The sequence below is a fragment of the Amycolatopsis sp. NPDC051045 genome, assembly GCF_040682955.1.
GTDB lineage: Bacteria > Actinomycetota > Actinomycetes > Mycobacteriales > Pseudonocardiaceae > Amycolatopsis.
In genome coordinates this window covers 1-56,119 of sequence record NZ_JBFBCC010000025.1, presented here as the reverse complement: position 1 = coordinate 56,119, position 56,119 = coordinate 1, and the positions used below count along the sequence as shown (strand labels likewise).

Sequence of the window (56,119 nt, the reverse complement as noted above, 5' to 3'; positions counted from 1 at the left end):
TCCCGGCCATCCAGGCGAAGCCGCCGCGCACCGCCGGTCGGGAGTAGACCGAAGCCCCCGGCGCCACGAGGGGGAGGAGGGCGCCAGGGGCTCCGGGTCGATGGCGGACCACCGACGCACGCCCACGGTACGCGGAAGCGCTGTCAAGTCGCTGTCAACCCGGCGCCGTCCGAATTGTGAAGTTCGTCCAGCCGGTGCGCGAGCCCGTCGAGACACCGCCGGACGGCGTAGTCGTAGAGCTGCGCGTAGTAGCTCGAGGCGAGGTCCGGGTCACCCATCAGGTCGTGCATCGCCGCGCCCAGCTCGGCCATCCCCGGCAGGTCGTCACGCCGACGGTAGGCGGCGTACGCCTCGGTGTTGTCCAGCCGCAGCGCGAGCGCACCGTCGCGGTCGTCCTCCATCGCGACGAACTGGCACGCGGTCATCACCAGCAGGTTGTAGGCCAGCACGCTCTCGCGGCCGAACCCGGCGGCCAGCAGCACGCCGATGCCCGCGTCGATGGTGCGCGTGGCCGCCTGGACGGACGGGCCGAACAGCGCCAGCCGCCGCGCGCAACCCGGGTAGGTCCGCAGCACCGCACGCAGGCCGTCCAGCAGCTCGGTGAACCACTCCTGCCACGGCAGCCGCTCGTCCGGCAGCTCCAGCAGCCCGACCACCCGGTCGACGACGGCGTTCACCACCGCGTCCCGGTCGCCGACGTGGTGGTAGATCACCGCCGGGTAGGCCTCGACCGCACGGGCGAGCTCCCGCAGCGTCCAGTTGTCCAGGCCGCGCTGGGCGGTGAGGGCCGTGGCCGCGCTGACGATGGAGTCGGCCGTCAGCGCCGGCAGTCCCGCCGCGGCCCGCGACCGGGGGCGCTGTCCCGTGCCCGAGGATGAGGTCGGCATGGGGGGTAACGGTAACCGCACCGCCCGGGCCGGTGCCAGCTCCGCGCGGGTACGGCAGGATCGGGGTATGGCACGCGCACAGGCCAACGGTCTCGAACTCGAGTACGACACATTCGGCGATCCGGTGGCCCCGCCGCTGGTCCTGGTGATGGGCCTCGGCGCCCAGATGATCACCTGGGAGGACGGTTTCTGCGAGCTGCTCGCCGGCCGCGGGTTCTTCGTCGTGCGTTACGACAACCGGGACGTCGGGCTCTCCACCTGGCTCGACCACCTGCCCCCGCCGGACATGGCCGCGCTCGCCGCCGGCGACCTGACGACCGCGCCGTACACGCTGGCGGACATGGCCGACGACGCCGTCGGCCTGTTCAACGCGCTCGGCATCGCGCAGGCGCACGTCGTGGGCGCGTCGATGGGCGGGATGATCGTGCAGCAGCTGGCCATCGACCACCCGGACCGGCTGCTGTCGGTCACGTCGATCATGTCGACCACCGGCGACCCGGCGGTCGGCCGGGCCGAGCCGTGGGCGCTGGCGATGCTGACCCGGCCGCCGGCGAACACCCGCGAGCAGGCCATCGCCGACAGCGTCGCGGGGTACCGGCGGCTCGGCTCCCCCGGCTACCCGGACGACGAGGCGTTCCTGCTGGCCAAGGCGGCCCTGCACTACGACCGCGCGCGCCACCCGGTGGGCACGCTGCGCCACGCGGCGGCGGTGGTCGCGTCCGGCGACCGCACCTCCCGGCTGCACGACGTACGGCTGCCGGCCCTGGTCGTCCACGGCGACGCCGACCCGCTGATCAACGTCAGCGGCGGCAAGGCGACGGCGGAGGCGATCCCCGGTGCGGAGCTGGTCGTGATCCCGGGCATGGGCCACAACCTGCCCCGCGCGGTCTGGCCGGAGCTCGCCGACGCGATCGCAGGCGTGACCGCGCGAAGTAAGTAAGCGTAAAGATCCCGGCGCCGGGTGTGGGGAATGTGTCCTGGCTCATGCGGTTCCCCCTCGCCCTCGCCGGACTGGTCCTCGCCCTCGGCCCTGGCCACCGGACTCCTCGCCCGCGCCGCCGTGTCGTCCATCCCGGTACGCGTGTCGTCCGTCCAGGTACGCGTGTCGTCCGTCCAGGTACGCGACTTCGCCGGCCGGGTCCTCCGGGGTCCCGTGATCGGGAGGTCGACTCGCGTGCTCGAAGGGACGACACGCGTACCTGGGTGGACGACACGCGTACCTGGGGGGACGACACGTCAGCCGCGGGCGAGCACCGCCCGGCGGGCGGCGGAAGCCGCGATGATGCGGGGCAGGCCGGCCGGGTGGAGCGGGTCGATGCCCGTCAGGTCGCGGATCCTGCGGAGGCGGTAGTCGACCGTGTTGGGGTGGACGTGGAGCTGGGCCGCCGTCCGGCGGCGGTTCGTGTCCAGGGCCAGGTACGCGTCCAGCGTCTCGACGAGCTCGGGGTGCGCCTCCAGCGGGTCGAGCGCCGCCGCGAGGCGGTCGCGGGCCGCGCCGGGGCGGGTCAGCTGGTACTCCACCAGGACGTCGTCGAGGCGGTACAGCCCCGGCGGGCGGCCGAACCAGCGCAGCACGTCCAGCACCTCGCCGGTCCGGCCCGCCACCACGCGGACCTCCGCTGGCGCCGCCGTCTCCGCCGCCGCCAGCACGGTCACGCCCGCCGCACGACCGGCGGCGTCGGCCAGCGCCTGCCATTCCGGCACCGAGGACAACCGGCCGATCAGCGGGAGCAGGACGAGCCCGCCCGGGCCGTCCAGGGACGCCAGCACCCCGTCGCCGCAGGCGTGTTCGAACGCCGCGAGGAACCGCCGGAGCTTGCGGCGGACGGCGATCTGGGCGTCCACGCCCGGCGACTCCTCGTCGGCGTGCGGCCCGAGCTCGACGCTCAGCACGAGGTACCGCGCCGGCAGGGTGATCCCGGCGCTGCGGGCGACGACGTCGACCGGGCCGCCGTCGACGAGCACCGACAGCAGCGTCCGGCGCGCGGTGTGCTCCTGCCCGACCTTCGTGCGCAGCTCCTCCAGGTAGCCGCGGGTGACCGCGCCGGTGACGGTGCCGACGAACGCCAGCACCCGGTCGGCCACGTCGAGCAGGTCGGCCACGTCCGCGCTGCCCGCCTCGGCGGCACCGACGGCGAAGATCTCCCGCGCGCCGACGTGGTAGGCGGTCAGCACGGCCTCCAGCGGGAAGCCTTCTTCCGCCCGGCGGACCGCGGACGCGCCGACCTGCCGCAGCTCGGCCGCGTTGAGCTCGCGGTCCTCGCGCAGGCTGCGCGCGAACGCCCGCACCGCCTGCCGGGTGATGCCCGCGATGTCGCCGGCCAGTTCCTCCACCGGCAGCCGCCGGTAGGCCGCGACTTCGGCCTGGATGCGCGCGAGCACCCGGGCGATCAGTTCGGGCTCCTCCCGGGTGAGCCGCTCGTGCACGCGCTGCCCTCCGAGGGTGAGGTCCCCGCCGCGCTTGTGCTCCGTCACAACCGATCCCCTCGTTCTCTGCCCGGATTCCCAGTCAATCCGGCCACGCCGGGTGCCGATGGTGTCACGGAGACCAGCAGCCGGCACAACGTCAAGGAGGACGGCGTGCGAGTGAGGACGACGGCGTTCATCGCGATCATGGTCACCGCGCTGGCGAGCGCGGCGGCGGGCCCAGCGGCGGCGAGCACCACCGGGGAGTACGTGGCGCTCGGGGATTCGGCGGCGGCCGGGCCGCTGATCCTGCCGCCCGACCTCTCCTCCCCCGGCTGCCTCCGGTCGCTGCTCGACTACCCGCACGTCGCCACGAAGGAACTCGGCGTGCCGCTGACCGATGTCACGTGCTCCGGCGCGACGACCGCGGACATGACCGCTCCGCAGCAGACGTCGTCCGGCGCGGTGCCGCCGCAGCTGAACGCGTTGAGCGAGCGGACCCGCACGGTGACCGTGACGATCGGCGGCAACGACGTCGGCCTGGTCGGCGCGGCGACGAGCTGCATCAACCTCCTGCCCGGCATCAACCCGGACTGCGTCGACCGGTACACCGCGGGCGGGCACGACCAGCTCGCCGAGAAGATCGCCGCGTTCGAGCCGGTGTGGGGTGAGCTGCTGGAGGCGATCCACACGCACGCGCCGAACGCCGCGGTCTACGTGGCCGGTTACGGCACCTACCTGCCGCACAACGGGTGCTGGCCGATCGCGCCGCTGACCCCGCGCGACGCGAACTACATCCAGGGCAGCATCGACAAGACCAACGCCGCCCTCGCCCGGCAAGCCGCGGCGCACGACGCGCACTACGTCGACGTCCGGACGGCCTCGATCGGGCACGACGTCTGCAAGCTGCCCGGCGTGAAGTGGTTCGAGGGCGTGCTCCCGACGTCGGTCGCCGCGCCGATGCACCCGAACGCCGACGGCATGGCCGCCATCGGCGGGCTGGTCGCCGCGGCGATCAGCGGCTGAAGTCCCAGCGGGCGGCGCCGTGGGGCTCGGCGGTGGCGACGCCGACGGCCCGGTGCAGCGTGAGCCGGTACAGGTGCCAGGGCGACGGCCCGGCGCTCGCCGCCATGAACGGGGCGGTGAACCCGCCGTCCACCACCGTCGCGGGCCAGCCGCCCTCGCGGTAGACGGCGGCCACCCGTTCCAGGGCCGCGGGATCGGTGACCCGGCGGGCCTCTCCTTCCATCGTGACGTCGAGGCCGCGCAGCCGCACCGACACGCTGCACGCCGGGTTCGCCGCGAGGTTGCGGGCCCGGCGCGTGCCCGGCCCGCTCACGAAGTACAGGGCGTCGTCCACCCAGATGGCGCCCACGCCGGCGGCGTGCGGCCGTCCGTCGGGGCGGACGGTCCCGACGAAGAACGTCAGGTCTTCCTTGGGGGTCTGGGTGGCGAGGAGCTCGCGCGCCCTGCTCCACGGCAGTGCCGCGGACCCGGATCGGTCGAGGCTGCGGGTTTTGCTCGGCTCGGTCATACCGGCGCGTCGAACGGGACGGCCGCGGATCGACATGCGGCCAGGGTTTTCGCCCCGGCGGGATCCTCGTCGCTCGTGGCCGGGACGATCGCCAGCTCGTCGATCCCGGCGGCGGCGTAGTCGCCGATCTTCGCCGCGATCTCGGTGCGGGACCCGAACAGCCCGACCGCGGCGATGGCTTCGGCGGGCACGGCGGCCAGGAGTTCGCGCGGGTGTGGCCGGGTGCGCGCGAAGTCGATCAGGTCGCCGAAACCCTCCGCGCGGAACATGTCCGCGTAGCCGGGCGCGGCGAGGTAACCGACCACGCCCCGGCGGAGCTGCTCGAGCGCCGACGCCGGCGGGTCGGCCGCGGCGACCACCCACGCGGCCACCGGCGGCGGCGTGGTTCCGGCGCGTTCGGCGGCGGCGCGGAGCCCGCGCACCAGCGTCGCCGCGGCCGCCGGGCTGACGAGGTTGACGACCATCCGGTCGGCGTGCCGCGCGGCGACGTCGAGCGCGCGCGGCCCGAACGCGGCGATCGTCAAGGGCGACTCCGGGGCGGGCAGCCGCAGCCGGTAGCCCCGCGAGCCGACCACCTTTCCGTCCACAGCCGACTTCTCGCCGGCCAGCAGCTGCCGGACCGCGCGTGCGGACTCCGCCAAGGCCGTGGCCGCACGGTCGCGGGACCGGCCGTGCCAGCCGCGCACCACGACGTCACTGGAGGTCCCGAGCGCGACGCCGGTCGCGCGGCCGGTCAGCGCCGCCACCGACGCGACGCCCATGGCGATCGTCGCCGGGTCCCGCACGGTCACCGCGAGAGGCCCGAAAGTCAGGGAGATCCGCGATGTGACCGCGCCGATCGCCGTACCGAGCGCGAAGGCGTCCCACGTCGCCATTTCGCCGATCCACAGCTCCGGGTAGCCCGCGGCCTCGGCGGCGCGGGCGGTGTCCAGCGCTTCCTCCGGCGGCCGGTCCTGCCAGAACCCCAGCGACACCGAAAGCCTCACGCGCGCCCTCCCGTAGTTCAAGGAACGAGCCGGTCCGCCGTCCCCGGAAGACGACGAACCGGCATCCAGCCCAAGGCCGCCCCGGCGAGCGGGTGCTCGCCGTATCCGGATGCGGTGGCACCCCGGTGCCCGGCAGGACACCCTACGGGGTGACGACCGGCCACGCCGTCTGCTCGCACCCCTCCGGCGAGCAGACCACGTGCCCGGGAACCGTCTCCGGGTGCACCGCACTCCGGTCGCGCGTCCGACCGGTGCGGTGTCGTTGTTTCGATCGGCCGGCGCGAGACCCTCCGGGTGGGCGCCCACCCGCTCTCCTCGAGCCGGCCGATCGTCTCCGCGGTGCACCATCCCCGCGCCCGGCGATCCCGGGCGCGACCCTCTCGACGGCGCGTCAGGTGCGGAGGTTGTCCAGCTGGTCCGCCCGGACCCAGGTCGCGTGGAATCCGAGCGGGACACGCTGGGGAAGCAGGACCCTGGCCACGGGTCCGGCAGCGAGGTCGGCGGCGTCGAAGACGTCCAGTTCCGAGCGTCCCTCACGCTCGTCCTGGACAAACGTCACCAGATACCCGTTCGTCGAATCGACGGGTGCTCCTTCGCGGGGTGCGAACGGAGCCTCACTGCCCCACCGGCCGGGACCGAACCGGTATTCGGTCTTGACGCCGGCAAGATTGTCGTGGCGCACCAGCCCGTCGAACTTCAGCGTCGACTCGGGCGAGATGTGCACCGTGTAGGAGTACCGGTTCCGCCGGCCGACGCCGCGGGCGTCGACGGTCGGGAACTCGGTGTTGTCGTCGTCGAGCGGGGTTTCGCGGCACGCGCCGGTCCGCAGGTCGAAGCGGTAGCGGTGCAGCGACGCGTCCAGCCGCAGGTAGGACAGCATCTTCGCGAGCGGGGTGTGCGCGTCGGCACGAGGCTGCGGGCGTTGCACGCGGCAGACGTCGAGGACGACCTCGTCACCGGCCTCCCACGCGTTGACGACGTGGTAGATGTAGCACGGGCTCGCTTCGAACCACCGAACCTGGCTACCGTTTCCGTAGCGTGGCAGTACCCCGAAGCGGCTCGGCATCGAGCGGTCGAAGTGCAGCTTGTGACGGCCCTGCTTCGCCGCCGCCAGGTCCTGGACCAGCGGCAGGTCCATCAGCACCGCGTAGTGCTCGGTGATGGCCATGTCGTGCGGCAGGCGCGGGCCCGGCAGCTCGATGTCGGTGGTGGTCACGGCCCGGCCGTCCGCACCGATCACGCCGTAGCGCAGGTACGGCGGGCGCGGCCCGTAGTCGAACCAGAACAGCTCGCCGGTGGCCTCGTCCACCTTGGGGTGCGCCATCATGTCGCCGGCCAGCGTGCCGAGGAAGTCCTCCGCACCCAGCGTCTCCAGCGAAAGCGGGTCCACCGCGTACGGCGAGCCGCACAGGTACCAGGTGGCGAGGATCCGGCCGCGGTGGAAGACCACGTCGGTGTTGGCGTTGTCCTTGAGCCCCAAACCGTGGGCGTTGCCGAACGGGTTGTCCTTCGGGTTCTCCATGACGCCGGTCCAGAGCGCCTGGCCCGCCGCGGACTCGGCTTCGAAGGCCTTGGTGCGGATCCAGCGGTTGCGGTAGCGGACCCGGCCGTTCTCCAGGTGGACCGCGTGGATCATGCCGTCGCCGTCGAACCAGTGGTGGCGCCCCTCCGGAGCGAACCGCGGGTTCGGGCCGTTGCGCAGGTAGACGCCGTTGAGGTCCTTCGGGATTTCGCCGATGACCTGCAGGTCTTCCGCGTCGATCTCGGTGCCGACCGGGGCGTACACGCCGAGCAGGTAGGGGTTGGCCTCGCCGGTGTCCGCCGTCCGGGCCACCATCAGCGGCTGTTCGGAAGTGCTGGTCATCGGGCTGCTCCCTGGCTGTGGGCCTCACTGCGCGAGCTGATGGAGAAGAGACTATGATTTGTGTACCCAGGTGTCAATAGGCTTCTTTTGGTGTAGTCAGGTACGCTGAGGCCGGGAGCAACGAGGGGGAAGTAGCGTGACCGAAGCGCCTGCACACCCGTCTTCCGGGGGTTCCGGGTGGCGGAGCCCCCGGCCCGGGGTGGAGCCCCGGCAATCACACCGCGTCCGCCCGGCGGGTGATCCGCTCCGGAGAGCGCTCGAACTCGTCGGCGACCAGTGGACGCTGCTCATCCTGCAGAGCCTGTTCCTGCGCTTCCGGCGCTACGAGGAGCTGCGGCTGCGGCTGGGCATCTCGCCGACGGCGTTGTCGGGACGGCTGCGGGACATGGTGGACGCGGGCATGCTCACCCGGGTGCCGTACCGGGACGCGCGCCGCACGCGGCACGAGTACCGGCTGACCGAGCGCGGCCTCGAACTGTGGCCGCTGCTCATCTCGATCTGGGCGTGGGAGCGCGAGTGGGTCGAAGGCCGCCGCGAGGTGCTGCCGACGCTGATCCACCTCGACTGCGAGCTGGCTACATCAGCGCCCCTCGGCTGCGCCGCCTGCAGCCGCCGGGTCGACGCGCGCGACGTCCGCGCGGAACGGCTCGACACCACCGGCGTCGCTGCCGCGACGGCGTCCAAGCGCTTCCGCCGCAAGGACGCCGAATCCCTCGCCGGCGACCCGCTGATGTTCTTCCCCGACACCATGGAGCTGCTCGGCGACCGGTGGTCGACCGGCCTGCTGGTCTCGGCACTGCTCGGCTGCCGGCACTTCTCGGAATTCGAGCGCGAGCTCGGCATCGGGCCGAGCGTGCTGTCGGGCCGGCTGAGCAAGCTCGTCGAGGTCGGCGTCCTGCGCACGGGCACGGCGGCGACCCGCACCGACGCCCGTGATTACCGGCTGACGGCGAAGGGCCTGGCGTTCTTCCCGGGGCTGGCGTTCATCGCCGAGTGGTCGCGCGGCTTCGAGGTGGCCGGCCAGGAGCCGGACATCACCCTGCACCACGTCGAATGCGGCGAACGGCTGCGCCCGATGCTGCTGTGCGACCACTGCGGCCGCCCGCTGACCCGCAAGTCGGTGCAGTTCGGCGGCGTGCCGTCCCCCAAACGCTGACGACGTGACCAAATCGACTCGCCAAGCGCCCCGGCCGATGCCAGGCTGGGGCGGTCACACGTCGTCATTTTCGGAGGTAAGCATGAGTGAACCGGATCCGTCGCCCAGCGGCGAGGAGGACGACGTCAAGCGCAAGTTCCGCGAAGCACTGGAGCGCAAGCAGGCCCACGCCCGGTCGGGCGCCGCCCACGAGAACGCGGGCGGCAAGAATCAGCACGCCCACGGCCCGGCGGCGAACAAGCGGACGTTCCGCCGCAAGAGCGGCTGACGCTCCGCCGGCTGCGGAGAGCTTCCGGAGGCCACCACGAACGTGCGTTCGTGGTGGCCTTCGGCGCACCCGGCGCGGGAACGACGTCCTAGGGTGGGCCGATGGCCGGTCGGGTGCGGTGGGGCGAGCTGTGGCGGGTCACGCGGTACGTCCTCGGCACCGGGGTCCGGCCCGAGGTGCGGGCCCGGTCGGCCGCTGTGGAGCGGTTGCGGACCGTCGCCGTGGCCGGCACCGGGCTCTGGAGCGCGTTCGTGGCGGTGCAGACGGCACCGCGGGAACTGGCCGGCCCGCTCGCGTTCGCCCTCGCCGCGGCGACCGCGGTGCCCGCGTTCGTCGCCGTCCGTTCGCCGTTGTGGGCCTGGCGGCTGCTGGTCGTGCTGATCGTGGCCACTCCGCCCGCGTACCCGGGCCTGCCGCGGTTGTGGGGCTGGCCGTGGTCACCGGGTCTGGCGCTGACGGCCGCGCTGGTCTGGTTCCTGCTCGCGGCGGGCCACGGGCAGGCCGTTCTGGTCGTGGCCGGCGTGGTCTCGGCCGCCGCGATGGGCGTCTGGGTCGAGGACTGGCGCGACCTGGCCCTGCTCGTGGTCCTGATGAGCGCGCTGCTGCTCGGGGGCAACGCGGTGCGTCAGCGGCGGGTCGCCGAACAGGAGAGCGCCGAACAGCAGCGAAGGCGGGCGGCGGAGGAGACCAGGGCCGCAGTCCTCGAGGAACGCGCGCGCATCGCCCGTGAGCTGCACGACGTGGTCGCCCACCACATGTCCGTGCTCGCGCTGCGCACCGGCTCCGCGCCTTACCGCTTCCCCGGCCTGCCGGACGACCTGCGTGCCGAGTTCGCCGAACTGACCGGGACGGCACGGGAAGGCATGGTCGAGATGCGCCGGCTGCTCGGCGTGCTGCGGACCGACAGCACCGCCGGACCGCTCGCGCCGCAGCCGGACGTCACCCGGGTGGCCGAGCTGGCGGAGCGGGTGCGTGCCCTCGGCGCCGCCTGCACGGTGCGGGTGGACGGTGACTTCGACGCGCTGCCCGCGGGCGTCGCGCTGTCCGCCTACCGGATCGTGCAGGAGGCGCTGAGCAACGCGGTCCGGCACGCGCCCGGGGCGGCGATCGACGTGGACCTGCGGGTCGGCGCCGGTTCCGTGCACGCGGCGGTGCGCAACGCCCCGGGCGGTCCCGGGCCGCCGGGACCACCCGGGCACGGACTGCTCGGCATGCGGGAGCGGGCCGCGATGCTCGGTGGCAGGCTGGTGGCCGGACCGACGGCCGACGGCGGGTTCGAGGTCACCGCGGACCTGCCGCTGGACCACGAGGAGAACGTGTGATTTCCGTGCTCATCGCCGACGACCAGACCATGGTCCGGCAGAGTTTCCGCGCCGTTCTCGACGCGCAGGACGACATCCGGGTCGCCGGCGAGGCCGCGGACGGCGCCGAAGCGGTGACGCGCTGCGCGGAACTTTCCCCGGACGTCGTGCTGATGGACGTCCGGATGCCGGGCGTGGACGGCTTGGAAGCCACTCGCCGCATCCTCGGCGCGGGTGGGGGCGTCCGCGTGCTGATGCTGACGACGTTCGACATCGACGAGTACGTCTACGGCGCGCTGCGTGCGGGGGCCAGCGGTTTCCTCCTCAAGGACGCGCCGCTGGACGACCTGGTCGTCGCGGTGCGCGTGGTCGCCGCGGGCAACGCCCTGTTCGCCCCGTCGGTCACCCGCAGGCTCATCGGCGAGTTCGCCGTCCGCGGCCTGGCCGCCGAGCCCGGTTCCCGGGGGCGGGCCGGGATCGCGGACCTGACCGAGCGCGAGACCGAGGTGCTCCGCCTGGTCGCGAAGGGCCTGTCCAACACGGAGATCGCCGAGACGCTGGTGATCGCCGAACAGACCGCGAAAACCCACGTCAGCCGGGTGTTCGCCAAGCTCGGCGCCCGTGACCGGGCGCAGGCGGTCGTGGCCGCCTACGAAGCGGGCATCGTGGTGCCCGGCCGGTGATACCGGGGTAGCACGCGGCGCCCGCGGCCCTACCCGGGTACCACCGGAAGACGGCACCCGGGCACGACGACCGGGCGCCCGCCGTCGACCATCGTGGCGGCCATGGGGATCGGGCGCACCAGGACCGTGATGTCGACCGTGACCGCGGTCTTGGCGCTCGTCGCGGTGGCGTGGTGGTCGCTCGGCCGTCCGCTCGGCGTCGACTCCGCGGTGTACCGCGCCGGTGGCATCGCCGTGCTCCGCGGGGAACCGCTCTACGGGCACCTGTCGGCGCTGCCCGGCTGGGCGCCGGAGCTGCCGTTCACCTACCCGCCGTTCGCGGCGCTGCTGTTCACGCCGTTCGCCGCGTTGCCCGTGCAGTGGTGCTGGGGCCTGGTCGCGATGACCGCGGCACCCGCGCTGGTCCTGGCCCTGCGCCCGTACGCACCGGGCGCCGTGCCGCTGCTCGCCGCGTTCGGCCTGCAGCCGGTGTGGCAGAGCGTCGGGCTGGGCCAGCTCAACCTGGTCCTGATGGCGCTCGTGGTCGTCGACGTGCTGCGCCGGCGCGGCTCCACCGGCGGCGTCCTCATCGGTCTCGCGGCGGCGATCAAGCTGGTGCCGTTGATCTTCGTCGGGCACCTGCTGCTCACCGGCCGCCGGGCGGACGCGTTCCGCGCTCTCGGCACCTTCGCCGCGGCCACCGGGCTGGGCGCCGTGCTGCTGCCGGCCGATTCGGCCCGGTACTGGACGTCGGCGCTGGTCAACGACCACTTCGCCCAGATGAAGGGCTGGGTGGGGAACCAGTCGTGGGCGGGGTTCGCCGCTCGGACGGCGCCCGGTGAGGTCTGGCCGCTCGCGTTCGCGGCGCTGGTGGTGGCGGGCGCCGCGGTCGTCGTCCGGTGGCGGCACCGGGAGGGCGACGACCGCGGCGCGCTGCTGGTCACCGCCGGGTGCGCGCTGCTGGTGAGCCCGATTTCGTGGACGCACCACTGGGTGTGGATCGTGCCCGCGCTCGGGTACCTGCTCGCCGGCGGCCGCCGGTGGTCCGCGCTGCTCCTGGCGGCGCTGTTCACCGGCTGGACGGTGGCGGTGGTACCCGGCGGTCAGGGCCGGGAGCGGACCTGGACCGCCGGGCAGGCGATCATCGGCAACGCCTACCTGCTGGTCGCGGTCGCCGCGGGGGTGCTGCTCGTGGTGGCGGCGATCCGCGGCGGCCCCCACCCGTCCCGGGGGGCGTCCCCAGGTCCAGTCTATCGCCCCCCACTGACGAAACCGCCCGGAAAGCCTTCTCGCGACTGACCTTTCCCCATCACGGCGAGGCTGTGGACAAACGGCTACGGTGTGAACTCGCCGAGGTGATCCAGCACCACGAACTCGCTTCCCGGACTCGCCGCGGCGACCGCCGCGCGCAGCTTGTCCAACCCGCCGTTGGGGTCGTGCGCCTGACCCAGCGGCAGGTCGAAGTCGTCCCAATGCGTCGCCGCCACACAACGGGGGTTTCCCAGTGTGCGCAGCAGGCGTGGCACGTAGTCCCTCACCTTCGCGCCGCCCGCCGGCAGCAGCACCACGTCCGGGCGCAACCCCGCCAGCTCGGACTCGATGTAGTTCGAGCCGCCGAAGTTCAGCACGCTCGCGCCGCCGCCGGACACGGCATACGCCAGCGTGCCGCCTTCGAGCAGGTCCGAGATCACCCGCGGCCGGTCGCGGCGGGACAGTGGCCGCGAACCCGGGAACGCCACCTGGGCCCGGGTGCCCGTCGCCGAATGCAGGGAGCGCAACACCCGGATCGAGTAGCCGTCGAACGTCAGGTCCTCGCCGCCGGTCGCGATCGCGAGCTGGTCCTCCGGGGCACCCAACGCCGCCATGAGACTCAAATGGGTCTCGGTGCCGAGCACCGTCGCTCCCGTGCGTTTGGCCAGGTACGGGACGTCCGTGAGGTGGTCGTAGTGGCCGTGCGTCACCAGGATGTGGTCCGCGTGCAGGAACCCGCGGTCGAGGTAGCCGTCGATCAGCGCGCGGTTCACCGAGAGCGGGGTGCGGGGGTCCGCGCCCGCCGGCGTGTACGTCCCCGTCTTGAACCGGGTCAGCCACGGGTCGATGAGGATCGTCTTCGTCCCGACGCGGATCTCCCAGCCGTTGTTTCCCCACCAGCGCAACGTCATTCCCGAGGCCGCCCGGGCCGTGGCCGGCGCGCCCGCCAGGATGGCCGCGGCCGCTGCGCCCGCCCCGAACAGCCCGCGCCTGCTGAATCCTGTGTCCATACCGGACACCTGACCACGAGCCACGCGTCGCTGTCCAAGATCGATCCGGGGGCATGTCGATAGGGGAACGGCTATCGTCGCAGCGTGGACCACCTCCGTTCGCTGCGGTACTTCCTCGTCGTCGCCGAAGAACTGCACTTCGGCCGGGCCGCCGAGCGGCTCGGGATCGCGCAGCCGCCGTTGAGCCAGCGCGTCAAACGGCTCGAAGCCGAGCTGGGCGCGAAGCTGTTCGAGCGCGGGCGCCGCGTCACGCTCACCGAAGCCGGCGAAGTGCTGCGCGCCGAAGCACGCGACCTGCTCTCCCGCTGGGACCGCATGACGGCGCTCGTCGCGAAAGCCGAGCGCGGGGAGATGGACAGCCTGCGCGCTGGCGTGCCTCCGGAACTGCCCGGCCGGGTGCTGGCCGCGATCTTGACCAGCTTCGCCGAGCAGTGCCCGGCCGTCCGGCTGGACCTGCAGGAGCTGACCACCGCCGAGCAGGCCCGGCTGCTCGCCGACCGCGAACTCGACGCCGGGCTGCTGCAGCTGCCGGTGGACGTCGTCGGGCTCGAACTCGGCCCGGTCGTCGACACCCCGCTGGGCGTGGTGCTCCCCCGCGACTCACCGCTGGCCCGCCGCGCCCAGCTGACCCTCGCCGACCTGGCCGGGGAAGGTCTGGTCCACGCGCCGCGCGCCGCCGCGCCCGGCAGCTACGACGCCCTGCTGCGCACCTGCTGGGACCACGGCTTCCGCCCGGCCGCGGTCCGGCACGCCCGCAACCCGGAGTTCGCACTGGGCCTGGTGCTGGCCGGGCACGGCGTGGCGTTCGAGCCGGGCGCGCGCAAGGAACCGCGCGTGGTGTGGCGCCCCCTCGAAGGCGAGGTGCTGCGGGCGCGAATGGCGTTCGCCTGGCCCTCGACGAGCCCGCACCCGCAGGCCGCGCAGCTGGCGGAAGCCGCCGCCGGAGTGCTCGGAAACGACGGCGTGTCACGGATCGTGCCCCCGGACCCGGGTGCGGCCCGGCCGTGGGACGTCTTCTACGACCGCAGCTGATCGACCGCCGCCCGCGCGGCATCGCCGATCGCGCGGTCGATGTCCGGGCGCCGCAGCGTCTCCGCCCCGCCGGTCGTGAACACCGCGACGGCATAAGCGGTTCCGTCCGGGTAGGTCGCGACGCCGATTTCGTTGCGGATCCCCGGCATCGTGCCCGTCTTGCCCGCCACCGCCACCTCCGGTCCGAACCCCGCGGTCAGCCGGTGCCAGCTGACCTGCGCGGACATCCATTCGCGGACCGGCGCACCCACGTCATCGGCCCAGATCGCCGCCAGCAACGCCGTCATCTCGCGTGGCGTGCTCGCCGTGGTCCGCAGGGGATCCAGCGCCCGCAGCGGCCGGCCGGCCTCGGTGTCCTCGATGATCGTGCGCAGGACGTCCCGCGGCGCGCCGATCACCGTCGTGCGCGTCAGGCCCAGCTCGGCCAGCAGCGACCGGACGTTGTCCACGCCGACGCGGTCGAACAGCAGGTCCGCGGCCGTGTTGTCGGACACCGAAAGGGCCAGCAGTGCCGCGTCCCGCAGGCTGTATTCGACGTCGTCGGCGAAGCCCGCCGAACCGCTGCCGCCGAGGCGGTCCGCCGCGGACGCCCGCACCCGGTCGGCCGGGTCGAGCAGCCCGGCCGCCACCTGCCGCGCGAATTCCAGCGCCAGCGGCACCTTCGCCACCGAAGCCAGGACCACGGGCGAGTCGGCGCCGAAACCGACGGACGACGAGGAACCGAGGCGGCGGGCGTGCAGGAAGCCCCGCACGCCCGCCGCCGCGAAGATTTCTTCGGGACTCACCCGGTCATGATGGACCGCAGCCGCCCGACCTCCGCCATCCGCCGCTCCGCGAGCCGGTCGGCCGCCGTCGCCGGGGGCACGCCGTCGGTCTCGGCCAGCGCGAACACGGCCTTCGTCGTGTCGTAGATGGCTGTCGTCTTGCGCTTCGCGCGGTCGAAATCGAAGCCGTGGCGCTCGTCGTCGACCTGGATCACGCCCCCGGCGTTCACCAGGTAGTCCGGCGCGTACAGGATGCCGCGGTCGGCCAGCTGCTTGTCGATGCCGGCGTGCGCGAGCTGGTTGTTGGCCGCGCCGCAGACGATCCGCGCGCCGAGCACCGGCACGGTCGCGTCGTTCAAGACGCCACCCAGGGCACAGGGCGCGAAGACGTCGAGCTCGGCGCGCAGCAGGGTGTCCACATCGGACGCGACCTGCACGGACGGGTAGCTCTCGAGCGTGCGCGAGATCGCGGGCGCGGAGACGTCGGTGATGGTGACCTGCGCGCCGGCCGCCACGAGGTGCCCGACGAGGATGTGGCCGACCTTGCCGACGCCGGCCACGCCGACGCGCTTCCCCGCCAGCTCCGGGCGGCCCCAGACGTGCTCGGCCGAGGCCCGCATGCCCTGGAAGACACCGAACGCGGTGAGCACGGAGGAGTCACCGGCGCCGCCGTCCTCGGGCGAGCGGCCGGTGACGTACTGGCACTCACGGGCCACGACGTCCATGTCCTGCACGTACGTGCCGACGTCGCACGCCGTGATGTAGCGGCCGCCCAGGGACTGCACGAAGCGCCCGTACGCGCGCAGGAGCGCTTCGGACTTGAGCGTCTTCGGGTCGCCGATGATGACGGCCTTGCCGCCGCCGAGGTCGAGCCCGGCCAGCGCGTTCTTGTAAGCCATGCCCTTGGACAGCGCGAGCACGTCGTCGAGCGCGTCGGATTCGGTGGTGTAGGGGTGGAAGCGCGTCCCGCCCAAGGCGGGTCCGAGCGCGGTGGAGTGGATGCCGATGATGGCCTTGAGGCCACTGGCCTCGTCGTGGCAGTACACGACTTGTTCGTGCCCGGTACCCCGGGCGAACACTCCGTCGGTCACGGTGGTGACTCCTTTGTCTCCCGCGCCCGGTTCGTGGCCGGGACGCGCTTCGGGTGGCCGGGAACCGGTGTCGGGCGGAGGTCGTCCGCCGCTGTGCCGGGTCCCGGCACCAACCTAGATCCCCGCCGTCCGCCGAACCAGTGCAGGTCCCGCGATACGGACCGGTAGCCCGGCATTGAGGGGGTCCATAGGGGACCCCGATCAGCCGCGCACCACCGCGGCGAGCGTGCCCATCGCCGTCTCGAGCTGGGTGTCGGAGAGGTACGGCGCCGGGCCGAAGCGCAGATGGGAGCCCCGGCTGTCGGTGCGGACGCCGTGGGCGGCCAGCGCCGCCTGCAGCCCCGCGGCGTCGGCGCAGCGCAGCGAAAGGAACCCGCCGAGCATCCCGAGCGGCGTCTCGCGGTCGCGGGTGACGACGTCGCCGGGCAACCCGAGCTTGTCGAACACCGAAGCGAGCAAGCCCACCTGGTGCTGCGACACCTCGCGGAGGAACCCCGGCGTGAGCCCGTGTTCGGCGAAGAACCGCTGGACCCGGACCCCGCGGTAGTGGCTCGCCGGGTCGTAGGTGGCGCCGGCGAACCGGTCGCCGCCGATGGCGTAGGGCACCCGGCCGGGGTGGCGCTCATCGGCGAGCGCGCCGAACTCGGCGTACCAGCCGGTGATCACCGGCCGCAGTTCCTGCGCGTGCGCCGGCAGGCGCAGGAAGCAGTTGCCCTCGCCCAGCTGCAGGTACTTGTAGCCGCCACCGAGCACCCACGCGTTGGTGAGCCCGAGGTCGTGCAGCGCGAACGGCACCACCCCGACCGCGTGGTAGGCGTCGACGACGAGCTCGATCGAGCGGTCGCGGCAGACGTCGGCGAGGTGCGCGAGGCCCGGCACGAGCCTCGACGTCTCGAACAGCACGGCCGACACCAGCACCGCGGCGGTGTTGCCGTCGACCTCGCCGGCGACGCGTTCGGCGAGCGTCGTCACCGGGTCCAGCGGGACCCGCACGATCTCGACGCCCTCCTCTTCGAGGCGGGCGAACTGACGGCGCAGGGTGTGGAACTCGCCGTCGGTGGTGACCAGGCGCGGTCTCCGCGGCAGCTCCATCGCCGACAGGAAGCGCAGCACCAGGTCGTGCGTGCTCGCGCCGAGCGCGTACTCGCCGTGCGGGTCGCCGAGCAGCAGGCGGAAGCCCGCGCGCAGCTCGTCCGCCTTCGCGAAGGCGCGCTCCCACTTCCCGTCGACGTCCCGAGCGGCGTCGGCGAACGACTCCAGCAGCCCCTCTTCCGCCACGTCCGGCCAGGCCTGGTGCGAATGCCCGGACAGCAGCAGGCGATCGGCCACCGCGAACCGGGAGTAGTGCGCGGCGAGGGCGTTTTCGTCCGCGCGCAGGTCGTCCAAAGTGGTCACAGTCGGCTCCGTACGGCCCAGAGATCCGGGAACATCGGCTGGAAGAGCGTGGTACGCAGGTAAGTCGCGCCGGATGATCCTCCCGTCCCGGTCTTGTCGCCGATGGTGCGTTCGACCATCTTCACGTGCCGGTAGCGCCACTCCTGCATCCCTTCGTCGAGATCGACCAGACACTCCGCGACGACCGAGGGTCCCCCGTCGTCGCTGTACACGTCCAGCAATATCGCCTGCAGGGCCGGGGACGGCTCCACCGGTCGAGTGACGTCTCGGTCACACTCGACCGCGTAGCCAGAAACCTTGAGGTACGTGAGGAAAGAGTCGAACAACGACGGGCGCGCCATTGCCCCGGCAATGCGTTTCCGCTGCTCGCCGTCCTCGGGGTAGTGCGCGAACACCCGCTCGTCGCGCCGCCCGAGCACCGCTTCCAGCTCGCGGAACTGGGCCGACTGGAAGCCGCTCGAAGCGTCCAAACGGGTGCGGAAACTGGTGAACTGGCTGGGCGTCATGGTTTCCAGCACGTCGATCTGCGCGACCGCGACCTTGAGGATCGTGAGGATCCGGCGCAGCGTGCGGATCGAATGCGCGGTGTTCCCCTTTTCCAGGTTCGACTGGAGGAACGCGGCTTCGTGCAGCATCTGCTTGAACCACAGTTCGTACACCTGGTGGATCACGATGAACAGCAGCTCGTCGTGCTCGTCCGAACGCAGGCGCTGGGCGTTCAGCACATCGTCCAGTCCCAGGTACGAGGTGTAGCTCAAGGCTTCTCGGGTCGCTTGGCTGGGTTCGGTCATCCTCGGGTCACCTCGTCGAAGTGGCGCTGCGCGGGTTTCGCGAGCGCGGTGTACAGGTCGTGGAACAGCTCGACGGCCGCCGCCCGGCGGTCCGGGGCGGGCACCAGGTCGGCGGGCAGTTCGGGGTCGAGCGAGGGGAACATGCGGAAGGTGTGCACCAGCCGGGTGCGCACCTCGAACGCTTCGGCGTCGGGGGGCTCGCGTCCCGCGTACCCGCCGAACTGGCCGACGAACGCGGCGTACCGCGCGGCCAGGTCGTCGAGGTCCCAGGCCCGGCCGGCGAACCGGCGGACGTCCAGCGCGGCCGACGGACGGCCGAGCAGCAGCCCGGCGTGCTCGGTGACGTCCAGTTCGCCGAGGAGCGCGACGACCTCGGCCTCGCGGTCGTGCGGGGCGATCCAGGTGCCGTCGGAGTAGGGCCCGAACCCGAGGAAGCGCAATCGCCTGACCAGGCGTTCCCTGGCCTGGCGACGGCTCTCGGGGATGCTCTGCCACAGCACGGTCCACTCGCTCGCGGCGCGCTCCCGGCGGCCGAGGGAGAAGATCCGGTGGTCGCCGTCGGCGAGCAGCGCGATGGTGCGCCGGGTCAGCGAGTAGTGCACTGTGCGGCCTTCGCGGTGGCGCTGCAGCAGGCCGCGGCGCACCAGGCGGGTGAGCGCGATCCGGGCGGCGCCGTCGGAGAAGCCTAGTTCGGCGAGCACCGCGACCAGGCCGCCCGACCACACCCGGCGGGTCTCGCGCGGGTGCACGTAGCTGCCCAGCAACGTCACGACCAGCTCCTGGGGGCTGGCCTCGAAGGCATCGGCGGGCATGGGCGCAACTCTATACACCTCAGGCGACTGCGGTGTAGCTTGACTTGCGTGACGTACTTCGCGGACCTCAGCTCCCCGCAGGTCGCAGCGTTGGCTTCGGGTGAACGCGTCCCGGTGCTGCTCCTGCCGGTGGGCGCGATCGAGCCGCACGGGCCGCACGCGCCCCTGGGCACCGACCCGCTGATCTCGCGCGGGATGTGCGAGCGCGCGGCCGAGCGGCTGGCCGCGGACGACGACGTCCACGTCCTGGTCCTGCCCGAGGTGCCCTACGGGGTGACGCGGTTCGCCGCCGGGTTCGCCGGCGGGATCCACATCGGCGAGGAGACGCTGCACTCGCTGCTGGTGGACATCGGCGCCGCGCTCATCGGCCAGCGGCTCCGGCGGATCCTGCTGGTCAACAACCACTTCGAGCCCGCGCACCTGGTCACCCTGCGGCGCGCGGTGGAGACGCTGAACTTCGCCTACGGCGGGCGCGTCGCCCTGCTCGACCTGGTCCGGCGGCGGCACGCGCAGCGGCTGACCGAGGAGTTCCGGTCCGGTGAGTGCCACGCCGGGCGGTACGAGACGTCGCTGGTGCTCGCCGACCGGCCCGAACTGGTCGACCAGGCCGTCATGCGGGAGCTGCCGCACGTGCCGGTGAGCCTCGCCGCCGCTCCCGGAGACGGCGGCTTCCTCGAGATGGGGATGACCGAGGCGTACTGCGGCGCCCCGGCCGAGGCGACCGCCGAAGAGGGCGATGCGACCTTCTCGACGTTGACCGACCTGCTGGTGGAAGCGATCCGGGAGCTGGCCCGTGAGTGAGCCGTTCAACCTCGCCACGCACTTCCTCGACCGGCACGTGGCCGAGGGCCGCGGCGACCGGACCGCCCTGCTCGTCGGGGACCGGACGGTCAGCTACGCGGCGCTCGCCCGGCTGACCAACCGGATCGGGAACGTGCTGCTCGACGCCGGTGTCCGAAGAGGGCAACGCGTTTTGCTGGCGCTGAGCGACGGCGACGAGTTCGTCGCGGCCTGGTACGGCGCGCAGAAGATCGGCGCCGTGACGGCCGAGGTGTACCCGTTCCTGCAGCCCAAGGACTACGCGTACTACCTGGGCTACACCGAGGCCGTGGCGGTGCTCGCGGACGCCGTCACGCTGCCCGCGCTGCGCTCGGCGGGTGCGACCGGGATGCTCGTCACGGGCGTGCCCGAAGGTGAGCTGCTGCCGGGTGAACGTCCTTTCCGGACCCTCGTCGACGCGGCGCCGGACACCCTCGAAGCGGCACCGACCACTTTGGCCGACGTCGGGATCTGGAAGTTCACCACCGGCAGCACGGGCGCGCCCAAGGCGTGCGTGCATCCCTTGCGCAGCCCGCTGGAGAGCTTCGATCGGTACGCCATCGGGGTCCTCGGCCTGCGCGAAGACGACCGGGTCCTCGCCGTGCCCAAGCTGTTCTTCGGCTACGCGCGCGATCTGGTGGCGCTGTTCCCGTTCGGCGTCGGCGCGGCCGGGATCGCGTTCCCCGAGCGCAGCACCGCGGACCTGGTGTTCGAGCTGATCGCCCGGTACCGGCCGACCGTCCTGGTCAACGTGCCGACCATGATGAGCGCGATGGTCGCGCACCCGGCCGCGGCGGAGCAGGACCTGAGCTGCCTGCGGATGGCGACGTCGGCGGGCGAGGCGCTGCCTCCGGAACTGCACCGGAAGTGGGACGCGGCCTTCGGGGTGCCGGTGGTGGACGGGATCGGCTCGTCCGAGGCCTACCACATCTACCTGTCGAACCGGCCGGGTGCCGCGCGCGCCGGCACGCTCGGCACGCCCGTTCCCGGCTACACCGCGCAGGTCGTCGACGAGCTCGGGAACCCGTTGCCGGACGGGGAAATCGGGCCGCTGCGCGTGACCGGGCCGACGATCGCCCTGGAGTACTTCGGCGACCCGGAGAAGTCCGCGCGGACGTTCGACGGCGACACGCTGACCTCGGGTGACCTGTTCAGCCGCAGCTCCGACGGGTACTTCCGGCACCACGGCCGCGCCGACGCGCTGCTCAAGGTCGGCGGGGTGTTCGTCGCGCCCGGCGAGATCGAGGACTGCCTGCTCGGCCACGCTTCCGTGGTGGACTGCGCGGTGGTCGGGCACGAAGTCGGCGGCTTGGTCGTGCCGCGCGCGTACGTCGTGCTGCGGCCCGGCTCCCCGGTGTCGGCGGAAGAGCTGAAAGAACACGCGAAAGCCCACCTGGCCAAGCACAAGTACCCCCGCGAGGTGGTCTTCATGACCGAACTCCCCCGCACCGCCAACGGAAAGCTCGACCGGCGCGCGCTGGCGGGCCGCAAGTGAGCCGCCTGGTGGTGGTCACCGGCGGCACGCGCGGCATCGGCGCGGCGATCGCGGACCGGTTCCGCGCCGCGGGTGACACGGTGCTCGCGCCGGGCCGCGCCGAATGCGACGTGACCGACGAGGAAGCTGTGTCTTCTTATTTCTCTTCGGCGGGACCGGTCGACGTGCTGGTCAACAACGCCGGGATTTCCTCGAGCGCCCCGGTTTCCCGGACTTCGCTGGCTGATTGGCATCAGCAGCTGGAGGTCAACGCGACCGGTGCGTTCCTGTGCACCCGGGCGGTGCTGCCGGGGATGCGCGAGCGCGACCGCGGCCGGATCGTCACGGTGGCGTCGACGGCCTCGCACGTCGGCTACCGCTACACCGCCGGCTACACGGCGTCGAAGCACGCGGCAGCCGGGCTGATGCGGGCGGTGGCGGCGGAGCTGGCCGGCACCGGCGTCACGGCGAACGCGGTGTGCCCGGCGTTCGTGCGCACCGACATGACGGCTTCCTCGGTGGCACGGATCGCCGAGCGGACCGGGCGTGATGCCGCCTCGGCGGAATCCGCGTTGGCGGCGGCCTCCCCGCTCGGCCGGCTGCTGGAACCTTCCGAGGTGGCGTTCGCCGTCACCTTCTTGGCGGCACCCGAAGCCGCCCCGATCAACGGCCAGACCCTCGTACTCGACGGCGGAGGAATCCAGACATGAGCCCGTTCCGCGCGACCGCACCGCTGACGAAGGAGTGGGAGCACTTCGAGTTCACCGTTTCCGACGGCGTGGCGACCGTGACGTTCACCCGCCCGGAGAAGCTGAACGCGCTGACCTTCGACGTCTACGCGGACCTGCGGGACCTGATCACCGAGCTCCCGCAGCACGACGACGTGCGGGTGCTGGTGATCACCGGTCAGGGCCGCGGGTTCTGCTCGGGCGGCGACGTCGAGGAGATCATCGGCGAGCTGCAGAAGTTCGAGACGGCGGCCCTGCTGGAGTTCACCCGCATGACGGGCGCGGTGGTGAAGGCGCTGCGCGAGTGCCCGCTGCCGGTGATCGCGGCGGTCAACGGCGTGGCGGCGGGCGCGGGCTCGGTGATCGCGCTGGCCAGCGACTTCCGGCTGCTGGCCCGGTCGGCGAAGTTCGCGTTCTTGTTCACGAAGGTGGGGTTGGCGGGAGCGGACATGGGTTCGGCCTACCTCCTGCCCCGGCTCGTGGGTCTCGGCCGGGCGACGGAGCTGCTGATCCTGGGCGACAAGGTCGATTCCGCCCGGGCGGACGCCATCGGCTTGGCCACCCAGGTGGTTCCCGATGAGGACCTGCCTGCGGCGGCCGCGGCACTGGCTCGGCGGTTGGCCGACGGCCCGGCACTGGCGTACGCGACGACGAAGGTGCTGCTGACCCGCGAGCTGGACATGGACCTGGGCAGCGCGATCGAGCTGGAGGCGATCACGCAGGCGTTGCTGATGACGGCCAAGGACCACAAGGAGTTCTACGCCGCCTGGTCCGCGGGACGGGAACCCCGGTGGACTGGCCGCTGACCCCCTCCTGTCACCAGGACGGGTTTGCGGTGCGGCGAACTCGGGCATCCTTCACGCAAGAATCGCGCTCACTGGGGGTGACGGATCCGTGGTGTTTCTCAGGTTGGGCTCAAAACTCGGCCGGAAGTGGGCCTCGCCGCAGGCGAGGGAACGCAGCGAACGGCTGAATGCCAAGCTCGATTCGTGGTCGGTGAGGCACCGGTTGTGGTCTTCTGCGATCGCGGCGGTGGTGGGCGTGGCGTTCGCTTGGGTGATTTCGGTGAAGTACGACGGGGCGACCACCGGCGAGTTCGTCCTGTGGTCCTTGGTCCTGGCTCCGATCGGGTTCGTCGGCGAGTGGATCCGGGTGACCCGCCTCAAACGCCGCAACGCCAGGAACCGGGGACGGTCCGCGGACGACGGTTGACGTTCCCGAAAGCTCCGCTTCGGCCGCGGGGACCGCGTCAGGGCACCACTTCGCCGAGGCCGATCAGATTGCCCTCGCAGTCGCGGAACCACGCCGCCCGCTCGCCGCTGCCCTTGCTCGGGTAGTTGCCGCGGATCTCCATGATGCTGCCGCGCATCCCGTCGTACTCCTCGAACACCACACCGCGCTCGCGCAGCACGGCGACCGTCGCTTCGAGGTCGTCGACGTAGAAGGCGACCTGCGTGAACGACCCGTCGGACGCTCCGGCCGAGGCGTACAGGCAGAAGACACCCGACGCGCCTTCGTACCGCAGGCCGCCTTCGCGTTCCTCGACCGCCTCGAGCCCGAGCTTCTCGGCGTACCAGCGCCGGGCGCGGGCCAGGTCCTGGGTGGGGATGCGCGCTTCGATCCGGACGTTGCTCAGCATCACCCGATGGTAGGGGTCACCGCGATCGCCGACTCCTCCAAAGAGCCGAAGTAGAGCTTCCCCCGCCACTCGCGGACGCCCACGAGCATGTGGAAACCGGGGATTTCCCCGCGCAGCTCCCGCTCCACCTTGCCGTCCGCCGCGACGCCCAGCACGCCGACTTCACGGCCCGGGCGGGGCTGCAACGACGGCGGCAGCCTGCGGATCCCCGCCCGCGCGAACGCCGGCAGGCGGCGCACCACGTCCAGCGCCGCCACCCGCGGCGACGCCTGCGTGATCCAGATCAGCCCGTCCGTGCCGGTCGAAATGTTGTCGGGGAAGCCCCACAGGCCGTCGATGAAGACGTCGGACCGGCCGTCGCGGAGCCACACGCGCGACACGCGGCACGCGCCGGTCTCCGCCACCGCCACGAACGACTCGTCCGGGGCCAGTGCGACGCCGTTCGCGAACTGGAGGCCGTCGAGGAGCAGGTCGATCGAGCCGTCCGGGGTCCTCCGGAGCAGGCGGCCGCCCGCGGTCTGCTCGATCAGGTCGTCGCGCCAGCTGTCGATGCCGAAGCGGCGCGAGGAGTCCGTGAAGTAGATCGTCCCGTCCGCGGCCACCGCTGCGTTGTTGCAGAACACGAAATCGAGGCCCAGCGCCGAAGTGGCCAGCACCGACGGCGTGCCGCCCGCGAGCGGCACCACCAGCAGCCCGGCTCGCGCGTCGCAGATCAGCAGCTCGTCGTCGCCGTGGAGTTCCAGGCCGAGCGGGCGGCCGCCGGTGTCGGCGATGACGTCGATCCGCCGTCCGTCGGGTGCCAAGCGCAGGATGCGCCCGTCGTCGACGCCGGTGTAGATCCGGCCTTCGCCGTCGACGACGACGTCCTCCGGGCCGTGGCCGTTCACCGGGATGACCGTGACCTCGCCGAACCGCATCGCGTGCCTCCTACCGATAGGTGAGCAACGAGGCCGCGTCCGCCTCGAAGTGCGGGTGCTCGTTGAACGACAGCATCGTGACGCCACCGCGTCCGGACACCAGCTTGGTGATCCCGCCGTTGACCGTGACGCGGTTGAGCTTGAGCAGCCCGGCTTCCGGGGTGCCCAGCAGGGCACCGCAGATCGTGGCGATCACGCCGCCGGAGGTGAACACGACCGCGTGCTCCCCCTTGCCCAGCGACGCCACCAGGTCTTCCAGCGCGCCGCGGCACCGGGCGAGGAACGCGGGCCAGGTTTCGGCGCACGGCCCCGAGGAGCCGGCCGAGGTCCACGCGGTCAAGGCCGCGTCCAGAACCCCTTGGTAGGCCCGGGAATCCTCCTGCGGCGCGCCACCGGCGTGGTGGAGCGCGATGTCGACGTGGTCGTACTCGTTCCAGCGCGGATCCTCCACCACCGGGACGTCGCTGCCGAGCACCTTCAGCGCCGTGGCCGCGGTGTCGCGCTGCCGGGCCAGCGTTCCGGACCGGACCTGGCTGAAGGAGACGCCGCGCCGCAGCAGTTCCGCACCGACCACAGTGGACTGTTCGAAGCCGCGCGGGGACAGCGCGTCGTAGTCGGCGGCGCCGAACGACGCCTGCCCGTGCCGGACGAGGTAGATCGCGCCCACTCAACCCTCCTTGGGGGGGTCCAGGGGGGCTTGCCCCCCGGCCGGGGTCTGGGGCTTGGCCCCAGAAGACACGACCTTCCCCTTCGCGATGATCTCGCGGCAGCGCCAGTCCAGGTACCCGACGAACTGCCAGAAGTCCTTGAACGCCGGGTTGCGGGTGGCGCCGTCGCGGTAGCGCCGGTACAGCTGCTGCAGGACCGCGGCGAGCCGGAACAGGCCGTAGACCTCGTAGAACCGCCAGTCGCCCACGTCGAGCCCGGTCTTCTCGGCGTAGCGGGCGACGAACTCCTCGCGGGTGAACATGCCGGGCAGGTGCGTCGGCTGGCGGCGGCTCGCGTGCATGGCGTCGTCGTCCCCGGCCTGCACCCAGTAGGCGAGCATGCTGCCCAGCTCCATCAGCGGGTCGCCGAGCGTGGCCAGCTCCCAGTCGAGCACGCCGGTGATGCCGAGCGTCGACGGGCCGTCGAGCACCAGGTTGTCGAGCCGGTAGTCGTTGTGGATCAGGCAGATCTTCACCTCGGCCGGCTGGTGGTCCGCCAGCCACGCGCGCACCTCGGCGAAGTCGCCGACGTTGTCGGTGCGCGCCGCGACGTACCGCTCCGACCAGCCGCGGATCTGCCGCTCGACGTAGCCCGCGCCCTTGCCGAGGTCGGCGAGCCCGGCCTTCCCGACATCGACGGCGTGCAGGTCGACCAGCCGGTCGACGACCTTGCCGGACAGCTCGCGCGCCCGCTCGGGCGGCAGCGTCATCCCCGGCGGCAGGTCGCCGCGCAGGATCAGGCCGTCCAGCTTCTCCATGACGTAGAAGTCGCCGCCGAGCACGGCCGGGTCGTCCCCGAACGCCACCATCCGCGGCACGTACGGGAACACCGGCTTCAGCGCGTGCTGCACGCGGTACTCGCGCCGCATGTCGTGCGCCGACGCGGCTTTGTACCCGGCCGGCGGGCGGCGCAGGATCAGCTCGCGGCCGGGGTAGGTCAGCAGGTACGTCAGGTTGGACGCGCCGCCGGGGAACTGCCGGACGCGCGGCGGCTCGTCCCCGAGGCCCTCGGTCTTCGCGCTCAGCCAGGCGTGCACCGCGGCGGCGTCGAAGACGTCCTCCGCGCGGACCTCGACGGTGGCGTTCACGCGAACTTCCGCAGCAGCGCGGCCGGGACCACGCGCATGACGACGCTCAGCGGCACCCACGGCCACGCCGGGACGTAGGCCCGGGCCGGCTCGGCCTCGATCGCCTTGACCAGCGCCCTGGCCCCGGTTTCGGCCTTGGCCAGCAAGGGGTTCCGGCCGATCCGGTCGTTCATCTCCGACTCGATGTAGCCGGGCCGGACGTCGGTGACGGCGATGCCCTTGCGCTTCAGCTCGATCCGGGTGCCGTCGACGAACGCCGAGATCCCGGCCTTCGACGCGGCGTACGCGGTGAGGTGGCCCGGGAACCCGCGGAGCGCGCTGAACGACGAGACGACGGCGAGGTGGCCGGCGCCCTGCTCGCGGAAGATCCCCGCGGCCGCCTCGATCTGCGCCGCGGCCGCGACGAAGTTGACCTCGAGGGTCTGGCGGTTGGCGTCGAACCGGCCCTTGCCGACCGGCTGCCCCTTCCCGAGCCCGGCGTTCACAATCACCCGGTCGAGGGACCCGAGCTCGGCGCGGAACTCTTCGAAGACGGTGAACACGCGGTCGTGGTCGGTGACGTCGAGGGTGCGCGTGACGACCTTGATCCCCGGGTGCGCTGCTCGGAGTTCTTTGGCGAGTGTTTCCAGCCGCTCGGTGCGCCGCGCGCACAACGCGAGGTTGCGCCCCTTCGCCGCGAACTGGCGCGCCATCCCCTCGCCCAACCCGCTGCTGGCGCCGGTGATCAGGATGTTCTTCCGGAGCGTCATGCAAGGAATTTACCGCGGCGCGAAGTGCCTCCGTTGAGGGCGGTGGTGGGGAGGAAGGCGGATCTACCCGGTGGTAACAAGACCGGTGGCCCGGCGCTGGGGGCGTCGCCGGGCCACCGGTCATCGCGCGGCCACACCGGCCGGTCGCACAACGCGGCCGGGGTGAACCGGAGCCGGAACCGCTCTCGCGGCCGGTCGCACCTGCGCCCGGGTGGGCCGTGAGGGGGAGGCGGGCCACCGGCGCAGGCAAGTCATACAAGCGCGTCCGCCCAGGCCGGGGCAATGGTTCACAGTTGCCAGTACTAGCCCGTTCGCCCGAGGGGGCCGCCCGGCAACCCCACCGAAGAGGGACGCGGAGAGCGCGGGGAATGCTGCTAACGTGCTCGTGTCGGGGATCGTCGGGGGACGGCACGGGGCGGGTCGGGATTCAGCAATGGCGGGCAGCACGGCGGGTGACGGCCACGAGAGTGGGCGCACCGCGTTCGCCATCCAGCTGCGCGCGGCCATCGCCACCAGCGGGCTGTCGCTCGACCGGATCCAGGCGCGGCTGCGGGCCCGCGGCGTCGTCGTCAGCGTCACCGCACTCAGCTATTGGCAGTCCGGCAAGCGGCAGCCGGAGCGCCAGAGTTCGCTCTCGGCCGTCCGCACGCTCGAAGAGATCCTCGACGTCCCCGCCGGGTCCCTGCTCGGGCTGCTGCCGCCGCCCCGGCCCCGCGGCGGCGCCGGGAAGCGCCAGGCCGGCGCCGAGCCGATGTCGTTCCCGCGTCAGGTCCTGCAGCCGCTGCTGGACAAGGTCGGCGCGCCGTACGCGCTCGACCGCCGGCAGCCGCTGAAGATGGTCGGGCTGCACGACCTGTGTGAGATCGCCGCGGACGGCGGGCAGCGCGCGGTGACCGCGCGAGCGGTGTTCCAGGCCGCCGCGGACGGCCAGGACCGCTGGCTGCTCGTGTACACGCAGGACGACCCGGCGGCGGGCGTCCCCGAACTGCACGCCGTGCGCAACTGCCGGGTCGGCCGCGCCGAGATCGACGAGACCCACGGCCTGATCGTCGCCGAACTGCTCTTCGACCAGCCGATCAACCGGGGCGAGACGCACCTGATCGAGTACACGCTGACCAACAGCGGGCCGCCGTACCCGGAGTGCCGCAACACCCACTACCGCGAGTTCCGCCGCCCGGTGCGGGAGTACCTGCTGGAGGTCCGGTTCGCGCCGGGCACCGCACCCGAGCGCTGCTGGCAGTACACCCGCAACGGCGCGACCGGCACGCTCGCCCGCCGCCCGCTCAAGCTCGACGGCGCCGACGGCGTCCACGCGGTGGCGTTCGACTTCGGTCCCGGCGTCTTCGGCATCGACTGGGACTGAGCCCGCGTACCCGGGCAGGTACGCGGGCCGGCTCTGCGGGTACGTGTCAGCTCGGGTGCGCCGCGGCGAGCGTGGCCAGTTCGGTGCGGTTCGCGATGCCGAGCTTCGCGTAGACATGGGCCAGGTGCGTCTTCACCGTGCCGCGACTCATGAACAGCCGGGTGCCGATCTCGGGGTTGGTGCAGCCCTCGGCGGCCAGCTTCACCACCTCGAGCTCGGTCGGCGTCAGGCTGCCCCAGCCGCTCGACGGCCGGCCGCGGTTGCCGCGGGTCCGGCGCACGAACGCGACGACGTCGTCGAGGCCCATCGGCGCCTCGGCCGTCGCGAGCCCGAGCGCGGCCAGCCCGGCCTGCTCGGCGGGAGGGCGGGGGACGCCCAGTTCGGCCCGTGCCCGGTCGGCCGAGACGAGCACGCGCGCGGCGTCGGCCTCGCGGCCGGTGCGCGCGAGCAGCGTGGTCAGCGCGTCGAGACTGGCCAAGACGCCCAGCCGGAGGCCGTGGTCGACGCGCAGGCTCAGCGCTTCGTGGTGCAGGTCGGCGGCCTGCTCCGGCTCCGCCAGGTACCCCTGCTGGTCCAGTGCGTCCGCCAGCAGCGACGGCAGGGCCCAGCGGCGGGTGAGGTCGACGGCGGTGGCCAGCACCTCCGCGGCCTCTTCGGTGCGGCCGAGCGCACGCAGCACGGCGCCGCGCTCGGCGAGTCCCTGCGCGGCCATGTACGTCCCGGGCACGGCTTCGCGCTCGAACCAGCGCAACGCGGCTTCGAACTCGCCCCGTCGCCGGTGCAGCTCGCCCAGCACGCCGGCCATGCCCGGCACGAAGACCTCGCCGGCGGTTTCCACCAGCCGCAGGAACGGCTCCATCACGCGGAACCCGGCGTCGACGTCCCCGGCCGTGCCGTGCACCAGCGCCAGGCGGCACAGCGTCGTGTTGACCCGGTGGAAGTCGCCGAGCGGCGCGGCCACGTCGACGGCGCGCTCGGCGAGTTCGCGCGCCCGCGGCAGGTCCGCCGCGGCGAGCGCGATCCCGGACCGGACACTGAGGACGGTCGAGGCCAGGCCCCGGTCGCCCCGGCTCAGCAGTCCGCCGGCCGCCTCGTCGAGCAGCGGCGCCGCCTCGTCGTGGCGGTCGCGCGTGAACCGGACGATCCCGCGCAGCATCAATGCGCTGTCCCGCGCGAAGCCGTCTCCGGCGTCCTCCGCGACCTTCGCGGCTTCGACGGCGAGGTCCCAGGCGGTGTCCAGATCCGTGTACAGGTGACCGAGGGCGGTGAGAGAAACACAACGCGCGCGCAGGCCCGCATCGCCGACTTCGGTGGCGATGTCCAGGCCCTGCCGCGCGGCTTCGAGGTCGAACGGCGCCGTCGTGTCCGCGACCAGTCCCATCCCGGTCAACAGCCGGGCCTGCAGCGGCGTCCGATCCTCCGGGCACCGGGCGACCGCGCGCTTCAGGTAGGCCAGGCCCTCGTGGCCGCGGCCACGCAGGTTCCACAGCCACGCGACGGCGGCGGCGAGCCGGCGGCCGCGGGAGGCGTCGTCCTGCGCCAGCCCCCATTCCAGGGCCGCGCGCAGGTTGTCGCGCTCGGGCTCCACCCGGGCCCGCCAGGCGTCCTTGTCGCGGTCGAGCTCGGGCTCGGCGGCTTCGGCCAGCGCGAGGTAGTGGTCGAGGTGGTGGTCACGGGCGGCGGTGGTCTCCCCCGCCTCGGCCAGCCGGGCCGCCGCGTATTCGCGGAGCGTCTCCAGCAGCCGGTACCGGCCGCCTTCGGCCAGCACCAGTGACTTGTCGACGAGCCGGCCGAGCGCGGGCAGCACGGCCGGGCCGCCCGCGGCGTCCAGGGTGAACCCGCCGGCGAACACCGCGAGCCGCCGGAACAGCGCGCGGTCGTCGGCGCCGAGCTGGTCGTGGCTCCACGCGATCGAGCCTTCGAGGGTCCGCTGCCGCGCGGGCACCCCGCGCGGACCGCGGGTGAGCAATGCGAACCGATCGTCTAGACCGGCGTCGATCTGGTGCGGGGCCAGGGTTCCGAGCCACGCCGCGGCCAGCTCGACGGCCAGCGGGATGCCGTCGAGCCGCGTGCAGATCGACCGGACGGCGGCCGCGCTCGAAGTGTCCAAGGTGAACAGCGGCCGGACCGCGCCCGCGCGCTCGACGAACAGCGCGACGGCCTCCTCGACGGCCAGCGGCGGCACCCGCCACACCGTCTCCCCCGGCACGCCCAGGGGCTCCCGGCTGGTCGTCAGCACCGCGACCTCGGGGCAGGACCGCAGCAGTTCGACCGCGACGTCGGCGGCGCCGTCGAGGACCTGCTCGCAGTTGTCGAGGCAGAGCAGCGCGCGCCGGTCACGCAGCTCCGTCGCGACCGAGCGCGCCGCGCCGACGTGGGGCTCCACCGGCACGCCGAGCGTCGCGGCGACCAGTTCGGCGACCTCGGCGCGCCCGGTCACGGCGTCGAGCTCGACCCACCAGACGCCGCCGGGCCACCCGGCCGTGGCGGCGACCTGCGCGGCCAGCCTCGTCTTGCCGCTGCCGCCCGGCCCGGCCAGCGTGACGAGCCGCGTCCCGGCGAGCTGCCGCCGCACCTCGCGTACCTCGGCGTCGCGGCCGACGAACCCGGTCAGCTGCACGGGCAGGTTGTTCGGGACGGCGTCGAGCGAGCGCAGCGGCCGCGGATCGGGCGGCTCGCCGAGTTCGAAGACCCGCTCGGACGCGGTGAGGTCCGGCAGGCGGTGGACGCCGAGGTCGTGCAGCGTCACGGCGTCCCCGAGGGCCGCCGCGGTGCGCGCCGACACGAGGACCCGGCCGTCCTCCGCCAGCGCGCGCAGCTGTTCGCAACGGCGGACGGCGGAGCCGGCAGGCGTGCCGTCGTCGCGGATCAGCACGTCGCCGGTGTGCACGGCCGCCGGGCCGCCGGTCAGCGCCGTGAGCGCCTCGTCAGGGGTCGCGAAGACGACGGGGGCGGCGTCACCGGCGCAGAGGATCGTGACCGTGCCGGCCGGGAGGAGTTTCGTCGTAGTCATGGCCCGGCCAGTCTGCCAGCGCATCTCGGCCAGGTGGCCGATGTAGGCGCACTCGGTGCCTGCGACCTTCGAAGCCGTGGAGACGTTCGAGGAACTGCTGGCCCGCTGGCGCGACGCCGACGCGGACGGCGACACCGAGGCTTTGGCGCCGCTGCTGGCCGAGGGCTTCCGCGGCGACGGCCCGGCCGGGCGCGTGCTCGGCAAGGCCGGCTGGCCCGGCCGCGTCCCGGCGGGCGCGTTCCGGTGGACGAGCCTGCAGGTGACGCCGGCAGTCGGCGTCGCGACCGGGCGCCGAGACGGCGTCGCCTGCACGGTGGTGGCCGAGCGCCGGGACGGGCGCTGGCGGGTGGTCAACGTCCAGCGGGGCTCATGACAACCGCTTTTCGGGGGTCCGGGTGGCGAAGCCCCCGGCCCGAGGCGAAGCCTCGGTTGTCACAGCAACTTGGTGCGCAGCACCTTCCCGGTCGCGTTGCGCGGCAGCTCGTCCAGGAACTCGACGTCCCGCGGCACCTTGTAGCGCGCCAGGTTCGCCTTGACGTAGTCGCGGACCTCGTCGGCGTCCAGGTCCGCACCCTCCGCCCGGACCACGAACGCCTTCAGCCGCTGCCCGAACTCCGGGTCCTCGACGCCGATCACCGCCGCCTCGATCACGTCCTCGCGCTCGACCAGCAGGTTCTCCACCTCGATCGGGAACACGTTCTCGCCGCCGGAGACGATCATCTCGTCGTCGCGGCCGTCGATGAACAGCAGGCCGTCTTCGTCGAAGTGGCCGACGTCGCCGCTGGAGAGCAGGCCGTCGATGATCTCCTTGTGGCGGCCGTCGGTGTAGCCGCCGAAGCTGAGGCCACTGCCGACGAACACGCGGCCGGTCACGTTCGGCTCGGTGATGGGGCTGCCGTTCTGGTCGTAGAGCGCCACCTTGCAGCCGACCGGTGCGCGGCCGACCGTGCCGGGGGCCTTCGCCCAGTCCGCCGGCGTCGCGACCGTCGCCACCGCGACCTCGGTCGAGCCGTAGAGGTTGTGCACGACCGGGCCGAACGCCTCGTTCGCCCGGTTGCCCAGGTCGGGCGAGAGCGCCGAGCCGGCCACGAAGATGATCCGCAGCGCCGACGTGTCGTACTTCTGCCGGACCTCCTTCGGCAGGTCGACGATGCGCTGCAGCATGGTCGGCACCAGCACGAGCGCGGTGCACTTGTGCTCGGCGACGCCGCGCAGCGCCTCTTCGGGGTGGAACTTGCGCCGCATGACGACCTTCGAGCCGAGCGCGAAGGAGAGGATGAACTGGGACAGGCCGGTGCCGTGGAACAGCGGCGCGCCCATGTAGGTGGCCTCGTTGGACCGCAGGGGGATGCGGTCGAGGAACTGCGCCGACGCCAGCGCGGAGGTGTGCGGCCGCGGCGCGCCCTTCGGCGTGCCGGTGGTGCCGCTGGTCAGCAGCACGAAACCGCCCGGCTTGGCCGGCGGGGGCCACGGCCGGTCGTCGGTGCTGGCGATGATCTCGTCGAGCACCGGGACGGTCCGGTCGGTCAGGTCGGAACCCGGGTCGACCCACGCGAGGTAGCGGTCGACGCCGTCCGGGATCGCGTCGAGCAGACCGGTGAACTCCTGGTCGTAGACGAGGGCGGTGACGCCCTCGCGCTTCGCGACGTCGGCCAGCTGCGGCTTCGCGAACCCGGTGTTCATCAGCAGCAGGCGGACGCCGAGCTTGCCCGACGCGGCCATCGTGAGCACCAGGCCGCGGTGGTCGCGGCACAGCGCGGCGACGACCTGGCCGGGTTCGATGCCGCGCTCGGACCAGGCCCTGGCCAGCGCGTTCGACTGGTCGTCCAGCTGCTTGTAGGTGAGCGGGCCGAGCTCGTCGACGATGCCGACGGCGGTCGGGTCGCGGCGCGCGGAGATGTGGTTGGCGCCGGCGAACGGGCCGAACTTCCGCAGCGCGACCAGCGAGCGCACGCCCTCGTCGAGCCGGGGGAAGGGGACCAGGCCCGCCCGCCGCATCACGTCGACGCTGCGCACCGTCTCGGCCACCTTGTCCGCCATCGTCGTGGCGAGCGCGACCAGGCTCATCCAGGCACCTCCGTTGCTGCGGGGAAGACGGCCCACGCCGACGGCGGGCGTACCGGCGGTATGGGAGCTACTGGAGAGTAAACCAACCGTACGCCGAACGCACCAGCCCGCGAGCGGGCGGAAACCGGCAAGGACATCTGGGGCTCCGCCCCAAGCCGGGGGCTCCGCCACCCGAACCCCCGAAAAATGTCGGTGGTGGTCGGCATGATGTCCGGGTGCAGGTGATCGCCGGGCGGGAGGAGGACGGGAGCTTCACCGTGCACACGCCGTCTTCGACGGTGGCGGGCCTGGACGAGGCCGGTTTCGCGGCGCTCGCCCGGGAGCTGGAGGGGTCGCTCGCGCCGCGGTGGGTGTTCCCGTCGGTGGCGGGGACCTACCCGGTGCTGCTGGCGGCCGGGCTGCGGGTGCGCCGCTGCTACGACCTCGAGCTGGCCGAGGGGCTGCTGCTGGCGTACCAGGGCGCGGAGGAGCAGTCGCGGAGCCTGCGCGCGGCCTGGGCCAGGGCGAACAGTGAAGAGCCGCCCCCGGACTCGGCGGCCGTCGAGCTGGCACAGCCGACGCTGTTCGAGACCCGCGTGCCGACGCTGCCCGAGGGCGTGACGGTCGTCACGGCCGTCCGGCGCGTGCTCGCGGAGCAGGAGCGGCGGGTGGCGGCGGGCGAGCACCCGGACCGGCTGCGGCTGCTGCTGGCCGCGGAATCGGCGAGCGCGCTGGCCGCGGCGGAGATGTCGGCCGACGGCCTGCCCTGGCGCGCCGACGTGCACGAAGAGCTGCTGGCGTCACGGCTGGGTCCGCGCGTACCGGCCGGGCAGCGGCCGAAGGCACTGGTCGAGCTGGCGGCGAAGATCAGTGAGGCCTTCGGCGGGCGGCCGGTCAACCCGGACTCGCCGCCGAGCGTGGTCCGGGCGCTGGCCCGCGAGGGGATCGAGGTGACGGCGGCGCGGAAGTACCTGCTGAAGGGGATCGACCACCCCGCCGTCGGGCCGTTGCTGGAGTACAAGGAGCTGTCGCGGCTGTACACCGCGAACGGCTGGGCGTGGCTCGACGAGTGGGTCGCCGACGGCCGGTTCCGCCCGCACTACGTCGTCGGCGGGGTGGTGTCCGGGCGGTGGGCCAGCCGCGGCGGTGGGGCGCTGCAGATCCCGAAGGTGCTGCGCACGTGCGTCCGGGCGGACCGGGGCTGGAAACTGGTGGTGGCGGACGCCGCCCAGCTGGAGCCCCGGGTGCTCACAGCGTTGTCGGGCGACCGGCAGCTGGCCGACGTCGCGGCGGCGACGGACCTGTACGCGCGGCTGGGCGAGGCGCTGTTCTCCGGCGGCCGCTGGGTGCCGGCCGCCGGCGACGACCGCGACGACCGCGCCCGGGCGAAGATCGCGATGCTCTCGGCGATGTACGGCGGCACGTCCGGGGAAGCGGGGCCGCTGCTCGGGCTGCTGCGGCAGCGCTTCCCGGACGCGGTGTCCTATGTGGAGCGTGCGGCCCAGGCGGGCGAGCGCGGCGAGCGGGTCCGGTCCCGGCTGGGCCGGACGTCCCCCGCGCCCTCCGCGGCGTGGCGGGCGTTGACCGGCGGCTTGGCTTCGGACGAAGCCGGGGAGCTGAAGGCCCGCCGGGCATCACGCGGCTGGGGCCGGTTCACGCGGAACTTCGTGGTCCAGGCGAGCGCGGCGGACATGACGGCGGTGATGCTGGCAACGCTGCGCACTCGCCTCCCGGCGCCGGCGCACCTGGTCTTCTTCCAGCACGACGAGGTGATCGTCCACACCCCGGCCGAGCTGGCCGCTTCCGTCAGTCAGTCCATTGTGGACTCAGTGACGGAAGCGGCCAGAATGCTGTTCGGCCCGGCCTGCCCGGTCCGCTTCCCGATGCAGACAGCCGTGGTCGACACCTACGCCGACGCAAAGTAGAGCCGTGCTACGGGAACATCGGCAGGCTCTGTGTTCCGACGTCCTGGTTCGGCAGGGTCCGGCCCGGGTTGCCACGGAAGTCGGTCCAGCACGGGTGCAGCCGGAAGTCGGCGCCGACCGCCGCCGCCGTGTAGTCGCCGATGAACACGCCCTGGAGTTCCTTGCCGGTCACCGCGCCGGTCGAGACGAACTGGACCTGTGGGTTCGCCGTCTGCGTGGTGATCCTGCGGAGCGGGGACAAGCCGTCGCCCCAGCCGATGGCGTAGGCGTAGTCGAGCCCGATGCCACCCGGGTCGTAGGCGCGCGTGTAGAAGGTGACGGCCACGCGCCCGGCCAGCGCCGCGACCGCCGGGAACACCTCATCGGCGCCCGTGCCGATCTTCACCGGCTTCGACCAGCCGTGGCGCCCGTCGGACCCGCTGAGGAAGGCGTCGCCGTTCGTCTTGACCGACTCGCCGTCGCGGTAGGTGCCGTTGCGGTCGTCGGCCCAGGTCACCCAGAGCCGGTCGGTCACCCGGTCGTAGGTCAGCTGCGGGAAGCTGTTGACCCGGAAGTTTTCGCCGGTCAGCGCGTTGTTGGCGACGTCTTCGTCGACCGGGAAGTCGAAGTCGAGCGCCACCTCGGTGTGCCGGAAGGTCCGGCCGCCGTCGCGCGAGGTCGCCACGACGACGGCGTCGTGGTCGGCCGGCCGGTCGCACGCGGCCGTCGCGCACACCGCCGTCTCGTAGGCGACCTGGAGCGTTCCGTCGCGGGTGACGACCGGGTTCGAGCCACTGCCGTACGGCGTGATTCCGCCGGAGAAACCGGTCAGCGACGGCGAAATCCGGCGCATCGGCGACCACGTCCGGCCGAAGTCGCGGGACTTCGACACCACGATCGGCGACTCGGTGAACGCACCGCCGGCGTCGTAGGTGAACTGCGTCCAGGTCACGTAGACATCGCCGGAAACGGGGTCGGCGGCGATCCACTCCTTGTCGTTGAAGATGTTCGTGGGCGTCGGCGTGCCGGCCGGGGTCACGCCGTCGAGGTGCAGGATCGCCGGGTCGCCGAAGCTGCGCCCGCCGTCGTGGGACACCGACACCGCGATGCCGCTGGCGAGCTGCTGGTCGTCCGGCACCTCCGCCCGGCTGAACACGAGAGTCGCGTAGTAGACGGTGTTGTGCGGCCCGAAGGCGATGGCCGGGTCACCCGCAGCGTCCAGGTAAGACAGCGGGGCGGGCGCGCCGGTCGGGTAGTCGAGGTGCGGCAGCTGGACGTTCGCCCAGGTCCGGCCGCCGTCGAACGAGGTGTAGGCGAAGCCGCCGGAGTCGTTGCGGGCCTCGCGGGTGTTGTACAGCCGGTAGTCGTTCGCGCCGGCGACGATGTTGCGCGGGTTCTCCGGGTTGACGGCGATGGTCGTCTCGTTCTGGGCGGTGCTGCAGCCGGTTTGGCTGCCGGTCGGCACGATGGTGTCCCCGGCGATGACGTCGGTGTTCGGCGCGAGCGGCCGGTAGGGGTTCGGCTTGCCGAGGTAGGTCTGGCAGAGCGCGGACAGCGCCGGATCGTCGCCGTCCTCCTCTTCCTCCTCGGCGAACCGCTCCTTGAGCAGCGGATTCGGCACATCGTGCCGCGGCTCGGCGATCTTGTGCCTGCTGTGTCCGGGATCCACGGGCAGCGGCGAGCCCCCGGTGGCGGCGTGCGCGGCGGCGGGCGCGAGGACGACGGCGAGCGGCAAGAGGAACGCGGTGCAGGCGGCGAAGATTCTTCGTCGGGTGGAGGAGGACATCGGAAGGTCCTTTCCCAGAGCGGCTCCAGCCGCCCCAGGCTTGACGCCCGCACGGCCCCGGTCAACCGCCGGAAGTGGGGAGCCGGACATTCCCGGCGGCTCACGCCATCGCGTCGTCCAGTGCCTTCGTGATCCGTTTCAGCGACACCGGATGAGCCGTCCCCAACGTCTGGGCGAAGAACGAAACCCGCAGTTCCTCGATCATCCACCGCACTTCGCGCAGGGCCGGGGACGACGTTCCCGGTGGCAGCGAAGCCAGCGCGTCGGCGTACTCACGGGTGATCCACGCGATGTCCGCCGTCCGCTGCAGGTCGCGGGTCGGCTCCAAGGGCAGCTTCTCCAGCCGTCGCAGGATTCCCTGCAGGTACCGGACCACGTGCCGCAGCCGCGACGCCCCGGTCTCCGTCACGAAGCCCGGGTACACCAAGCCGGCCAGCTGGGTGCGGATGTCGGCGAGGGACTCCGCGGGGCCACGCGACGAAGGCAGCAGGACCTCGACGTCGTTCGCCGCGCGGAGGATCTTCTCGACCTCCCTCAGCACGTCCAGCACCGCCGGGTGCAGGCCGGCCCGGACCTGCTCCAGCAGCACCTTGAAGCCGGTCTCGTCCCACTTCGGGCCGCCCGCCGCCGTCATCAGGGCGTCCACCGCGCAGTCGACGCAGTCCTCGAGCAGCGCCGCCACGCTGCCGTGCGGGTTGCGGTTCAGCGCCAGCTTCGAAGAGTTCGACAACGACCGGATGATGAACTTCATCGGCGAGTTCAGGTTCAGCCGCAGCATCCGCCGCGTGCCCGCCCACATCGCGTGTTCCTGCTGGCCCGGCGTGTCCAGCAGGCGCACCGCCACCGACTCGCCCTCGTCGACCAGCGCCGGGTACGCCTTGACGTCGTGGCCGCGCTGCGTCGACTCGAACACCTGCGGCAGCGAGCCGAACGCGGGTTTCGTCAGGCCGGCCTTCTCGAGGGTGTTGGCTGCCTTCGAGATCGTCTCCCGGACCTTCGGGGCCAGCCGCCGCTGCAGCGCCTCGATGTCCTTGCCCTCGGCGACGCGCTTGCCGCGCTCGTCGACCACCCGGAACGTCATCTTCAGGTGCTCCGGCACCGAAGACAGGTCCCAGTCCGCGTAGGGCACCGTCACGCCGCGCGACGCACGCAGCTCGCGGCCCAGCACCTCCAGCAGCGGACCGTCCGAAGGGGACACTCGCGAAAGGACTTCCCGGGCCGTGTCCGGCGCCGGGACGAAGTTGCGCCGCAACGCCTTCGGCAACGACTTGATCAGCTGGGTGACCAGTTCCGCGCGCAGCCCCGGCACCTGCCAGTCGAACCCGTCGGGCGTCACCTGGTTGAGCACCGGCAGCGGGATGTGCACGGTGACGCCGTCGGCGTCCGCGCCCGGCTCGAACTGGTAGGTCAGCGTGAAGACCTGCGTGCCCTGCGTCCACGAGTCCGGGTAGTCGGACTCCCGCACGCCGCCCGCGGTCTCGTTGATCAGCATGGACTTCTCGAACGAGAGCAGGTCCGGCTGCTCGTGGCGCGCCTTCTTCCACCAGCTGTCGAAGTGGCGCACCGAGACGACGTCCGCCGGGACCCGCGCGTCGTAGAACTCGTACAGCGTCTGGTCGTCGACCAGGATGTCGCGCCGCCGCGCCCGGTTCTCCAGGTCCTCGACTTCCTCCAGCAGCGCCCGGTTCTCGGCGAAGAAGTGGTGGCGCGTCTGCCAGTCCCCCTCGACGAGCGCGTGCCGGATGAACAGCGCCCGCGACAGCTCGGGGTCGATCCGGCCGTAGTTGACGCGGCGGTCGGCGATCAGCGGGACGCCGTACAGCGTCACCTTTTCGATCGCCATCACCGCGCCCTGCTTGCGTTCCCAGTGCGGCTCGGAGTAGTTCCGCTTGACGACGTGCTCGGCCAGCGGCTCGACCCACTCGGGTTCGATGCGCGCGTTGACCCGCGCCCAGAGCCGCGACGTCTCGACCAGCTCCGCCGACATCACCCAGCGCGGCTGCTTCTTGAACAGCGCCGACCCCGGGAACACGCCGAAGCGGGCCCCACGCGCGCCCAGGTAGTCGCCCTTCGCCGGGTCCTTGAGCCCGATGTGGGAAAGGAGCCCGGCGATCAGCGACGTGTGCACGCGCTGCGGGTCGGCCGGAGTCGTGTTGAGCGCGATCCCGAGCGGCTTGGCCAGCTGCCGCAGCTGGCTGAAGATGTCCTGCCATTCGCGCAGGCGCAGGTAGTTCAGGTACTCGGTCCGGCACATCCGCCGGAACTGGTTGCCGGACAACGCCTTCTGCTGCTCGGCGACGTACTCCCACAGGTTCAGGTAGGCGAGGAAGTCCGACGTCGGATCGGCGAACCGCGCGTGCTGGGCGTCCGCCGCCTGCTGCTTTTCGGCCGGCCGCTCGCGCGGGTCCTGGATGGACAGCGCCGCGGCGATGATCATGACTTCGCGGACGCAGCCGTTCTTCGCGGCCTCCAGGACCATCCGGCCCATCCGCGGGTCGACCGGCAGCTGCGCGAGCTTGCGGCCGATGTCGGTGAGGCTGCGATCGGATCCGGAGCCGCCCGGGGCGAACGCGCCCAGCTCCTGGAGCAGGCCGACACCGTCGGCGACCTGGCGCCGGTCCGGCGGCTCGACGAACGGGAACGCCGCGATGTCGCCGAGACCCAGCGACGTCATCTGCAGGATGACCGAGGCGAGGTTGGTCCGCAGGATCTCCGGGTCGGTGAACTCGGGACGGCTTTCGAAGTCCTCTTCGGAGTAGAGCCGGATGCAGATGCCGTCGGACGTGCGGCCGCAGCGGCCCTTGCGCTGGTTAGCCGACGCCTGCGACACCGGTTCGATCGGCAGCCGTTGCACCTTCGTGCGGTGGCTGTAGCGCGAGATCCGCGCGGTGCCCGGGTCGACGACGTACTTGATGCCCGGCACGGTCAGCGACGTCTCGGCGACGTTGGTCGCGAGCACCACCCGGCGCCCGGTGTGCGCCTGGAAGACGCGGTGCTGGTCGGCCGCCGACAGCCGCGCGTACAGCGGCAGGACCTCGGTGTTGCGCAGGTCCGCCCGGGTGAGCACGTCCGCGGTGTCGCGGATCTCGCGCTCGCCGGAGAGGAACACGAGGATGTCGCCGGGGCCCTCGGCGCACAGCTCCTCGACGGCGTCGAGGATGCCCTGGGTCTGGTCGCGCTCGTCAGGGTCTTCGCGGCCCTCGGGATCGTCGGGGTCGACCAGCGGCCGGTAGCGCGTCTCGACCGGGTACGTCCGGCCGGAGACCTCGACGATCGGCGCGTCGTCGAAGTGCTTCGAGAACCGCTCGGGGTCGATCGTCGCCGAGGTGATGATGACCTTGAGGTCGGGGCGGCGCGGCAGCAGCTGCTTGAGGTAGCCGAGGATGAAGTCGATGTTGAGGCTGCGCTCGTGGGCCTCGTCGATGATCAGCGTGTCGTACTGGCGCAGCGACCGGTCGGTCTGGATCTCGGCCAGCAGGATGCCGTCGGTCATCAGCTTGACCAGCGTGTCGTGCCCGGACTGGTCGGTGAACCGCACCTTGTAGCCGACGGTCTCGCCGAGCTCGGTCTTCAGTTCACTGGCGATCCGGTCGGCGACCGTGCGCGCGGCCAGCCGCCGCGGCTGGGTGTGCCCGATCTGGCCGCGGATGCCGCGGCCGAGCTCCAGGCAGATCTTCGGCAGCTGGGTGGTCTTGCCCGAGCCGGTCTCCCCCGCGACGATCACGACCTGGTGCTTGTCGATGGCGGCGGCGATCTCGTCCTTGAGCCTGCTGACCGGCAGTTCTTCCGGGTACTCGATCTTGGGGACGCTTTCGCGCCGCGACTGGACGCGCAGCTCGGCCGCGTCGACCTCGGCGGCGATCCGCGCGAGGACGGCGTCACGGTCACGGGACTTGCGGGCACCGTCGAGCCGCCGGCGCAGCCGCTGCTCGTCGCGCGGCATCAGCTCGGGCAGGCGCGCACGCAGCGCGTGGAAGGGGGATGGCTCGGACATTCTTGGGCCAAGGATAGCCGTGGGTGACGAACCGGGCTCCCGAATATCCCCGGCGCGTGACCGGCCCCACCCCGAAGTGCCGACGTTACGTCCGCTGGAGGGAGTCCGGGCCCAGGTCGGCCAGGGTGCGGTGGCCGGACAGGCCCATGGTCAGGTCGAAGTCCGCCAGCAGGCTGCGCAGGACGTGGCGCACGCCGTCCTCGCCCGCGTGGGCCAGGCCGTACACCCACGGGCGGCCGACCAGGACCGCCCGTGCGCCCAGCGCGAGCGCCTTGAGCACGTCGGCGCCGGTGCGGACGCCCGAGTCGAACAGCACCTCCATGCGGTCGCCGACCGCCGCGACGATGCCCGGCAGGGCCTCCAGCGCGCCGATCGCCCCGTCGACCTGGCGGCCGCCGTGGTTCGACACCACGATGCCGTCCATACCCGCCGCCAGGGCGCGGCGCGCGTCCGCGACGTGCTGGATGCCCTTGAGCACGATCGGGCCGTCCCAGTGCTCGCGCAGGAACGGCAGCTGGTCCCACGTCCGGTCGGTCCCGGTGAGCATGCCGATCCACCGGAGGACGGCCATGTTCAGGTCTTCTTCCGGGGTCTTCTCCAGCAGGCCGCGGAACACCGGGTCGGTGAACGGGACGGCGCACCCCTCGCCCCGCAGGAACGGCAGGTACGCCTGGTCCAGATCGGACGGCCGCCAGGCCAGCGTCCACGTGTCGAGCGTGACGACCAGCGCCGTGTAGCCGGCGTTCTTCGCCCGCGTCAGCAGGCTCGCGCAGACGTCGGCGTCGCCGGGCCAGTACAGCTGGAACCAGCGCGGGCCGTCGCCGTTGGCCGCCGCGACGTCCTCGATGCCGGTCGACGACGCCGTGGACAGGATGAACGGCAGCCCGACCGAGGCGGCGGCGCGGGCGGTCGCGGATTCGGCGTCCGGGTGGACGATCGACTGGACGCCGACCGGCGCGACGGCCACCGGCGCGGGCAGCCGGGTGCCGAGCACCGTCCTGGCCAGGTCGCGGTCGGTGGCGCCGGTCAGCATCCGCGGGACGACGCGCCAGCGGTCGAACGCCTCGCGGTTGGCGCGGGCGGTCGCGCCGGAACCGGCCGCCCCCGCGACGTAGGAGAACGGCCCGGGCTCCATGACCTCGCGGGCCGACGCTTCGAGCTTCGTCGCGTCGGTCGAGCACGGCGGCAGCTGACCACCGAGTCCCTGCAGGTAGAGCTCGTTCTGGTAGCTGCCGAAGCGTTCGGTCACGGTTGCCTCCTCGCGTTCGAGGGGGCACTGTACCCGCCGGTATTTCACCCGGCGCCGGGAAGTGACCGACGGGTAACCTCCAGGTGTCGACGTCCCGGAGGAGAAGACATGCGCGCGCACGACGTGGTCCTGTTCGGCGCCACCGGGTTCACCGGCGGCCTGACCGCCGAATACCTGGCCCGGCACGCGCCGGCGAACCTGCGCTGGGCGCTGGCCGGGCGCAACCGCGGCAAGCTCGAAGCCGTCCGGGCGCGGCTCGCGGAGATCGACGACCGGTTCGGCTCGCTCGACCTGCTCGTCGCCGACTCCGGCGATCGCGCGTCGCTGCGGGCCGTCACCGAATCGGCGAAAGTGGTGATCACGACCGTCGGCCCGTACCTGACGCACGGCGAACCGCTGGTGGCGGCGTGCGCCGAGGCGGGCACCGACTACGTCGACCTCACCGGCGAAGCCGAGTTCGTCGACCGGATGTTCCTGGCGCACGACCGGCGCGCCCGCGAGACCGGCGCGCGGCTGGTGCACGCGTGCGGGTTCGACTCGATCCCGCACGACCTCGGCGCGTGGTTCACCGTGCAGCAGCTGCCCGAAGGCGTGCCGCTGAAAGTCGACGGCTACGTCCGGGCCGGCGGGATGCCCTCGGGCGGCACGGTGCTCAGCGCGCTCACCGTCATGTCCCGGCTGCCGGCCGGTGCCCGGGTGGCTCGCGAGCGGGCAGCCGCCGAACCACGGCCGGCCGGCCGGTTCGCGCGCGCCCCGCTCGGCCGCCCGCACCGGCTCGCCGCCGCGGGCTGGTGGGCGGTGCCGCTGCCGACGATCGACGCGCAAGTCGTCCGCCGGTCGGCGGCGGCGTCCGAGCGCTACGGGCCGGACTTCACCTACCGGCACTTCGCCGCGGTGAAGCACCTCCCGGTGCTGGCCGGCGGGGTGGCCGGCGCGGGTGCCCTGCTCGCCGCGGCACAGGTCCCACCGGCCCGGCGGGCCCTGTCCCGGCTGCTGGCGCCCGGCAGCGGCCCGAGTGCCGAGCGGCGCGCGAGGTCGTGGTTCTCGGTGCGGTTCGTCGGCGAAGGTGGCGGCTCGCGGGTGGTGACGGAGGTGTCCGGCGGCGATCCCGGCTACGACGAGACGGCGAAGATGCTGGCGGAGTCGGCCCTGTGCCTGGCGACCGACGACCTCCCGGAGACGGCGGGCCAGGTGACCACGGCGACCGCGATGGGTGGTGCGCTCGTGGACCGGCTCGCCAAGGCGGGCATCGCCTTCACGACGCTGTGATCTCGTAGTCGGCTTCGCGGAACTCACCCACCTGTGACCGGAGCCGCCCGGTGGAAAACGGCCAGCTGAAGCTGTTGCGGCCGTTGACGTCGGTGTAGTAGCTGGCGCAGCCGCCGGACTGGTAGACCGTCCCCGGCAGCGCCGCCTGGACCTCGGCGTTGAACGCCGCCTGGACCTCCGGGCGGACCGACAGCGACGTCCGCTCCGCGCGCAGCGTCCGGGTCACCGCCGCCACCGTGTGCCGCAGCTGCGCCTCGAGGATCGTGAACGCCGACGAGTGGCCGGTGCCGAGGCTGGGGCCGAGCAGCAGGTACAGGTTCGGGAACCCGGCCACCGTCGTCCCCGCGTACGCCTGCGGGCTGCCCTTCCAGTGGTCGTCGAGGCTGCGGCCGCCGGCGTCGAACACCCACGCCGACACCGGCATGTCGAGGATGTGGAAGCCGGTGCCGAAGATGATCGCGTCGACCTCGGCGACCGAACCGTCCGCGCCCAGCACGCGGCTTCCCTCGACCGCCCGCACCGCCGTCGCATGGACATCCACAGTGGGCTTCGTCAGCGCGCGGTAGTAGGTGTTCGACATGAGCAGGCGCTTGCAACCGAGCGTGTAGTCCGGGGTGAGTGCCTTGCGCAGCACGGGATCCCGCACGGACCGGCGCAGGTGGGCGAGCCCGATCCGCTGCACCTGCCGCAGCAGCCACGGGTGCCGGAAGCCGAAGCCGAGCGTCTCCAGCACGCCGTATTCGGCGCCGCGCAAGGCCTGCTGCAGGGCCGGGAACCGCCGCAGGAGGAACCGTTCGGCGCCCGGGACGAAGTGGTCCGGCTTCGGCAGCACCCACTGCGCGGTGCGCTGGAACAGGTGCAGCCGCCGCACGCGGGGCACGATCTCCGGGACGAACTGGACCGCGGACGCGCCGGTGCCGATCACCGCGACCCGCCGGCCCGCCAGGTCGTAGCCGTGGTTCCAGCGCGCGGAGTGGAAGACCTCGCCGGGGAAGCCGCCGAGCCCCGGCAGGTCCGGGATCAGCGGTTCGTGCCAGGGACCGGTGCCGGCGACCAGGATCCGCGCGCGGTAGGGACCCTGAGACGTCTCCAGTTCCCAGCGCGCGTCACGCTCGTTCCACTGGGCGCGCGTCACCTCGACGCCGTGGTGGATCCGGTCGGTGACGCCGAAGCGCGCGGCCGTGTCCTGCAGGTAGGCCCGGATTTCGGGCTGACCGGCGAACGCGCGCGTCCACTCCGGGTTGGGCGCGAACGAGTACGAGTACAGCGCGGACGGGACGTCGCACGCGCAGCCGGGATAGGTGTTGTCGCGCCAGGTTCCGCCGAGCGCGTCCGCCTTCTCCAACACGGCGAGGTCGCCGACGCCGGCCTCGGTGAGGCGGATGGCGGCCCCCAGGCCCGACGGCCCGGCGCCGACGACCAGGACCGCGAAGTCTCGTTGTGCCATTTTCGGAGACTAGCAGTATCTCAATACCGTCGGTACCCCGATGCCGGACCTCGCTAGAGTGCCCGCATGGCCCGACTCACCCGCGCGGAAAGCCAGGCGCGCACCCGCGAGCAGCTGATCGAGACCGCCAAGCTGCTCTTCCTGCGCGACGGCTACTCGGTGACGTCGCTGGAGAAGGTCGCCGACGAGGCCGGGTACTCGAAGGGCGCGGTGTACTCCAACTTCCGCAACAAGGACGAGCTCTGCCTCGCCGTGCTCGACCGGATCCACGACGAGCAGGTCGCCCTGATCGCCGAGGCGCTGGCCGGCGCCGAGGGCGTGGAAGGGCTGCTCGCGGCGTTCCAGACGTGGGCCGAGCGCAACATCGGCGACGAGGCGTGGACGGCACTGGAGGTCGAATTCGCCACGAACGCCCGGCGCGACCCGCACGTGCGCGCCGAATTGGCGGCGCGGGACAAGGCCATCCGCGACACCATCGCCGGCCTGCTCACCGGGTACGCCGAGCGGTTCGGGATCACGCTCCCGATGTCGGCCGGCGACGCCGCGACGGCGCTGCTCAGCCTGGGCATCGGGCTCGGCGTCCAGCGGGCGATCGACCCGACGATCCCGGTGTCCGTGCTGCCCGACGTCATCCGCCTCTTCGCCGGGGTGCGCTGACCGTCCTTTCCGGACTTCGTGGTGGTCTGGACGTTCACGAACCTGAACGAAATCCACCTCTTGTGGAGGCCGCTGACTCTTCGCTACCGTGTCGCTACGCCGCAGCTCCACCCGTATCGCCCGTAACCGCCGTGATCCGACGGCGCACCCCGCGGAAAGGGTCCTCTCCCCATGAGCAAGAAGTTGCGGCCGGTTCTCATCGGCACGCTCGGCGCCGCGTCCGTCGCGGCCCTGGTGATCACCACGCCCGCGTTCTCCTCCGCCGCACCGGCGCCACTGGCCGCGGCCGGCGCGTCCGTGCTCGCCGCCGGGGATCTTTCGGCCCCGGCCAAGAAGGAAATCGCGATGAAGCTGGTCTCCAGCGCGGAGAACTCCTCGCTGGACTGGAAGGCGCAGTACAAGTACATCGAGGACATCGGCGACGGCCGCGGCTACACCGCGGGCATCATCGGCTTCTGCTCCGGCACCGGCGACATGCTCGAACTCGTCGAGGCGTACACCGACTCGGTCCCGGGCAACCCGCTGGCGAAGTACCTTCCCGCGCTGCGCAAGGTGAACGGCACGGACTCGCACGCCGGGCTCGGCTCGGCGTTCGAAAGCGCGTGGAAGCAGGCCGCGGCCACCACGGCGTTCCAGACCGCGCAGAACAACGAGCGCGACCGCGTCTACTTCAACCCCTCGGTGAACCAGGGCAAGTCGGACGGCCTCAGCACGCTCGGCCAGTTCATCTACTACGACGCGATCGTCATGCACGGCCCCGGCGAGAGCTCCGACAGCTTCGGCGGCATCCGCAAGACGGCGATGAAGAAGGCGAAGACCCCCGCCCAGGGCGGCAACGAGACGACGTACCTCAAAGCGTTCCTCGACGCCCGCAAGGTCATCATGAAGCAGGAGGACGCGCACTCCGACACCTCCCGCGTCGACACCGAGCAGCTGAAGTTCCTCAACGAGGGCAACTTCGACCTGCACACCCCGCTGAAGTGGAAGGTCTACGGCGACTCGTACACCATCAACTGAGCCGGGCTCAGCGGGTCAGGAGCGCATCCGCCGTGCGGGTGTTGAGGATGCGCTCCGGCCCGATCCCCGCCTTGATCGCCCGCTCGCAGCCGAACCCCTGCCAGTCGAGCTGACCCGGTGCGTGGGCGTCGCTGTCGATGGCGAAGTCGCAGCCGATTTCCGCGGCCAGGCGCAGCAGCCGCATCGGTGGGTCGAGCCGCTCCGGGCGGGAGTTGACCTCCACCGCGACACCGTTCTCGCGGCACGCGGTGAACACCGCTTCCGCGTCGAACTCCGACTCGGGTCGGCCGCGGCCGACGACCAGCCGTCCGGTGCAGTGGCCCAGCACGCGCACGTGCGGGTTGCGGACGGCCGCCAGCATCCGGCGGGTCATGTCCCGGGCGGGCATGCGCAGCTTCGAGTGCACGCTCGCGACCACGAAGTCCAGCTGCCCCAGCAGGTCCTCTTCCTGGTCGAGGGAACCGTCGTCGAGGATGTCGACCTCGATGCCGTGCAGCAGCCGGAAGGGCGCCATCAGTTCGTTGGCCTTCGCGACGATCTGCATCTGCGTCCGGAGCCGGTCCGGGGACAGCCCGTTCGCGACGGTCAGCCGCGGCGAGTGGTCGGTCAGCACCATCCACTCGTGGCCGAGGTCGCGGCCCGCGACGGCCATCTCCCCGATCGGGCTGCCGCCGTCCGACCAGTCCGAGTGGGTGTGGCAGTCCCCGCGCAGGGCCGAGCGCAGCGGCTCGCCGTCCGGCAGCTTCTTCTCGACGATCTTCTCCCGGTACGCGGGATCACGGCCGGCCAGCGCGTCCTCGATGACGCCGGCGGTGGCCTTCCCGATCCCGGGCAACGACGTGAGCGTGCCGCTCTCCGCCAGCTGCGCCAGCTTCTCGACGCCGGTCTTGTCGACGGTCGCGGCCGCGTTCCGGAACGCCCGGACGCGGTAGGACGGTTCCCCCGCGCGTTCGAGCTGGAACGCGATCTCCCGCAAGGCCCATGCCGGATCCATGGGACCTGTCTACCCCCTCCGGGGCAGTTGGTGCAGCTCGACGTCGGTCAGCGCCCCCGCGTCGGTGGACGCGGTCTGGTAGGTGCAGAAGGGCTGGCGACGGCGGTCGGTCGGCGAACCCGGGTTGAGCAGCCGCATCCCCGCCGGCGTCACCGTGTCCCACGGGATGTGGCTGTGCCCGAAGACCAGCACGTCGGTGTCCGGGAACTGCGCGTCGCACCGCTGCTCGCGGCCCTGCTTCGCGCCGGTCTCGTGGATCACGGCCAAGCGGACGCCGTCGAGCTCCACCCGCGCGATCTCCGGCAGCCGCGCCCGCAGCGCCGGGCCGTCGTTGTTGCCGTAGACGCCGATGAGCCGCTTGCTGCGCTCTTCCAGCTCGTCCAGCAGGGCGACGTCGACCCAGTCGCCGGCGTGCACCACGACGTCCGCGGCCGCCACCTCGGCCCACACCGGCGGCGGCAGCTCGCGCGCCCGGGCCGGCAGGTGGGTGTCGGAGATCAGCAGCAGCCTCATCCGATGGCCTTGAGGACCCGTTCCAGGAACCCGCCGATGTGGTCCTTGAGCAGCGCCGCGGCCCCGTCGGCGTCACCCTTCCGGGCCGCCGCCAGCACCGCCTTGTGCTCGTTCCACTCCTTCTTCCAGCTGGGGTTGGCCTCCCAGCCGACGACGCTGATCAGCGCCGCGCGGTCCTTGAGGTCGTCGAGGATGCTGACCAGCAGCGGGTTGCCGCAGCCGCGGTAGAGGGCGCGGTGGAACCGGCGGTTCAGCAGGCTCAGCGCGGCCTGGTCCTTGTCGGCGATCGCCGACGACGCCTCCTTGAGCGCCTCCGCCGCGTCTTCGAGCAGCTCGGGGTCGCGCTGCCCGACCGACCGCCGGACGGCCTCGGGCTCGAGCACCATCCGCACGTCGTAGACGGACTTCGCGAGTTCGGCGTCGACCGTGATCACCGAGGCGCCCTTGTACGGGCTGAACGTCACCAGGCCGGAGTTGGAGAGCACCTTGAGCGCCTCGCGCACGGGCGTCTTCGACACGCCGAGCCGCGCGGCCAGCTCCGCCTCGACGAGCGGTTGACCGGGCACCAGTTCCCGGGTCAGGATGCCGCGGCGGATCTCCTCCAGGACCACTTCGGTCCGGGAGGCGGGCAGGCTGAACGTCCCGGTCATGGCGCGCTCCCTCGGTCGTGTCGGAGCCCATTCAACCAGGCCCGCGAGATCATATATCAGATGCCATACTGGATCGCATGAAGCTGAGTCGTCGAAAGAAGTCCGAGGAGCTCCGCAGCCACCGGTGGTTCGGCGGCGACGAACTGCGCAACTTCAGCCACCGCGCCCGCAGCCGCCAGCTCGGCTACAACCCGGAAGAGCACCTCGGCAAACCGGTCATCGGCATCCTCAACACCTGGTCGGACATCAACCCCTGCCACATGCACCTGCGCGAACGCGCCGAGCAGGTCAAGCGCGGCGTCTGGCAGGCCGGCGGTTTCCCGCTGGAGTTCCCCGTCGCCACGCTGTCCGAGACCTACCAGAAGCCGACCCCGATGCTCTACCGCAACCTGCTGGCCATGGAGACCGAGGAGATCCTCCGGTCCTACCCGATCGACGGCGCGGTCCTCATGGGCGGCTGCGACAAGACCACGCCCGCGCTGCTGATGGGCGCGGCCAGCGCGGGACTGCCCGCGATCTTCGTCCCGGCCGGGCCGATGCTGCGCGGGCACTGGCGCAACGAGGTCCTGGGCAGCGGCACCGACATGTGGAAGTACTGGGACGACAAGCGCGCCGGGCTGATCGGCGACGCCGAAATGTCCGAATTGGAGCGAGGGCTCGCGCGTTCACCGGGGCACTGCATGACGATGGGGACGGCGTCGACCATGACCTCGGCCGCCGAAGTGCTCGGCGTGACCCTGCCGGGCGCCGCGTCGATCCCCGCCGTCGACTCGGCGCACCACCGGATGGCCGCGGCGAGCGGCGCGCGGATCGTCGACATGGTGTGGGAGGACCTGACCATCACGCAGGTGCTGGACAAGCGGGCCTACGAAGACGCGATCACCACCGTGCTCGCGCTCGGCGGCTCGACCAACGCCGTGATCCACCTGATCGCGATGGCCGGCCGCAGCGGGATCCCGGTGAGCCTGGCCGACTTCGACGCCGTCGCCCGGCGCGTGCCGGTGCTGGCGAACATCCGCCCCGGCGGCGACTGGCTGATGGAGGACTTCTACTACGCCGGCGGCCTGCCCGGGCTGCTGTCGCGGCTGACCGACCTGCTGCACCCCGAACGGCTCACCGTCACCGGCCGCACCCTCGGCGAGAACCTTTCCGAGGCGAGCGTCCACAACGACGACGTCATCCGGCCCCGGGACAACCCGGTGGCGGCCGAAGGCGGAGTCGCCGTGCTGCACGGGAACCTGGCCCCGTCGGGCGCGGTGATCAAGCACATCGCGGCCGAACCGCACCTGCTGACCCACACCGGACCGGCCGTGGTGTTCGAGAACTACACCGACCTGAAGAAGCGGATCGACGACCCGTCGATCACCGCGGACTCGGTGCTCGTGCTGCGCGGCTCCGGCCCGCTCGGCGGCCCCGGCATGCCCGAGTACGGGATGCTGCCGATCCCCGCCCACCTGCTCGAACAGGGTGTCCGCGACATGGTCCGGATCTCCGACGCGCGGATGAGCGGCACCAGCTACGGCGCCTGCGTCCTGCACGTGGCGCCCGAGTCGCACGTCGGCGGCCCGCTGGCCCTGGTCCGCGACGGCGATCCGATCACCCTGGACGTGCCGCGCCGGACGTTGCGGCTGGAAGTGTCCGATGCGGAGCTGGAGCGGCGGCGTTCCGAGTGGACCGCGCCGCCGCCCCGGTTCGAACGCGGATACGGCGCGCTCTACAGCGAACACATCACGCAGGCCGACGAGGGCTGCGACTTCGATTTCCTGGCCAGAGCGGGGCAGAATCCCGAACCCGACGCCCGCTGAGGTTGCCCCCATTCACCGATCCGTGACCGGTTCATCCCCCGTTAGGGCGAGTCGTACGGCTTGTCCGGGTGCCCCGTACGCTGAGCCCGTCACCGGCGCGACCCGGTGCCGCGTTGAAGGGGTGGAGAGTTGCCGTACGAACCGCGTTGGCCCGAGTCACACGGTGAGCAGACGGACGTCCTGCCGGTCGTCCGGCCCGAACCGGAACCGGGATCCCCGAAGGCGAACCGCCGCACCCTGCGCAAGGCCGGCTGGGTCGCGGGCGGGCTGTTCGGCCTGCTCGTCGCGGTCTACGGGGTCGATCTGCTGATCAGCCAGGGCAGCGTCCCGCGCGGCGTGACGGTGGCCGGGGTCGACGTCGGCGGGATGGATCGCGACGCCGCCGAGCAGGAACTGCGCGGGAAGATCGAGCCGCGGCTCACGCGCCCCCTCGCCGTGACCGCGGGCGACGTCCAGGGCACGCTGTCGCCCACGCTGGCCGGATTGCACCTGGACTGGGCCCAGACCCTCGACCAGGCCGGCGAGCAGCCGCTCAACCCGTTCACGCGGTTCGCGTCGCTGTTCTCCAGCCGCGAGGTCGGCGTCGTCAGCCACGCCGAGGACGCCAAGCTCACCGCCGCCCTGGAGGCGCTGCGCGGTCAGGTCGACCGCGACCCGGTCGAGGGCACCGTGAAGTTCGACGGCACCGAGCCGGTCGCCGTGCCGCCGAAGCCCGGGCAGAAGCTCGACGTGCCGGGCGCGACCGCCGCCGTCGTCGAGAAGTGGGCGCGCGGGGAGACCCTGGCGCTGCCGGTGGCCGCCACCCCGGTCCGCACCACGCCCGAAGGCGTCCAGGCGGCGCTCGAGCAGTTCGCGCGCCCCGCCGTCTCCGGTCCGCTGCTGGTCAAGGGCGAGGGCAAGAACGCCACCGTGAAGCCGGAGGCGATCGCCGCGGCGCTCACCTTCGAACCGGCCGACGGTGGCGGGCTGACGCCGAAGATCGACAACGCGAAGATCGTCGAAGCCGCCGGGCCGCAGCTCAAGTCCACCGAGAAGGAGGGCAAGGAGGCGACGGTCGTCTTCGAGGGCGGCAAGCCCACGGTCGACCCCTCCACCGACGGCCGGACCATCGACTGGGAACCCAGCCTCAAGCCGCTGCCCGACGTGCTCAAGAAGACCGAGGGCCGTGAGGTCCCGGCGATCTACAAGGACAGCCCGGCGAAGGTCACCACCGAGCAGGCGAACCAGCTCGGCGTCAAGGAGGTCGTCGGCGAGTTCACCACCGGCGGCTTCGCACCGGAATCCGGCGTGAACATCCGCGTCGTCGCGCAGAAGGTGAACGGCGCCATCGTCAAGCCGGGCGAAACCTTCAGCCTCAACGGCTTCACCGGCCCGCGCGGCACCGCGCAGGGTTACGTCGAGGCGGGCGTCATCAAGGACGGTGCCCCGGGGCGCGAGGTCGGCGGCGGCATCTCGCAGTTCGCGACCACGCTGTACAACGCGGCGTACTTCGCGGGCATGAAGGACGCGGGGCACAAGGAGCACAGCTACTACATCAGCCGCTACCCCGCCGCGCGCGAGGCGACGGTGTTCCAGAACCCCAACGGCGCCAGCGTCATCGACCTCAAGTTCACCAACGACTCGCCGACCGGCATCGCGATCCAGGCGATCTGGTCGCCGTCGTCGATCACCGTGAAGCTGTGGGGCACGAAGCGCTACACCGTCGAGTCGATCCCCGGTGCCCGGGCGAACCCGAGCGACCCGCCGACCAAGCCGGGGCCGGCGGAGAACTGCCACGCCTCGAACGGCGCGCCGGGCTTCACCACCACCGACACCCGGGTGCTCAAGGACGCCGCCACCGGCCGCGAGGTCAGCCGGTCGACCCGGACCGTCCACTACAACCCGCAGCCGAAAATCACCTGCGGCACCGAATAACGCCTCCTAACGGCCGTTCACGCAGTGCGTCCGTGAAGGTACCCTGAGTGCCCATGAGCGGACGTGCGGCCGGGTTCCGGGACGTCCTCGCCGTGACCGAGTTCCGGGCCTTGTTCTCCGCCCAGCTGGTCTCGGTCACCGGCGACCAGCTGGCGCGCGTCGCGTTGTCGATCCTGGTGTACGACCGCACGAACTCGCCGGGCTGGGCCGCGCTGACCTACGCGCTGACGTTCCTGCCGGACCTCGTCGGCGGGCCGCTGCTGTCGGGACTGGCCGACCGGTACCCGCCGCGGACGGTGATGGTCGCCGCCGACGTCCTGCGCGCGGTCGCGGTGACGGCGATGGCCACGCCCGGCCTGCCACTGGCCGCGGTGGCGGCCCTGCTGGTCGGTGTCCAGCTGTTCAACCCCGTGTGGAACTCCGCGCGGGCGGCCCTCCTGCCGCAGGTGCTGCCCGGCGAGACGTTCGTGCCGGGCATGGGTCTGCTGATGATGCTGGTGCAGGCGGGCCAGGTCGCCGGGTTCGCGCTCGGCGGGCTGCTCGTGGCGGCCCTCGGCACCGCGGGGGCCCTGCTCGCGGACGCGGCGAGCTTCGCGGTGTCGGCACTGTTCCTGGTCGCCGGCGTGCGGCCGTGGCCGCCGCGGGCCGAACCGGGCGTCCGCTGGTGGCGGCACGTGCGGGCGGGCTGGACGGTGGTGGTCGGCGACCGGCGCCGGCTGGCGCTGGTCGCGCTCGGCTGCGTCTCCGGGATCTACATCGCGGGCGAGGCCATCGCCGCGCCGTACGCCGCCGAACTCGGCGGGGGCCCGGTGGTGGTCGGGCTGCTGCTCGGGGCGTACGCGCTGGGCAGCGTCCTGGGCATGGCCGCGCTGTCGCGGATCCCGCCTTCGCGGCGCAGCCGGTTGCTGGGGCCGCTGGCGGTGCTGGCGTGCGCGGCTCTGCTGGGCTGCGCGCTGCGGCCGAACCTCGAAGGCACGCTCGCGCTGCTGACGCTGTCCGGCGTCGCGAGCTCGTACAACCTCATCGCCAACACGACGTTCGTGCAGCTGACCCCGGACGCGCAGCGCGCGCAGGCGTTCGGCTTCGCGCTGACCGCGCTGCGCGTGTCGCAGGGCCTCGGCGTGGTGCTGGCCGGGCTCGCGGCCGAACGCGCGGCTCCGCACGCCGTGGTCGCCGCGGCCGGGGCGATCGGTGTGGTGGCCGCCTCCGGCGCGGCCACGTTGTGGCGGCGGGCGCAACCGGATCCCCGGTGACCGGCCCCGCCGGGTGCCGGTCACCGGGTACCGGTCAGGACCGCGTCCAGTCCGTCGGGATCCGGCGCGGGGTCCAGTCCGTCGGGCACTCGGGCAGGGGTGCGGCGACGCCGGGCCGGGTCCAATCGGTCGGCACCTCGCGGACGGTCCAGTCGGTGGGCAGTTCGCGGGCGGTCCAGTCGGTCGGCAGCTGCCGCGTGGTCCAGTCGGTCGGAATCGCGCGGGTCCAGTCGGTGGGGAGCTGCCGGGTCCAGTCGGCGGTGGACCGGCCGGCACGGCGGCGGCGGGACGGGACGATGTTGTTGCTGGGCAGGAAGTGCGACATGGTTTTCTCCTGGTTTGTGAGGGATCTTGCACGGTGCGTAACCGGACCGTAGCCTGACCGGCCTAGTGACACACCGCGTTCATTCGGTTACATTGACGATTTCCGCGAAGGGTTTCCGTCCTGAGCAGAAGGGCGTTTCGTGGGATTGTCCGGGTCCCCAGGGCGAAAGCCCAGCTCAGAACGTCCACGATCAGGTCTCCGAACGTGGGCGATGTGGAAGCTGGCCACTCCGGTGCTCGGCTACGTCCTCGTCGTCGACGCGCTGGCGCTGATCGCGGTCGTCGCCACGGCCGCACTGGTGCCGATCACGGCCCAGTCGCTGCTGTGGTGCGGCCTGATCCTGGCCGGCGAGATCGTGCACCTCGAAGCGGCGCAACGCATCGAGCGCATCCGCGAGCTGGCTGCCGACGGCCGGCCGCACATGCACCTGCAGTCGATCTGGATCTTCGCCGGGCTGCTCCTGCTGCCGCCGCCTTTGGCCACCATGGTCATCGTCGTCAGCTATGCCCATTCCTGGGTCCGCGTCTACAAACGACGCGGGGTAATTCACCGGAAAGTGTTCTCCGGCGCGACGGTGATCCTGGCCTGCGCGGCCGCGGGTGCCGTGCTGTCGGCGGGCACCGGGCACGTGGCGCCGTACGTGCCGTACCTGGACGGCTTCGGCGGGATGACCGCGCTGCTGGCGTCCGGGATCGTCTACTTCGGCCTGAACTACGTGCTCGTGATCTTCGCGATCCTGATGAGCAACCCGGGCAAGCCGCCGCGGCAGGCGTTCGGCAACCCGTCCGACGTGCTGATCGTGCTGGCCGCGGTCGGCGTCGGCTGCGGCATCGCGCTGGTGATGACGGTCCGGCCGTGGCTGCTGCCGGTGCTCATGGTGACCCCGGTGGCGCTGCACATCGGCCTGCTGCTGCCGCAGTTCCAGGCGGCCGCGCGCACGGACTCCAAGACCGCGCTGCTCGCCCCGGAGTTCTGGGTCCAACTGGCCCGCAACGAGCTGGCCCGCGCCGCGGAGCTGTCGTCGACCGCGGGCGTGCTGATGATCGACATCGACCACTTCAAGGCCATCGACGACGGCAACGGCCACCTGGCGGGCGACGAGGTGCTGCGCGCGGTCGCGGCGGCGATCCAGGCCGCGGTGCGCGGCGGCGACTACGTGGGCCGCTTCGGCGGCGACGAGTTCGTGGTGCTGCTCCCGGGCACGACCAGCACGGAGATCGCGTCCGTCGCGGACCGCATCCGGACGGCGATCGCCCGGATCGAGGTGCCGGTCCCGGTGATCCGCCCGGGCAAGCCCGAGGTGATCAGCGGCCTGACGGCGTCGATCGGCGCAGCGGTGTACCCGGAAACGGCAACGGAGTACACGATCCTCCTGCAGGCGGCCGACGACGCGGTGTTCGCGGCGAAGGCGGCGGGCCGGGACCGCGTGGTGCTGGCGACGACTCGCACGGAACTGGCCCGCCCCGAAATCCCCGACGTGCTCTGACCCGGCTTCAAGTCCGTGAATGCCAGGCGGATTCACGCGGTGGTTGCAACACCTGTCGTTTGTTGATCTAACAGTAGCTTCGTGAGGGCCTCGGCTGGCGTTC

The 56,119-nt window shown here is 72.3% G+C and carries 50 protein-coding genes (1 of these 50 cut by a window edge); 24 read left to right on the top strand and 26 right to left on the bottom strand.

Features of this window, described 5'->3' with window-relative positions; genetic code table 11:
• A protein-coding gene (locus AB0M80_RS37520) for a TetR/AcrR family transcriptional regulator (RefSeq protein ID WP_364574448.1) crosses the window boundary here: on the top strand, window positions 1-47 show its end. Its footprint begins 598 nt before the window's first position; 47 of the gene's 645 nt are visible here — the last part of the coding sequence; the start codon falls outside the window, past its left edge; it ends in the stop codon at window positions 45-47.
• Window positions 48-143: 96 nt separating this feature from the next.
• On the opposite strand, the gene AB0M80_RS37515 is transcribed toward AB0M80_RS37520, so the two are convergent.
• Entirely contained in the window at window positions 144-887 is a 744-nt protein-coding gene (locus AB0M80_RS37515) for a TetR family transcriptional regulator (protein ID WP_364574446.1), read from the bottom strand.
• A 67-nt stretch (window positions 888-954) separates the two neighbouring features.
• Between AB0M80_RS37515 and AB0M80_RS37510 the strand changes: the two genes are divergently transcribed.
• Window positions 955-1,827, top strand: coding sequence for an alpha/beta hydrolase (locus tag AB0M80_RS37510; RefSeq protein WP_364574444.1), 873 nt, complete (start codon window positions 955-957; stop codon window positions 1,825-1,827).
• A 296-nt stretch (window positions 1,828-2,123) separates the two neighbouring features.
• Here the strand turns inward: AB0M80_RS37510 and AB0M80_RS37505 are convergent, their stop codons facing one another.
• A complete protein-coding gene (locus tag AB0M80_RS37505; protein ID WP_364574443.1) occupies window positions 2,124-3,362 on the bottom strand; it encodes a helix-turn-helix domain-containing protein in 1,239 nt (412 codons plus the stop codon).
• Between the two features lie 111 nt (window positions 3,363-3,473).
• Between AB0M80_RS37505 and AB0M80_RS37500 the strand changes: the two genes are divergently transcribed.
• Window positions 3,474-4,319 (top strand): SGNH/GDSL hydrolase family protein, encoded by an 846-nt coding sequence (locus AB0M80_RS37500; protein ID WP_364574521.1) that lies wholly within the window; start codon window positions 3,474-3,476, stop codon window positions 4,317-4,319.
• On the opposite strand, the gene AB0M80_RS37495 is transcribed toward AB0M80_RS37500, so the two are convergent.
• The 3 genes from AB0M80_RS37495 to AB0M80_RS37485 form a co-directional block, all read right to left on the bottom strand.
• A complete protein-coding gene (locus AB0M80_RS37495) occupies window positions 4,309-4,827 on the bottom strand; it encodes a pyridoxamine 5'-phosphate oxidase family protein (protein WP_364574441.1) in 519 nt (172 codons plus the stop codon). The two genes, AB0M80_RS37500 and AB0M80_RS37495, sit on opposite strands and share 11 nt — an antisense overlap.
• Window positions 4,824-5,813: an LLM class F420-dependent oxidoreductase gene (locus AB0M80_RS37490; protein WP_364574439.1), complete on the bottom strand. Its 990-nt coding sequence runs from the start codon at window positions 5,811-5,813 to the stop codon at window positions 4,824-4,826. The genes AB0M80_RS37495 and AB0M80_RS37490 overlap by 4 nt, the downstream gene beginning before the upstream one ends.
• Window positions 5,814-6,204: 391 nt before the next feature.
• Window positions 6,205-7,677, bottom strand: coding sequence for a carotenoid oxygenase family protein (locus AB0M80_RS37485; protein WP_364574436.1), 1,473 nt, complete (start codon window positions 7,675-7,677; stop codon window positions 6,205-6,207).
• Window positions 7,678-7,876: 199 nt separating this feature from the next.
• Between AB0M80_RS37485 and AB0M80_RS37480 the strand changes: the two genes are divergently transcribed.
• The 5 genes from AB0M80_RS37480 to AB0M80_RS37460 all read left to right on the top strand — a co-directional run bounded on the left by AB0M80_RS37480 (window position 7,877) and on the right by AB0M80_RS37460 (window position 12,363).
• Entirely contained in the window at window positions 7,877-8,833 is a 957-nt protein-coding gene (locus AB0M80_RS37480) for a winged helix-turn-helix transcriptional regulator (protein WP_364574434.1), read from the top strand.
• Between the two features lie 82 nt (window positions 8,834-8,915).
• Window positions 8,916-9,101 carry a DUF5302 domain-containing protein gene (locus AB0M80_RS37475; protein WP_308674135.1) on the top strand — a complete coding sequence of 62 codons (186 nt, stop codon included), beginning with the start codon at window positions 8,916-8,918 and terminating at the stop codon, window positions 9,099-9,101.
• A gap of 101 nt (window positions 9,102-9,202) precedes the next feature.
• A complete protein-coding gene (locus AB0M80_RS37470; protein WP_364574432.1) occupies window positions 9,203-10,423 on the top strand; it encodes a histidine kinase in 1,221 nt (406 codons plus the stop codon).
• The gene (locus AB0M80_RS37465) at window positions 10,420-11,085 is read left to right on the top strand and encodes a response regulator transcription factor (protein WP_364574430.1); all 666 of its coding nucleotides are present in this window, start codon (window positions 10,420-10,422) and stop codon (window positions 11,083-11,085) included. Before AB0M80_RS37470 ends, AB0M80_RS37465 begins: the two co-directional genes overlap by 4 nt.
• Before the next feature lie 102 nt (window positions 11,086-11,187).
• A complete protein-coding gene (locus AB0M80_RS37460; RefSeq protein ID WP_364574428.1) occupies window positions 11,188-12,363 on the top strand; it encodes a glycosyltransferase 87 family protein in 1,176 nt (391 codons plus the stop codon).
• A gap of 35 nt (window positions 12,364-12,398) precedes the next feature.
• Here AB0M80_RS37460 and AB0M80_RS37455 read toward each other — a convergent pair whose 3' ends face one another.
• The gene (locus AB0M80_RS37455; protein ID WP_364574426.1) at window positions 12,399-13,325 is read right to left on the bottom strand and encodes an MBL fold metallo-hydrolase; all 927 of its coding nucleotides are present in this window, start codon (window positions 13,323-13,325) and stop codon (window positions 12,399-12,401) included.
• An 84-nt stretch (window positions 13,326-13,409) separates the two neighbouring features.
• Between AB0M80_RS37455 and AB0M80_RS37450 the strand changes: the two genes are divergently transcribed.
• Entirely contained in the window at window positions 13,410-14,357 is a 948-nt protein-coding gene (locus tag AB0M80_RS37450) for a LysR substrate-binding domain-containing protein (RefSeq protein ID WP_364574424.1), read from the top strand.
• On the opposite strand, the gene AB0M80_RS37445 is transcribed toward AB0M80_RS37450, so the two are convergent.
• From AB0M80_RS37445 to AB0M80_RS37425, 5 genes are all read right to left on the bottom strand, one after another.
• Complete coding sequence (locus AB0M80_RS37445) at window positions 14,342-15,142, bottom strand: serine hydrolase (protein WP_364574422.1); 801 nt, start codon at window positions 15,140-15,142, stop codon at window positions 14,342-14,344. The genes AB0M80_RS37450 and AB0M80_RS37445 overlap by 16 nt on opposite strands.
• Complete coding sequence (locus AB0M80_RS37440; protein ID WP_364574420.1) at window positions 15,139-16,212, bottom strand: Glu/Leu/Phe/Val dehydrogenase dimerization domain-containing protein; 1,074 nt, start codon at window positions 16,210-16,212, stop codon at window positions 15,139-15,141. The genes AB0M80_RS37445 and AB0M80_RS37440 overlap by 4 nt, the downstream gene beginning before the upstream one ends.
• Window positions 16,213-16,413: 201 nt before the next feature.
• Window positions 16,414-17,607 carry a kynureninase gene (locus AB0M80_RS37435; RefSeq protein WP_364574418.1) on the bottom strand — a complete coding sequence of 398 codons (1,194 nt, stop codon included), beginning with the start codon at window positions 17,605-17,607 and terminating at the stop codon, window positions 16,414-16,416.
• Window positions 17,604-18,398 (bottom strand): tryptophan 2,3-dioxygenase family protein, encoded by a 795-nt coding sequence (locus tag AB0M80_RS37430; protein WP_364574416.1) that lies wholly within the window; start codon window positions 18,396-18,398, stop codon window positions 17,604-17,606. Before AB0M80_RS37430 ends, AB0M80_RS37435 begins: the two co-directional genes overlap by 4 nt.
• Window positions 18,395-19,210, bottom strand: a complete 816-nt coding sequence (locus AB0M80_RS37425; protein WP_364574414.1) for a PaaX family transcriptional regulator C-terminal domain-containing protein — start codon at window positions 19,208-19,210, stop codon at window positions 18,395-18,397. Before AB0M80_RS37425 ends, AB0M80_RS37430 begins: the two co-directional genes overlap by 4 nt.
• Window positions 19,211-19,258: 48 nt before the next feature.
• Here AB0M80_RS37425 and AB0M80_RS37420 point away from each other — a divergent pair, with 48 nt between their 5' ends.
• From AB0M80_RS37420 to AB0M80_RS37400, 5 genes are all read left to right on the top strand, one after another.
• On the top strand, window positions 19,259-20,011 hold the full coding sequence (locus AB0M80_RS37420; protein ID WP_364574412.1) for a creatininase family protein: 753 nt from the start codon (window positions 19,259-19,261) through the stop codon (window positions 20,009-20,011).
• Window positions 20,004-21,524, top strand: coding sequence for a benzoate-CoA ligase family protein (locus AB0M80_RS37415; protein WP_364574410.1), 1,521 nt, complete (start codon window positions 20,004-20,006; stop codon window positions 21,522-21,524). The genes AB0M80_RS37420 and AB0M80_RS37415 overlap by 8 nt, the downstream gene beginning before the upstream one ends.
• Window positions 21,521-22,213, top strand: a complete 693-nt coding sequence (locus AB0M80_RS37410; protein WP_364574408.1) for an SDR family oxidoreductase — start codon at window positions 21,521-21,523, stop codon at window positions 22,211-22,213. The genes AB0M80_RS37415 and AB0M80_RS37410 overlap by 4 nt, the downstream gene beginning before the upstream one ends.
• Window positions 22,210-23,037, top strand: coding sequence for an enoyl-CoA hydratase family protein (locus AB0M80_RS37405; protein WP_364574406.1), 828 nt, complete (start codon window positions 22,210-22,212; stop codon window positions 23,035-23,037). The genes AB0M80_RS37410 and AB0M80_RS37405 overlap by 4 nt, the downstream gene beginning before the upstream one ends.
• A 235-nt stretch (window positions 23,038-23,272) precedes the next feature.
• Entirely contained in the window at window positions 23,273-23,443 is a 171-nt protein-coding gene (locus tag AB0M80_RS37400) for a hypothetical protein (RefSeq protein WP_364574404.1), read from the top strand.
• Between the two features lie 37 nt (window positions 23,444-23,480).
• Here the strand turns inward: AB0M80_RS37400 and AB0M80_RS37395 are convergent, their stop codons facing one another.
• From AB0M80_RS37395 to AB0M80_RS37375, 5 genes are read right to left on the bottom strand one after another with little or no spacing between them, the layout of a single operon-like run.
• Complete coding sequence (locus AB0M80_RS37395) at window positions 23,481-23,870, bottom strand: VOC family protein (protein ID WP_364574402.1); 390 nt, start codon at window positions 23,868-23,870, stop codon at window positions 23,481-23,483.
• A complete protein-coding gene (locus AB0M80_RS37390) occupies window positions 23,870-24,787 on the bottom strand; it encodes an SMP-30/gluconolactonase/LRE family protein (protein WP_364574400.1) in 918 nt (305 codons plus the stop codon). Before AB0M80_RS37390 ends, AB0M80_RS37395 begins: the two co-directional genes overlap by 1 nt.
• A 10-nt stretch (window positions 24,788-24,797) precedes the next feature.
• Window positions 24,798-25,454, bottom strand: coding sequence for a histidine phosphatase family protein (locus AB0M80_RS37385; RefSeq protein ID WP_364574398.1), 657 nt, complete (start codon window positions 25,452-25,454; stop codon window positions 24,798-24,800).
• Entirely contained in the window at window positions 25,455-26,582 is a 1,128-nt protein-coding gene (locus tag AB0M80_RS37380; RefSeq protein WP_364574396.1) for a phosphotransferase family protein, read from the bottom strand.
• Window positions 26,579-27,331, bottom strand: a complete 753-nt coding sequence (locus AB0M80_RS37375; RefSeq protein ID WP_364574394.1) for an SDR family oxidoreductase — start codon at window positions 27,329-27,331, stop codon at window positions 26,579-26,581. Before AB0M80_RS37375 ends, AB0M80_RS37380 begins: the two co-directional genes overlap by 4 nt.
• A 433-nt stretch (window positions 27,332-27,764) precedes the next feature.
• Here AB0M80_RS37375 and AB0M80_RS37370 point away from each other — a divergent pair, with 433 nt between their 5' ends.
• Window positions 27,765-28,694, top strand: a complete 930-nt coding sequence (locus tag AB0M80_RS37370; RefSeq protein ID WP_364574392.1) for a hypothetical protein — start codon at window positions 27,765-27,767, stop codon at window positions 28,692-28,694.
• A gap of 46 nt (window positions 28,695-28,740) precedes the next feature.
• On the opposite strand, the gene AB0M80_RS37365 is transcribed toward AB0M80_RS37370, so the two are convergent.
• Window positions 28,741-31,707: a LuxR C-terminal-related transcriptional regulator gene (locus AB0M80_RS37365; RefSeq protein WP_364574390.1), complete on the bottom strand. Its 2,967-nt coding sequence runs from the start codon at window positions 31,705-31,707 to the stop codon at window positions 28,741-28,743.
• Between the two features lie 55 nt (window positions 31,708-31,762).
• Between AB0M80_RS37365 and AB0M80_RS37360 the strand changes: the two genes are divergently transcribed.
• A complete protein-coding gene (locus AB0M80_RS37360) occupies window positions 31,763-32,080 on the top strand; it encodes a nuclear transport factor 2 family protein (RefSeq protein WP_364574388.1) in 318 nt (105 codons plus the stop codon).
• A gap of 59 nt (window positions 32,081-32,139) precedes the next feature.
• Here the strand turns inward: AB0M80_RS37360 and AB0M80_RS37355 are convergent, their stop codons facing one another.
• Entirely contained in the window at window positions 32,140-33,774 is a 1,635-nt protein-coding gene (locus AB0M80_RS37355) for an acyl-CoA synthetase (RefSeq protein ID WP_364574386.1), read from the bottom strand.
• Window positions 33,775-33,989: 215 nt separating this feature from the next.
• Between AB0M80_RS37355 and AB0M80_RS37350 the strand changes: the two genes are divergently transcribed.
• Entirely contained in the window at window positions 33,990-35,678 is a 1,689-nt protein-coding gene (locus tag AB0M80_RS37350) for a bifunctional 3'-5' exonuclease/DNA polymerase (RefSeq protein WP_364574384.1), read from the top strand.
• Window positions 35,679-35,685: 7 nt separating this feature from the next.
• On the opposite strand, the gene AB0M80_RS37345 is transcribed toward AB0M80_RS37350, so the two are convergent.
• The 3 genes from AB0M80_RS37345 to AB0M80_RS37335 form a co-directional block, all read right to left on the bottom strand.
• Window positions 35,686-37,443, bottom strand: a complete 1,758-nt coding sequence (locus AB0M80_RS37345; RefSeq protein ID WP_364574382.1) for a sialidase family protein — start codon at window positions 37,441-37,443, stop codon at window positions 35,686-35,688.
• A 100-nt stretch (window positions 37,444-37,543) separates the two neighbouring features.
• Window positions 37,544-41,437 (bottom strand): ATP-dependent RNA helicase HrpA, encoded by a 3,894-nt coding sequence (gene hrpA, locus AB0M80_RS37340; RefSeq protein WP_364574380.1) that lies wholly within the window; start codon window positions 41,435-41,437, stop codon window positions 37,544-37,546.
• An 85-nt stretch (window positions 41,438-41,522) separates the two neighbouring features.
• Window positions 41,523-42,686: a lactate 2-monooxygenase gene (locus AB0M80_RS37335; protein WP_364574378.1), complete on the bottom strand. Its 1,164-nt coding sequence runs from the start codon at window positions 42,684-42,686 to the stop codon at window positions 41,523-41,525.
• Between the two features lie 108 nt (window positions 42,687-42,794).
• Here AB0M80_RS37335 and AB0M80_RS37330 point away from each other — a divergent pair, with 108 nt between their 5' ends.
• On the top strand, window positions 42,795-43,955 hold the full coding sequence (locus tag AB0M80_RS37330; RefSeq protein WP_364574376.1) for a saccharopine dehydrogenase NADP-binding domain-containing protein: 1,161 nt from the start codon (window positions 42,795-42,797) through the stop codon (window positions 43,953-43,955).
• On the opposite strand, the gene AB0M80_RS37325 is transcribed toward AB0M80_RS37330, so the two are convergent.
• Entirely contained in the window at window positions 43,942-45,402 is a 1,461-nt protein-coding gene (locus AB0M80_RS37325; RefSeq protein ID WP_364574374.1) for an NAD(P)/FAD-dependent oxidoreductase, read from the bottom strand. The genes AB0M80_RS37330 and AB0M80_RS37325 overlap by 14 nt on opposite strands.
• A 66-nt stretch (window positions 45,403-45,468) precedes the next feature.
• Between AB0M80_RS37325 and AB0M80_RS37320 the strand changes: the two genes are divergently transcribed.
• The gene (locus AB0M80_RS37320; RefSeq protein ID WP_364574372.1) at window positions 45,469-46,059 is read left to right on the top strand and encodes a TetR/AcrR family transcriptional regulator; all 591 of its coding nucleotides are present in this window, start codon (window positions 45,469-45,471) and stop codon (window positions 46,057-46,059) included.
• Between the two features lie 171 nt (window positions 46,060-46,230).
• Window positions 46,231-47,076 (top strand): chitosanase, encoded by an 846-nt coding sequence (locus AB0M80_RS37315; protein ID WP_364574370.1) that lies wholly within the window; start codon window positions 46,231-46,233, stop codon window positions 47,074-47,076.
• Between the two features lie 7 nt (window positions 47,077-47,083).
• Here the strand turns inward: AB0M80_RS37315 and AB0M80_RS37310 are convergent, their stop codons facing one another.
• The 3 genes from AB0M80_RS37310 to AB0M80_RS37300 are packed head-to-tail and all read right to left on the bottom strand — an operon-like array spanning window position 47,084 to window position 49,233.
• On the bottom strand, window positions 47,084-48,070 hold the full coding sequence (locus AB0M80_RS37310; RefSeq protein WP_364574368.1) for a PHP domain-containing protein: 987 nt from the start codon (window positions 48,068-48,070) through the stop codon (window positions 47,084-47,086).
• A gap of 9 nt (window positions 48,071-48,079) precedes the next feature.
• Entirely contained in the window at window positions 48,080-48,583 is a 504-nt protein-coding gene (locus AB0M80_RS37305) for a YfcE family phosphodiesterase (RefSeq protein ID WP_364574366.1), read from the bottom strand.
• A complete protein-coding gene (locus AB0M80_RS37300) occupies window positions 48,580-49,233 on the bottom strand; it encodes a GntR family transcriptional regulator (protein WP_364574364.1) in 654 nt (217 codons plus the stop codon). Before AB0M80_RS37300 ends, AB0M80_RS37305 begins: the two co-directional genes overlap by 4 nt.
• Before the next feature lie 77 nt (window positions 49,234-49,310).
• Here AB0M80_RS37300 and araD point away from each other — a divergent pair, with 77 nt between their 5' ends.
• The 3 genes from araD (at window position 49,311) to AB0M80_RS37285 (ending at window position 54,205) form a co-directional block, all read left to right on the top strand.
• Window positions 49,311-51,038, top strand: a complete 1,728-nt coding sequence (araD, locus tag AB0M80_RS37295) for an L-arabinonate dehydratase (protein WP_364574362.1) — start codon at window positions 49,311-49,313, stop codon at window positions 51,036-51,038.
• Between the two features lie 129 nt (window positions 51,039-51,167).
• Entirely contained in the window at window positions 51,168-52,952 is a 1,785-nt protein-coding gene (locus tag AB0M80_RS37290) for a VanW family protein (protein WP_364574360.1), read from the top strand.
• A 53-nt stretch (window positions 52,953-53,005) separates the two neighbouring features.
• Window positions 53,006-54,205 (top strand): MFS transporter, encoded by a 1,200-nt coding sequence (locus AB0M80_RS37285; RefSeq protein ID WP_364574358.1) that lies wholly within the window; start codon window positions 53,006-53,008, stop codon window positions 54,203-54,205.
• 34 nt (window positions 54,206-54,239) lie between these two features.
• Here AB0M80_RS37285 and AB0M80_RS37280 read toward each other — a convergent pair whose 3' ends face one another.
• Window positions 54,240-54,530, bottom strand: a complete 291-nt coding sequence (locus tag AB0M80_RS37280) for a hypothetical protein (protein ID WP_364574356.1) — start codon at window positions 54,528-54,530, stop codon at window positions 54,240-54,242.
• A gap of 211 nt (window positions 54,531-54,741) precedes the next feature.
• Between AB0M80_RS37280 and AB0M80_RS37275 the strand changes: the two genes are divergently transcribed.
• Window positions 54,742-56,016, top strand: a complete 1,275-nt coding sequence (locus AB0M80_RS37275; protein WP_364574354.1) for a diguanylate cyclase — start codon at window positions 54,742-54,744, stop codon at window positions 56,014-56,016.
• Window positions 56,017-56,119: the final 103 nt, after the last annotated feature.

Excerpts from the sequence above, each read along its gene's own strand:
- AB0M80_RS37515 (WP_364574446.1), bottom strand. The coding sequence starts at position 887 with ATGCCGACCTCATCCTCGGGCACGGGACAGCGCCCCCGGTCGCGGGCC.
- AB0M80_RS37510 (WP_364574444.1), top strand. The coding sequence starts at position 955 with ATGGCACGCGCACAGGCCAACGGTCTCGAACTCGAGTACGACACATTC.
- AB0M80_RS37495 (WP_364574441.1), bottom strand. The coding sequence starts at position 4,827 with ATGACCGAGCCGAGCAAAACCCGCAGCCTCGACCGATCCGGGTCCGCG.
- AB0M80_RS37485 (WP_364574436.1), bottom strand. The coding sequence starts at position 7,677 with ATGACCAGCACTTCCGAACAGCCGCTGATGGTGGCCCGGACGGCGGAC.
- AB0M80_RS37475 (WP_308674135.1), top strand. The coding sequence starts at position 8,916 with ATGAGTGAACCGGATCCGTCGCCCAGCGGCGAGGAGGACGACGTCAAG.
- AB0M80_RS37470 (WP_364574432.1), top strand. The coding sequence starts at position 9,203 with ATGGCCGGTCGGGTGCGGTGGGGCGAGCTGTGGCGGGTCACGCGGTAC.
- AB0M80_RS37460 (WP_364574428.1), top strand. The coding sequence starts at position 11,188 with ATGGGGATCGGGCGCACCAGGACCGTGATGTCGACCGTGACCGCGGTC.
- AB0M80_RS37455 (WP_364574426.1), bottom strand. The coding sequence starts at position 13,325 with ATGGACACAGGATTCAGCAGGCGCGGGCTGTTCGGGGCGGGCGCAGCG.
- AB0M80_RS37430 (WP_364574416.1), bottom strand. The coding sequence starts at position 18,398 with ATGACCGAACCCAGCCAAGCGACCCGAGAAGCCTTGAGCTACACCTCG.
- AB0M80_RS37425 (WP_364574414.1), bottom strand. The coding sequence starts at position 19,210 with ATGCCCGCCGATGCCTTCGAGGCCAGCCCCCAGGAGCTGGTCGTGACG.
- AB0M80_RS37405 (WP_364574406.1), top strand. The coding sequence starts at position 22,210 with ATGAGCCCGTTCCGCGCGACCGCACCGCTGACGAAGGAGTGGGAGCAC.
- AB0M80_RS37395 (WP_364574402.1), bottom strand. The coding sequence starts at position 23,870 with ATGCTGAGCAACGTCCGGATCGAAGCGCGCATCCCCACCCAGGACCTG.
- AB0M80_RS37390 (WP_364574400.1), bottom strand. The coding sequence starts at position 24,787 with ATGCGGTTCGGCGAGGTCACGGTCATCCCGGTGAACGGCCACGGCCCG.
- AB0M80_RS37375 (WP_364574394.1), bottom strand. The coding sequence starts at position 27,331 with ATGACGCTCCGGAAGAACATCCTGATCACCGGCGCCAGCAGCGGGTTG.
- AB0M80_RS37370 (WP_364574392.1), top strand. The coding sequence starts at position 27,765 with ATGGCGGGCAGCACGGCGGGTGACGGCCACGAGAGTGGGCGCACCGCG.
- AB0M80_RS37365 (WP_364574390.1), bottom strand. The coding sequence starts at position 31,707 with ATGACTACGACGAAACTCCTCCCGGCCGGCACGGTCACGATCCTCTGC.
- AB0M80_RS37355 (WP_364574386.1), bottom strand. The coding sequence starts at position 33,774 with ATGAGCCTGGTCGCGCTCGCCACGACGATGGCGGACAAGGTGGCCGAG.
- AB0M80_RS37345 (WP_364574382.1), bottom strand. The coding sequence starts at position 37,443 with ATGTCCTCCTCCACCCGACGAAGAATCTTCGCCGCCTGCACCGCGTTC.
- hrpA (WP_364574380.1), bottom strand. The coding sequence starts at position 41,437 with ATGTCCGAGCCATCCCCCTTCCACGCGCTGCGTGCGCGCCTGCCCGAG.
- AB0M80_RS37330 (WP_364574376.1), top strand. The coding sequence starts at position 42,795 with ATGCGCGCGCACGACGTGGTCCTGTTCGGCGCCACCGGGTTCACCGGC.
- AB0M80_RS37325 (WP_364574374.1), bottom strand. The coding sequence starts at position 45,402 with ATGGCACAACGAGACTTCGCGGTCCTGGTCGTCGGCGCCGGGCCGTCG.
- AB0M80_RS37320 (WP_364574372.1), top strand. The coding sequence starts at position 45,469 with ATGGCCCGACTCACCCGCGCGGAAAGCCAGGCGCGCACCCGCGAGCAG.
- AB0M80_RS37315 (WP_364574370.1), top strand. The coding sequence starts at position 46,231 with ATGAGCAAGAAGTTGCGGCCGGTTCTCATCGGCACGCTCGGCGCCGCG.
- AB0M80_RS37310 (WP_364574368.1), bottom strand. The coding sequence starts at position 48,070 with ATGGATCCGGCATGGGCCTTGCGGGAGATCGCGTTCCAGCTCGAACGC.
- AB0M80_RS37305 (WP_364574366.1), bottom strand. The coding sequence starts at position 48,583 with ATGAGGCTGCTGCTGATCTCCGACACCCACCTGCCGGCCCGGGCGCGC.
- AB0M80_RS37300 (WP_364574364.1), bottom strand. The coding sequence starts at position 49,233 with ATGACCGGGACGTTCAGCCTGCCCGCCTCCCGGACCGAAGTGGTCCTG.
- araD (WP_364574362.1), top strand. The coding sequence starts at position 49,311 with ATGAAGCTGAGTCGTCGAAAGAAGTCCGAGGAGCTCCGCAGCCACCGG.
- AB0M80_RS37285 (WP_364574358.1), top strand. The coding sequence starts at position 53,006 with ATGAGCGGACGTGCGGCCGGGTTCCGGGACGTCCTCGCCGTGACCGAG.
- AB0M80_RS37280 (WP_364574356.1), bottom strand. The coding sequence starts at position 54,530 with ATGTCGCACTTCCTGCCCAGCAACAACATCGTCCCGTCCCGCCGCCGC.
- AB0M80_RS37275 (WP_364574354.1), top strand. The coding sequence starts at position 54,742 with ATGTGGAAGCTGGCCACTCCGGTGCTCGGCTACGTCCTCGTCGTCGAC.